The 54,448-nt window shown below is 59.6% G+C and carries 61 protein-coding genes and 1 tRNA gene (2 of these 62 only partly in view); 23 read left to right on the forward strand and 39 right to left on the reverse strand.

Annotated elements, in window-relative coordinates:
- A protein-coding gene (locus DXT77_RS18620; protein WP_119428714.1) for a methyl-accepting chemotaxis protein crosses the window boundary here: on the forward strand, positions 1–507 show its end. The gene continues 1,119 nt to the left of window position 1, outside the view; 507 of the gene's 1,626 nt are visible here — the last part of the coding sequence; its start codon lies beyond the left edge, outside the window; the stop codon is at positions 505–507.
- An 83-nt stretch (positions 508–590) separates the two neighbouring features.
- A complete protein-coding gene (locus DXT77_RS18625) occupies positions 591–1,499 on the forward strand; it encodes a DMT family transporter (RefSeq protein WP_119428715.1) in 909 nt (302 codons plus the stop codon).
- 57 nt (positions 1,500–1,556) lie between these two features.
- Here the strand turns inward: DXT77_RS18625 and DXT77_RS18630 are convergent, their stop codons facing one another.
- Positions 1,557–2,420: a DMT family transporter gene (locus DXT77_RS18630; RefSeq protein WP_119428716.1), complete on the reverse strand. Its 864-nt coding sequence runs from the start codon at positions 2,418–2,420 to the stop codon at positions 1,557–1,559.
- A gap of 450 nt (positions 2,421–2,870) precedes the next feature.
- On the opposite strand from DXT77_RS18630, the gene DXT77_RS18635 reads away from it, so the two are divergent.
- Together DXT77_RS18635 and DXT77_RS18640 are read left to right on the forward strand one after the other, a co-directional pair.
- Entirely contained in the window at positions 2,871–3,416 is a 546-nt protein-coding gene (locus tag DXT77_RS18635; protein ID WP_119428717.1) for a hypothetical protein, read from the forward strand.
- 35 nt (positions 3,417–3,451) lie between these two features.
- On the forward strand, positions 3,452–3,613 hold the full coding sequence (locus DXT77_RS18640; protein ID WP_178083477.1) for a hypothetical protein: 162 nt from the start codon (positions 3,452–3,454) through the stop codon (positions 3,611–3,613).
- A gap of 55 nt (positions 3,614–3,668) precedes the next feature.
- On the opposite strand, the gene DXT77_RS18645 is transcribed toward DXT77_RS18640, so the two are convergent.
- Both DXT77_RS18645 and cysK read right to left on the reverse strand, forming a co-directional pair.
- Entirely contained in the window at positions 3,669–4,607 is a 939-nt protein-coding gene (locus DXT77_RS18645) for an aspartyl/asparaginyl beta-hydroxylase domain-containing protein (RefSeq protein WP_085710304.1), read from the reverse strand.
- Between the two features lie 187 nt (positions 4,608–4,794).
- On the reverse strand, positions 4,795–5,769 hold the full coding sequence (cysK, locus tag DXT77_RS18650) for a cysteine synthase A (RefSeq protein WP_085710303.1): 975 nt from the start codon (positions 5,767–5,769) through the stop codon (positions 4,795–4,797).
- A gap of 128 nt (positions 5,770–5,897) precedes the next feature.
- On the opposite strand from cysK, the gene DXT77_RS18655 reads away from it, so the two are divergent.
- Complete coding sequence (locus tag DXT77_RS18655; protein WP_119428719.1) at positions 5,898–6,974, forward strand: DUF748 domain-containing protein; 1,077 nt, start codon at positions 5,898–5,900, stop codon at positions 6,972–6,974.
- On the opposite strand, the gene DXT77_RS18660 is transcribed toward DXT77_RS18655, so the two are convergent.
- Positions 6,971–7,471 carry a helix-turn-helix domain-containing protein gene (locus tag DXT77_RS18660; RefSeq protein WP_119428720.1) on the reverse strand — a complete coding sequence of 167 codons (501 nt, stop codon included), beginning with the start codon at positions 7,469–7,471 and terminating at the stop codon, positions 6,971–6,973. The two genes, DXT77_RS18655 and DXT77_RS18660, sit on opposite strands and share 4 nt — an antisense overlap.
- Positions 7,459–7,689: a DUF4160 domain-containing protein gene (locus DXT77_RS18665; protein WP_119428721.1), complete on the reverse strand. Its 231-nt coding sequence runs from the start codon at positions 7,687–7,689 to the stop codon at positions 7,459–7,461. The genes DXT77_RS18660 and DXT77_RS18665 overlap by 13 nt, the downstream gene beginning before the upstream one ends.
- Before the next feature lie 200 nt (positions 7,690–7,889).
- Between DXT77_RS18665 and DXT77_RS18670 the strand changes: the two genes are divergently transcribed.
- Together DXT77_RS18670 and DXT77_RS18675 are read left to right on the forward strand one after the other, a co-directional pair.
- Positions 7,890–8,735, forward strand: coding sequence for a MoxR family ATPase (locus DXT77_RS18670; protein WP_119428722.1), 846 nt, complete (start codon positions 7,890–7,892; stop codon positions 8,733–8,735).
- A 12-nt stretch (positions 8,736–8,747) separates the two neighbouring features.
- Positions 8,748–9,926 carry a VWA domain-containing protein gene (locus DXT77_RS18675; protein ID WP_007956512.1) on the forward strand — a complete coding sequence of 393 codons (1,179 nt, stop codon included), beginning with the start codon at positions 8,748–8,750 and terminating at the stop codon, positions 9,924–9,926.
- Between the two features lie 36 nt (positions 9,927–9,962).
- On the opposite strand, the gene DXT77_RS18680 is transcribed toward DXT77_RS18675, so the two are convergent.
- Genes DXT77_RS18680 through DXT77_RS18695 form a run of 4 tightly spaced genes read right to left on the reverse strand, consistent with a single transcriptional unit; the run spans position 9,963 to position 13,674 of the window.
- Positions 9,963–10,877, reverse strand: a complete 915-nt coding sequence (locus tag DXT77_RS18680) for a biotin-dependent carboxyltransferase family protein (RefSeq protein WP_119428723.1) — start codon at positions 10,875–10,877, stop codon at positions 9,963–9,965.
- Positions 10,874–11,578 carry an allophanate hydrolase subunit 1 gene (locus DXT77_RS18685; protein WP_119428724.1) on the reverse strand — a complete coding sequence of 235 codons (705 nt, stop codon included), beginning with the start codon at positions 11,576–11,578 and terminating at the stop codon, positions 10,874–10,876. Before DXT77_RS18685 ends, DXT77_RS18680 begins: the two co-directional genes overlap by 4 nt.
- Positions 11,575–12,327, reverse strand: coding sequence for a 5-oxoprolinase subunit PxpA (locus tag DXT77_RS18690; RefSeq protein WP_119428725.1), 753 nt, complete (start codon positions 12,325–12,327; stop codon positions 11,575–11,577). Before DXT77_RS18690 ends, DXT77_RS18685 begins: the two co-directional genes overlap by 4 nt.
- 60 nt (positions 12,328–12,387) lie before the next feature.
- Entirely contained in the window at positions 12,388–13,674 is a 1,287-nt protein-coding gene (locus DXT77_RS18695) for an MFS transporter (RefSeq protein ID WP_085710290.1), read from the reverse strand.
- 146 nt (positions 13,675–13,820) lie between these two features.
- Here DXT77_RS18695 and DXT77_RS18700 point away from each other — a divergent pair, with 146 nt between their 5' ends.
- Positions 13,821–14,732, forward strand: a complete 912-nt coding sequence (locus DXT77_RS18700) for a LysR family transcriptional regulator (protein WP_119428726.1) — start codon at positions 13,821–13,823, stop codon at positions 14,730–14,732.
- Positions 14,733–14,766: 34 nt separating this feature from the next.
- Here the strand turns inward: DXT77_RS18700 and DXT77_RS18705 are convergent, their stop codons facing one another.
- The 3 genes from DXT77_RS18705 to DXT77_RS18715 are packed head-to-tail and all read right to left on the reverse strand — an operon-like array spanning position 14,767 to position 16,617.
- Positions 14,767–15,309, reverse strand: a complete 543-nt coding sequence (locus DXT77_RS18705) for a DUF2937 family protein (protein ID WP_085710286.1) — start codon at positions 15,307–15,309, stop codon at positions 14,767–14,769.
- A 14-nt stretch (positions 15,310–15,323) separates the two neighbouring features.
- The gene (locus DXT77_RS18710; protein WP_003222625.1) at positions 15,324–16,100 is read right to left on the reverse strand and encodes a class II glutamine amidotransferase; all 777 of its coding nucleotides are present in this window, start codon (positions 16,098–16,100) and stop codon (positions 15,324–15,326) included.
- 16 nt (positions 16,101–16,116) lie between these two features.
- Positions 16,117–16,617 carry an MFS transporter gene (locus DXT77_RS18715; RefSeq protein ID WP_085710282.1) on the reverse strand — a complete coding sequence of 167 codons (501 nt, stop codon included), beginning with the start codon at positions 16,615–16,617 and terminating at the stop codon, positions 16,117–16,119.
- Positions 16,618–16,716: 99 nt separating this feature from the next.
- Here DXT77_RS18715 and DXT77_RS18720 point away from each other — a divergent pair, with 99 nt between their 5' ends.
- Both DXT77_RS18720 and DXT77_RS18725 read left to right on the forward strand, forming a co-directional pair.
- Entirely contained in the window at positions 16,717–18,771 is a 2,055-nt protein-coding gene (locus DXT77_RS18720) for a S9 family peptidase (protein WP_119428727.1), read from the forward strand.
- A gap of 109 nt (positions 18,772–18,880) precedes the next feature.
- On the forward strand, positions 18,881–19,354 hold the full coding sequence (locus DXT77_RS18725) for a cyclic nucleotide-binding domain-containing protein (RefSeq protein WP_119428728.1): 474 nt from the start codon (positions 18,881–18,883) through the stop codon (positions 19,352–19,354).
- Here the strand turns inward: DXT77_RS18725 and DXT77_RS18730 are convergent.
- On the reverse strand, positions 19,351–19,635 hold the full coding sequence (locus DXT77_RS18730) for a hypothetical protein (protein WP_119428729.1): 285 nt from the start codon (positions 19,633–19,635) through the stop codon (positions 19,351–19,353). The genes DXT77_RS18725 and DXT77_RS18730 overlap by 4 nt on opposite strands.
- Positions 19,636–19,713: 78 nt before the next feature.
- Between DXT77_RS18730 and DXT77_RS18735 the strand changes: the two genes are divergently transcribed.
- From DXT77_RS18735 to DXT77_RS18755, 4 genes are all read left to right on the forward strand, one after another.
- Positions 19,714–20,400, forward strand: a complete 687-nt coding sequence (locus DXT77_RS18735; protein ID WP_119428730.1) for a hypothetical protein — start codon at positions 19,714–19,716, stop codon at positions 20,398–20,400.
- A 49-nt stretch (positions 20,401–20,449) separates the two neighbouring features.
- Positions 20,450–20,821 carry a YajD family HNH nuclease gene (locus DXT77_RS18740; RefSeq protein WP_007944009.1) on the forward strand — a complete coding sequence of 124 codons (372 nt, stop codon included), beginning with the start codon at positions 20,450–20,452 and terminating at the stop codon, positions 20,819–20,821.
- 192 nt (positions 20,822–21,013) lie between these two features.
- Positions 21,014–21,484, forward strand: a complete 471-nt coding sequence (locus tag DXT77_RS18750; protein ID WP_007958066.1) for an RNA methyltransferase — start codon at positions 21,014–21,016, stop codon at positions 21,482–21,484.
- Positions 21,485–21,565: 81 nt separating this feature from the next.
- Positions 21,566–21,943, forward strand: a complete 378-nt coding sequence (locus tag DXT77_RS18755; RefSeq protein ID WP_119428732.1) for a DUF2892 domain-containing protein — start codon at positions 21,566–21,568, stop codon at positions 21,941–21,943.
- A 3-nt stretch (positions 21,944–21,946) separates the two neighbouring features.
- Here the strand turns inward: DXT77_RS18755 and DXT77_RS18760 are convergent, their stop codons facing one another.
- Together DXT77_RS18760 and DXT77_RS18765 are read right to left on the reverse strand one after the other, a co-directional pair.
- On the reverse strand, positions 21,947–23,176 hold the full coding sequence (locus DXT77_RS18760) for a hypothetical protein (RefSeq protein ID WP_119428733.1): 1,230 nt from the start codon (positions 23,174–23,176) through the stop codon (positions 21,947–21,949).
- A gap of 50 nt (positions 23,177–23,226) precedes the next feature.
- The gene (locus DXT77_RS18765) at positions 23,227–23,676 is read right to left on the reverse strand and encodes a YcgN family cysteine cluster protein (protein WP_085710269.1); all 450 of its coding nucleotides are present in this window, start codon (positions 23,674–23,676) and stop codon (positions 23,227–23,229) included.
- 281 nt (positions 23,677–23,957) lie between these two features.
- Here DXT77_RS18765 and DXT77_RS18770 point away from each other — a divergent pair, with 281 nt between their 5' ends.
- The gene (locus DXT77_RS18770; protein WP_007958056.1) at positions 23,958–24,551 is read left to right on the forward strand and encodes a nitroreductase family protein; all 594 of its coding nucleotides are present in this window, start codon (positions 23,958–23,960) and stop codon (positions 24,549–24,551) included.
- A 60-nt stretch (positions 24,552–24,611) separates the two neighbouring features.
- On the opposite strand, the gene DXT77_RS18775 is transcribed toward DXT77_RS18770, so the two are convergent.
- The 4 genes from DXT77_RS18775 to DXT77_RS18790 all read right to left on the reverse strand — a co-directional run bounded on the left by DXT77_RS18775 (position 24,612) and on the right by DXT77_RS18790 (position 28,850).
- A complete protein-coding gene (locus tag DXT77_RS18775) occupies positions 24,612–25,544 on the reverse strand; it encodes a D-2-hydroxyacid dehydrogenase (protein WP_119428734.1) in 933 nt (310 codons plus the stop codon).
- Positions 25,545–25,651: 107 nt separating this feature from the next.
- The gene (locus DXT77_RS18780; RefSeq protein ID WP_119428735.1) at positions 25,652–25,945 is read right to left on the reverse strand and encodes a YcgL domain-containing protein; all 294 of its coding nucleotides are present in this window, start codon (positions 25,943–25,945) and stop codon (positions 25,652–25,654) included.
- Complete coding sequence (gene rnd / locus DXT77_RS18785; RefSeq protein WP_085710266.1) at positions 25,942–27,075, reverse strand: ribonuclease D; 1,134 nt, start codon at positions 27,073–27,075, stop codon at positions 25,942–25,944. Before rnd ends, DXT77_RS18780 begins: the two co-directional genes overlap by 4 nt.
- 131 nt (positions 27,076–27,206) lie before the next feature.
- The gene (locus DXT77_RS18790; RefSeq protein ID WP_119428736.1) at positions 27,207–28,850 is read right to left on the reverse strand and encodes a phosphoethanolamine transferase; all 1,644 of its coding nucleotides are present in this window, start codon (positions 28,848–28,850) and stop codon (positions 27,207–27,209) included.
- A 309-nt stretch (positions 28,851–29,159) separates the two neighbouring features.
- Between DXT77_RS18790 and DXT77_RS18795 the strand changes: the two genes are divergently transcribed.
- Complete coding sequence (locus DXT77_RS18795) at positions 29,160–30,344, forward strand: cyanate transporter (RefSeq protein ID WP_119428737.1); 1,185 nt, start codon at positions 29,160–29,162, stop codon at positions 30,342–30,344.
- Positions 30,345–30,557: 213 nt separating this feature from the next.
- On the forward strand, positions 30,558–31,493 hold the full coding sequence (locus DXT77_RS18800; RefSeq protein ID WP_085730018.1) for a LysR family transcriptional regulator: 936 nt from the start codon (positions 30,558–30,560) through the stop codon (positions 31,491–31,493).
- Between the two features lie 3 nt (positions 31,494–31,496).
- On the opposite strand, the gene DXT77_RS18805 is transcribed toward DXT77_RS18800, so the two are convergent.
- The 7 genes from DXT77_RS18805 to DXT77_RS18835 all read right to left on the reverse strand — a co-directional run bounded on the left by DXT77_RS18805 (position 31,497) and on the right by DXT77_RS18835 (position 38,349).
- Positions 31,497–31,862 (reverse strand): 5-carboxymethyl-2-hydroxymuconate Delta-isomerase, encoded by a 366-nt coding sequence (locus tag DXT77_RS18805; protein WP_119428738.1) that lies wholly within the window; start codon positions 31,860–31,862, stop codon positions 31,497–31,499.
- A 53-nt stretch (positions 31,863–31,915) separates the two neighbouring features.
- Positions 31,916–33,124: a low temperature requirement protein A gene (locus DXT77_RS18810; RefSeq protein ID WP_119428739.1), complete on the reverse strand. Its 1,209-nt coding sequence runs from the start codon at positions 33,122–33,124 to the stop codon at positions 31,916–31,918.
- A 63-nt stretch (positions 33,125–33,187) separates the two neighbouring features.
- On the reverse strand, positions 33,188–34,108 hold the full coding sequence (locus DXT77_RS18815) for a LysR family transcriptional regulator (protein ID WP_085710257.1): 921 nt from the start codon (positions 34,106–34,108) through the stop codon (positions 33,188–33,190).
- A 70-nt stretch (positions 34,109–34,178) separates the two neighbouring features.
- On the reverse strand, positions 34,179–36,287 hold the full coding sequence (locus DXT77_RS18820; RefSeq protein WP_119428740.1) for a DUF6311 domain-containing protein: 2,109 nt from the start codon (positions 36,285–36,287) through the stop codon (positions 34,179–34,181).
- Positions 36,284–36,667, reverse strand: a complete 384-nt coding sequence (locus DXT77_RS18825; protein WP_256662980.1) for a GtrA family protein — start codon at positions 36,665–36,667, stop codon at positions 36,284–36,286. Before DXT77_RS18825 ends, DXT77_RS18820 begins: the two co-directional genes overlap by 4 nt.
- Entirely contained in the window at positions 36,667–37,377 is a 711-nt protein-coding gene (locus DXT77_RS18830; RefSeq protein ID WP_119428742.1) for a bifunctional 2-polyprenyl-6-hydroxyphenol methylase/3-demethylubiquinol 3-O-methyltransferase UbiG, read from the reverse strand. Before DXT77_RS18830 ends, DXT77_RS18825 begins: the two co-directional genes overlap by 1 nt.
- A 3-nt stretch (positions 37,378–37,380) precedes the next feature.
- On the reverse strand, positions 37,381–38,349 hold the full coding sequence (locus tag DXT77_RS18835; RefSeq protein WP_119428743.1) for a glycosyltransferase family 2 protein: 969 nt from the start codon (positions 38,347–38,349) through the stop codon (positions 37,381–37,383).
- A 278-nt stretch (positions 38,350–38,627) separates the two neighbouring features.
- On the opposite strand from DXT77_RS18835, the gene DXT77_RS18840 reads away from it, so the two are divergent.
- Entirely contained in the window at positions 38,628–38,819 is a 192-nt protein-coding gene (locus tag DXT77_RS18840; RefSeq protein WP_085730015.1) for a DUF1508 domain-containing protein, read from the forward strand.
- Between the two features lie 88 nt (positions 38,820–38,907).
- Here the strand turns inward: DXT77_RS18840 and DXT77_RS29760 are convergent, their stop codons facing one another.
- Both DXT77_RS29760 and DXT77_RS18845 read right to left on the reverse strand, forming a co-directional pair.
- Positions 38,908–39,153 (reverse strand): hypothetical protein, encoded by a 246-nt coding sequence (locus tag DXT77_RS29760; protein WP_147407015.1) that lies wholly within the window; start codon positions 39,151–39,153, stop codon positions 38,908–38,910.
- A gap of 25 nt (positions 39,154–39,178) precedes the next feature.
- Complete coding sequence (locus DXT77_RS18845) at positions 39,179–40,747, reverse strand: anti-phage dCTP deaminase (protein ID WP_119428744.1); 1,569 nt, start codon at positions 40,745–40,747, stop codon at positions 39,179–39,181.
- 699 nt (positions 40,748–41,446) lie between these two features.
- Here DXT77_RS18845 and DXT77_RS18850 point away from each other — a divergent pair.
- Complete coding sequence (locus DXT77_RS18850) at positions 41,447–41,737, forward strand: DUF3077 domain-containing protein (protein ID WP_119428745.1); 291 nt, start codon at positions 41,447–41,449, stop codon at positions 41,735–41,737.
- Between the two features lie 81 nt (positions 41,738–41,818).
- Here the strand turns inward: DXT77_RS18850 and DXT77_RS18855 are convergent.
- The 5 genes from DXT77_RS18855 to dapA form a co-directional block, all read right to left on the reverse strand.
- Positions 41,819–41,908: transfer RNA gene (locus DXT77_RS18855), tRNA-Ser, on the reverse strand.
- 84 nt (positions 41,909–41,992) lie between these two features.
- On the reverse strand, positions 41,993–42,706 hold the full coding sequence (gene purC, locus DXT77_RS18860) for a phosphoribosylaminoimidazolesuccinocarboxamide synthase (protein ID WP_007958019.1): 714 nt from the start codon (positions 42,704–42,706) through the stop codon (positions 41,993–41,995).
- Positions 42,707–42,734: 28 nt separating this feature from the next.
- Positions 42,735–43,496, reverse strand: a complete 762-nt coding sequence (locus tag DXT77_RS18865; RefSeq protein ID WP_114881797.1) for an MBL fold metallo-hydrolase — start codon at positions 43,494–43,496, stop codon at positions 42,735–42,737.
- A 4-nt stretch (positions 43,497–43,500) separates the two neighbouring features.
- Positions 43,501–44,616: an outer membrane protein assembly factor BamC gene (bamC, locus tag DXT77_RS18870; protein ID WP_119428746.1), complete on the reverse strand. Its 1,116-nt coding sequence runs from the start codon at positions 44,614–44,616 to the stop codon at positions 43,501–43,503.
- 17 nt (positions 44,617–44,633) lie between these two features.
- Positions 44,634–45,512: a 4-hydroxy-tetrahydrodipicolinate synthase gene (gene dapA / locus DXT77_RS18875; protein WP_085710243.1), complete on the reverse strand. Its 879-nt coding sequence runs from the start codon at positions 45,510–45,512 to the stop codon at positions 44,634–44,636.
- Between the two features lie 311 nt (positions 45,513–45,823).
- Between dapA and DXT77_RS18885 the strand changes: the two genes are divergently transcribed.
- Together DXT77_RS18885 and DXT77_RS18890 are read left to right on the forward strand one after the other, a co-directional pair.
- A complete protein-coding gene (locus DXT77_RS18885) occupies positions 45,824–46,384 on the forward strand; it encodes a glycine cleavage system protein R (protein ID WP_119428747.1) in 561 nt (186 codons plus the stop codon).
- A gap of 10 nt (positions 46,385–46,394) precedes the next feature.
- Complete coding sequence (locus DXT77_RS18890) at positions 46,395–46,868, forward strand: peroxiredoxin (RefSeq protein ID WP_096819409.1); 474 nt, start codon at positions 46,395–46,397, stop codon at positions 46,866–46,868.
- Positions 46,869–46,902: 34 nt separating this feature from the next.
- Here the strand turns inward: DXT77_RS18890 and DXT77_RS18895 are convergent, their stop codons facing one another.
- Positions 46,903–47,973 (reverse strand): AI-2E family transporter, encoded by a 1,071-nt coding sequence (locus tag DXT77_RS18895; RefSeq protein WP_085710240.1) that lies wholly within the window; start codon positions 47,971–47,973, stop codon positions 46,903–46,905.
- 32 nt (positions 47,974–48,005) lie between these two features.
- Entirely contained in the window at positions 48,006–48,245 is a 240-nt protein-coding gene (locus DXT77_RS18900; RefSeq protein WP_007963279.1) for a sulfurtransferase TusA family protein, read from the reverse strand.
- A gap of 97 nt (positions 48,246–48,342) precedes the next feature.
- On the opposite strand from DXT77_RS18900, the gene DXT77_RS18905 reads away from it, so the two are divergent.
- Entirely contained in the window at positions 48,343–49,776 is a 1,434-nt protein-coding gene (locus DXT77_RS18905) for a M48 family metalloprotease (protein WP_119428748.1), read from the forward strand.
- Positions 49,777–49,854: 78 nt separating this feature from the next.
- On the opposite strand, the gene DXT77_RS18910 is transcribed toward DXT77_RS18905, so the two are convergent.
- From DXT77_RS18910 to rpoE, 4 genes are all read right to left on the reverse strand, one after another.
- A complete protein-coding gene (locus DXT77_RS18910; protein ID WP_119428749.1) occupies positions 49,855–51,303 on the reverse strand; it encodes a DegQ family serine endoprotease in 1,449 nt (482 codons plus the stop codon).
- 207 nt (positions 51,304–51,510) lie between these two features.
- Positions 51,511–52,473 carry a MucB/RseB C-terminal domain-containing protein gene (locus tag DXT77_RS18915; protein ID WP_085710237.1) on the reverse strand — a complete coding sequence of 321 codons (963 nt, stop codon included), beginning with the start codon at positions 52,471–52,473 and terminating at the stop codon, positions 51,511–51,513.
- Between the two features lie 8 nt (positions 52,474–52,481).
- A complete protein-coding gene (locus DXT77_RS18920) occupies positions 52,482–53,069 on the reverse strand; it encodes a sigma-E factor negative regulatory protein (RefSeq protein WP_119428750.1) in 588 nt (195 codons plus the stop codon).
- A 31-nt stretch (positions 53,070–53,100) separates the two neighbouring features.
- Positions 53,101–53,682 carry an RNA polymerase sigma factor RpoE gene (gene rpoE, locus DXT77_RS18925; protein ID WP_003172477.1) on the reverse strand — a complete coding sequence of 194 codons (582 nt, stop codon included), beginning with the start codon at positions 53,680–53,682 and terminating at the stop codon, positions 53,101–53,103.
- A gap of 558 nt (positions 53,683–54,240) precedes the next feature.
- On the opposite strand from rpoE, the gene nadB reads away from it, so the two are divergent.
- Positions 54,241–54,448, forward strand: partial view of an L-aspartate oxidase gene (gene nadB / locus DXT77_RS18930; RefSeq protein WP_119428751.1) — the 5' portion only. It continues 1,409 nt past the right edge of the window; 208 of the gene's 1,617 nt are visible here — the first part of the coding sequence; the start codon lies at positions 54,241–54,243; the stop codon falls past the right edge of the window.

The following is a 54,448-nucleotide window of genomic DNA, read 5'->3' on the forward strand; positions in this document are numbered from 1 at the left end:
GTGCTGGAAGTGATTCGCGGCATCGCCGGCCAGACCAACCTGTTGGCGCTCAATGCCGCCATTGAAGCTGCGCGGGCCGGTGAGGCAGGACGTGGTTTTGCAGTCGTTGCCGATGAAGTCCGTTCGCTGGCCCAGCGCACGCAGAACTCCACCGAAGAAATCGAGCTGATGATCAGCAGCATCCAGCAAGGCACCGGTGCCACCGTCGGCGCGTTGCAAAGCAGCGCCGAACAGGCCAGCCAGACCTTGCGCCGGGCCAACAGCGCCGGCCATGCACTGGAGAAAATCACCGCGTCGATCTCGCAGATCAACCAGCGCAACCTGGTGATCGCCAGCGCTGCCGAGCAACAGGCACTGGTGGCCCGGGAAGTCGATGAAAACCTGGTGACCATCCGCGATCTGTCGACTCAGACCGCTGCTGGCGCGACCCAGACCTCTGCCGCCAGTCAGGAACTGTCGCGTCTGGCCGTCGACCTCAACGGGCTGGTGACGCGCTTCGTGCTCTGACGGGAAATTAAATGCCCGATTAGCGGTTGCCATCGTCAGGGCGCTCGGCAACACTCTCGTCCCCATCAAGGAAGGAGTTACCCGTGAGCCCTGTCGATATTTTCCGCATGTTGTCGCTGGCTGCGATCTGGGGTGCGAGTTTCCTGTTCATGCGCATCATCGCCCCCGTGATCGGCACCGTTCCGACCGGTTTTTTCCGGGTCTCGATTGCGGCCGTCGGTTTGTTGGTAATCCTTGGTCTGATGCGCATCAGCTGGGATTTCAAAGGCAAACTCAAGACCGTGATGCTGCTGGGGGTGATCAACTCAGGACTGCCGGCAACGATGTACTCCGTCGCCGCCCAGGTGCTGCCGGCCGGGTACTCCGCCATCTTCAATGCCACCACGCCGCTGATGGGCGTGTTGATCGGCGGGCTTTTTTTCAGTGAAAAACTCACGGTGGCCAAACTGGCCGGGGTGTTCCTTGGTCTGCTCGGCGTGGGCGTGCTGACCCGCGCCGGCCCGGTCGCGTTCGACCTGCCGCTGTTGATGGGTGCCGTTGCCTGCCTGCTCGCAACGACCTGCTACGGTTTCGCCGGTTTCCTCGCCCGGCGCTGGCTGGATCAGGCCGGCGGGCTCGACAGCCGACTTTCGGCGCTGGGCAGTATGCTCGGTGCGACGCTGTTCCTGTTGCCGCTGTTCGGCTACAGCGTCATTACCCAGCCACCCGTGAGCTGGGGCGGCTGGAATGTCTGGCTGTCGCTGCTGGGTCTGGGTCTGGGCTGTACCGCGTTCGCGTACATCATTTACTTCCGTCTGCTGAGCTCCATCGGGCCGGTGAAGTCGATGACCGTGACGTTCATGATCCCGCCGTTCGGCGTGTTGTGGGGCGCGCTGTTTCTCGACGAACCGCTGTCGATGGCCCACGTGTATGGCGGGGTGTTGATCGCAATTGCGCTGTGGCTGGTGTTGAAGCCGGCGGCGGTGAAACCGGTAGAAGTCGCGACTCGCTGATCGGCAGATGCAAAAAGGCCTGGAAGTTTCCTCCCGGGCCTTTTTTATGTGCGGCTGTTATTCCGATTTACGGAACACGAATACCAGACCGACGATGATCAACAGCATCCCCAGCATGCTCAACGCTGCCAGGCGATTGCCGAAGATCAGGTAATCCATCACCGCCGTCACGGCCGGCACCAGATAGAACAGGCTGGTGACATTCACCAGATTGCCCCGGGCGATCAGTCGATACAGCAGCAACGTTGCCAGCACGGAAACCACCAGTCCCATCCACAACACCGGCACGATGAAACCGGCGCTGTGCTCGAAGTGGAACGGCTGGAACGGCACGAAGATCCCGCACAGCAACAGTCCTGCCAGATACTGCACCGGCAGTGTGCCGAGAGGATTGTCGGTGATGCGTTTCTGCATGATCGAGCCGAACGTCATGCTCGCCAGCGCCAGCAGACCGAACAACATCCCCGCCAAAGACATCCCGGCCAGGCCGATGCCCTGGTAAACCACCATGATCAGACCGGCCAGCCCCAGCGCCAGTCCGAAAATACGGCTCGCCGAGCGCTGGCGCTCCATGATCACCACGGTGAGGATCGGCTGCACGCCCATGATGGTCGCCATCACGCCGGGGGTGACCTTCAGATCCAGCGCCAGCAGATAAAAGATCTGATAAGCGCCCAACAGCACCACCCCGGTAGCCATCGCATACAGCATCGGCCGGCCGCCCTTGGGCAGTTTCAGCTTGAGCAACGGCACCAGCAGCACCAGCCCGCACAGGGCAATCACAAAACGGATCAGCAGAAAGGCAAAGGGCGAAGCGTGGGCCAGCCCCCATTTGGAGAAGATCGCCCCGCTGCTCCACAGCAGAACGAACAGGCTCGTGGACGCCGCCGCGAGCGCGGACTTTTTCGAAAGGACAAACATGAATACCACCTGTAGTCAGGCAAATAGCCAACTCAGCCGAAGCTGAAATTCAGTAGGTTTTTTCAGGCAGGCACAGGGGTCAGCAGAAAACGCTGATCAGCCCGAAACGCCAACGCCCGGCGGTGATACGACTGCGCACACCGGCGTGCTACTGACAGGTGGGGGGTAATGGCTGATCTGCACAGGCTGCTGATTCCCGCACGGCACGACGCCAGCGTTGACCGCTGAATCGACTACCGCGTTGATGAGGGATGCAGGCATCTGGGCTGATCTTTTTTGAAGGGTTGAAAGGTGAGCCGTAGAGCTCACGAGCGCCGACTATAACCAGCCTGCGACATGGATTGCAATGAGTTGGGCAAAGGGCCGCTAGCGACAGGCTGGAAGCAGGCGCATAGGCTCATTAGCAATGGCAACGACCATCGATAGGGGACATGGAATGCGCGAGATCACATGCCAAGGGAACGGAATCATCTGCGGTATCAGTTGTACAAATCGCAAGCCAGGAAGCTTGCCCGCATTGCCACGACTCAACTCCAGATTGACCTGGAGATGGCTGGCCCCACAACTCTTGACCTGTCGAAAGTACGTTTCGAACCTATCGACTCGTTGGCGCTGAGTGCTTTTGAATGTTGGGAGAACCCGCATTTTTCATGGATAGACGTCATTGGATGGAAAGCACGCGAACCTCTCGCTCTCGACATCGCAATCTGGTTTGAATCTGAACTGTGCGGACTGTGTTTTGCCAACCCGAATAAAAGTCGACGACGCATTCGAATCGTACGTCTTGAGGGACGGCCAAGAGAACCCCATCCGTTGAAGAACCGTGTTGCACCGTTATCCGTTCTGGCTATCGAGCAATACGCCCGCATCATTGGAAGCAGTTTGATCGAGGCTCAACAGCCATTCCAGGGAGCAATACCCATTTACGAACAACTCGGCTTCGGTTTGGATAGCGAGGGTCGCCTTGTCAAAACAGTAGGGAGGCTAGTATTGTGAAAAGCGCTCAAATATTGATCAACCAAGGTGGGAACATGCGCAAAGAAATAAAAAAATCCCCCAGAAAGAAAAAAGCGCACGCAATGAAGTGTGACTCTGATCTGACGGTATTGACAGCCAGTCAACGGCAGCTCTTACAGATCATTGCAACAGGTACCGCTATCGATGAACCAAGCTTGCTGGCTGGCCGTCCCTGATTCAGAAAGAAAAAAACCGCTCAAACGAGCGGTTTTTTATTGTCTGCATCCAGCCTCAACCAAACAACCAATACCCCAGCAACGTCAACACCACCACTGCCAGCACTGGCCGCATCACACGGTAGGCCTTAGGATTGCGGCGTTTCCACTGCTTGACCACACCGCTGAACCGGTCGCTGAAGTTCTTGGTCCAGGCATAGGCCTGGTTGATCCCGCCGACGCGCTCGTCGTCGAGATTCTGCGGTGCGGTGGCGCGGCCCAGCCAGGCGCTGATGGAGCGGTTGATGCGGGTCATGAGGCGGTTGCTCAGCGGACGCTCGACGTCGCAGAACAAGATGACGCGAGTCTGTTCGGTTTCGTTCTTGACCCAGTGCACGTAAGTCTCGTCGAACATCACGTCTTCACCATCACGCCAGGCGTAGACCTGACCGTCAACGAAGATCCGGCAATCGTCGGAGTTCGGCGTCGACAGCCCCAGGTGATAACGCAGGGAACCGGCAAACGGATCACGGTGCGGGTTCAAGTGGCTGCCGCCCGGCAACAGCGCGAACATTGCACCCTTGACGTTGGGGATGGCGCTCACCAGAGCCACGGTTTTCGGGCACAGGGTCTCGGCCGATGGCAGCGGTTTGTCATACCACTTGAGGTAGAAACGCTTCCAGCCCTTTTTGAAGAACGAGCCGAAACCGGCGTCGTTGTTCTTCTCGGCGGCACGAATGTAACCCTCGTCGAACAGGTGCATCGCTTCGTCGCGGATGGTTTCCCAGTTGTCGCGCAGCACGTCCAGTTCCGGGAACTTGCTGCGGTCCAGGTACGGTTTGGACGGCACGCCGGAAAACAGGTACATCAAGGCGTTGTACGGAGCGAACAGCGCCGAATGGTTGACGAACTGGCGCAGCACCGGCAAACGCGCCTTGCCGCGCAAATGCACGTAGAGGATGCTGCTCACGAACAGCAGCAACACCAACACCTTGGCGGCCAACGAAAAGGTCATCAACGACTCCTTGAAAAAAGACAACGCCACGCCATGTCATTTACCCGACATGGCGGCCGGCCATGATAAACACTACCGGCTCCGGGAAAAACCCGCCCGACCCAAGATTCAGTGTTAAGAATTGCGCAATAAAGCACTAATTAACATAACGAGCCTGAACCCTGGCTGATCTGAATCAACGGGACGCTTACTGCTGATTCTCCTGATCGGTGAACAGATCGCTGAACAACATGCTCGACAGATAACGCTCACCGGAGTCGGGCAGCACCACGACGATAGTCTTGCCCTGCATTTCCGGTGTTTCCGCCAGGCGCACCGCCACGGCCATCGCCGCACCGCAGGAGATCCCGCACAGAATCCCCTCTTCCTGCATCAGACGCAGCGCCATGACCTTGGACTCCTCGTCGGTCACGCGCTCGACCCGATCCACCATCGACAAATCCAGGTTCTTCGGCACAAATCCGGCACCAATGCCCTGAATCTTGTGCGGGCTCGGCTTGATCTCTTCACCGGCCAGCGCCTGAGTGATCACCGGCGAAGATACGGGCTCCACCGCCACCGAGAGAATCGGTTTGCCCGCCGTATTCTTGATATACCGCGATACACCAGTGATGGTTCCACCGGTACCGACGCCCGCCACCAGCACGTCGATGGCACCGTCGGTGTCATTCCAGATTTCCGGGCCGGTGGTTTTTTCGTGGATGGCCGGGTTGGCCGGGTTGTCGAACTGGGCCGGCATGAAATATTTGCCCGGATCGCCGGCAACGATCTCGGCAGCCTTTTCGATTGCGCCTTTCATGCCCTTGGCAGGCTCGGTCAGCACCAGCTCTGCGCCCAATGCCTTGAGCACCTTGCGCCGTTCGATGCTCATCGAGGCCGGCATGGTCAGCATCAGTTTGTAACCGCGAGCGGCCGCCACGAAGGCCAGGCCGATGCCGGTGTTGCCCGAAGTCGGCTCGACGATGGTCATGCCCGGCTTGAGCTTGCCGCTGCTTTCGGCGTCCCAGATCATGTTCGCGCCGATCCGGCACTTCACCGAGTAACCCGGGTTGCGACCTTCGATCTTGGCCAGAATCGTCACGCCACGGGGCGCAATGCGGTTGATCTGTACCAGCGGCGTATTGCCGATGGAATGGGCGTTGTCAGCAAAAATACGGCTCATGGCTGGGTCCTTGTGCAGCGTTGAATTCAGCTCTCCAAGGTAAGCCTGTTGCTCCTGCCAGTCCAGTCGGGTCGAACGTCTGCAACCGCCAACAGTCAATCGCTGTACACCCTTCGGGAATCGCCCCTATGAAGCGTCGCTACCGCTGGCCATTGTGGATACTCGGCACCGTCGTCGTACTGCTGATCGCCCTGCACATCGCCCTGCCCTATGTCGTGCGCAACTATCTGAATGACAAGCTGGCCAACATGGGCGACTACCGTGGCCAGATCACCGATGTCGATCTGGCCCTGTGGCGTGGCGCGTACAAGATCAACGGCCTGAAGATCGTCAAGGTCGACGGCAAGGTGCCAGTGCCGTTCGTCAACGCGCCGTTGATCGACTTGTCCGTCAGTTGGCATTCACTGTGGTACGACCATGCGGTGGTGGCACAGGTAAAATTCTTCAAACCCGAGGTCAACTTCGTCGATGGTGGCGCCAACAAGCAGAACTCCCAGACCGGTAAGGGCACCGACTGGCGCGCGCAGTTGGGCAAGCTGCTGCCGATCACCCTCGATGAAGTGCAGATCCACGATGGCCGTATCAGTTTCCGCAACTTCAGCTCCAAACCTCCGGTGAACATGAACGCCACGAACGTCGAGGCGAGCATTTACAACCTGACCAACGTGGTCGACACCAAAGGCAAGCGCGATGCCCGCTTCGAAGGCAAGGCCCTGCTGCTCGGTCAGGCACCACTGGAAACCTCCGCCACATTCGACCCGTTGAGCAACTTCGAGGATTTCGAATTTCGCCTGCGGGCCCGCGACCTCGAACTCAAACGCATGAACGACTTCGCCTCGGCTTACGGCAAATTCGACTTCAACGCCGGCCACGGCGACGTGGTCATCGAAGCGCAGGCCAAAAAAGCCCAACTCACCGGTTACATCAAACCGCTGCTGCGCGATGTCGAAGTGTTCAACTGGCAGCAGGACGTGGAAAACAAGAACAAAAGCATCTTCCGCTCAGTCTGGGAGGCACTGGTCGGCGGCACTGAAACCGTGCTGAAAAACCAGGCCAAAAACCAGTTCGCAACCAAGGTCGAACTCAGCGGCAGCGTCCATCAGCAAGATATCAGCGCGTTCGAAGCGTTTTTGCAGATTTTGCGCAATGGATTCATTCAGGCTTTCAATGCCCGGTATGAGCGGCCGAAGCCGGATGCGGGTTAAGTTTTACGGTTGACGATGTAGCGCCCAGTGTCCTCTGCTGCGATCAGTGCAGGTTTTTCCTGCAACGAATCCCAACCCAGACAGGCCAGGGCCAATGACCGTGGCACGGGTTCCCGGCCATTACTGTAGCGACTGATGCTGCGGGGACTGACGCCCAACGCTTCGGCTGCCTCATTCAGCGGTAAACCGGTGCGAGCGCGCCAATCCATGAAGATCCGCGTGTTTTCGTCCGGTGCATTTTGCGCGAGCGCGTCCCGGTACAAGGTATCGGCACCAATCTGGATATCCGGCTCCAGCCATTCCACGCTCCAGCCGTCGTCGCCCAAGTCAGCGGTTGCGAACACTTCACTATCCAATAGCGGAGCGAGCCCGGGATAGGTTTGCAGATCGCGTCTCAAGTCCAGGTTCAGCTGTTGGCCATCAATAAAGGTCAGTGACAGGTGAGCATCAGCCAGTGCCTGAACTGCCGACAACCGTGGCCTCTTCATGGGTAACATCGTTTCCAGTCCTCCAGCAATTGCGTCTGATGGGCCGAAACCCACGCCAACGCTTCCTTGACGATCAGCGGCGGTGCCTTGCCCATCATGACCTCAACGGTTTCCAGGCTCAGCATCACATCCACTCCACCACCGGTCAGGTGAACATGGGGTGGCGGGTGATCCTTCTCGCGCAACTGAATGCGGTATTTTTCGCGAAATCGGTATTTAGTAGACATGCTCGAAGGCTATCGCCAAATCGGCGATACCTGAATACTGGCCTCGTGCCGAAACTGAGTCAACATGTGACGCCCCATTCAGAGACTGAATAAGCCGTCTGCGTTCACAGTCGACCGGGCCGCGCGTTATAGTCGGGCATCCGATTATTTCGCCCCCGCCCTGCCCGTTCAGGTCGGCGTTACCGTTCGAGGATTAGCAGATGAAGTTCGAAGGCACCCAGGCCTACGTCGCCACCGATGACCTGAAGCTGGCGGTCAACGCCGCCATCACCCTGGAGCGGCCGCTGCTGGTCAAGGGCGAACCGGGCACCGGCAAGACCATGCTCGCCGAGCAACTGGCCGAATCGTTCGACGCCAAGCTGATCACCTGGCACATCAAGTCCACCACCAAGGCCCATCAAGGCCTGTACGAGTACGATGCGGTCAGCCGTCTGCGCGACTCGCAACTGGGCAATGAAAAAGTCCACGATGTGCGCAACTACCTGAAGAAGGGCAAGCTCTGGGAAGCGTTCGAGTCCGAAGAACGCGTCATTCTGCTGATCGACGAAATCGACAAGGCCGACATCGAGTTCCCCAACGATCTGCTGCAAGAACTCGACAAGATGGAGTTCTACGTTTACGAGATCGACGAGACGATCAAGGCCAAGAAACGTCCGATCATCATCATTACCTCCAACAACGAGAAAGAGCTGCCGGACGCCTTCCTGCGCCGCTGTTTCTTCCACTACATCGCCTTCCCCGACCGCAGCACCCTGCAGAAAATCGTCGACGTGCACTACCCGGACATCAAGAAGGATCTGGTCAGCGAAGCGCTGGACGTGTTCTTCGACGTGCGCAAGGTGCCGGGCCTGAAGAAGAAGCCTTCGACCTCGGAACTGGTGGACTGGCTGAAACTGCTGATGGCCGACAACATCGGCGAAGCGGTGCTGCGCGAACGCGATCCGACCAAGGCCATTCCGCCGCTGGCCGGTGCACTGGTGAAGAACGAACAGGACGTACAACTGCTGGAACGTCTGGCGTTCATGAGCCGTCGCGGCACCCGCTAAGAGGCTGACGCCATGTTGCTCAACCTGTTCAATGAAATGCGTGCAGCCAAGGTGCCGGTCTCGGTGCGCGAGCTGCTCGACCTGATCAACGCGCTGAAACAGCGCGTGACGTTCGCCGACATGGACGAGTTCTACTACTTGTCCCGGGCGATCCTGGTGAAGGACGAACGGCATTTCGATAAGTTCGACCGCGCGTTCGGCGCCTACTTCAATGGCCTGGAAAAGCTCGACGATCACTTGCAGGCGCTGATTCCCGAGGACTGGCTGCGCAAGGAATTCGAGCGTTCGCTGACCGACGAAGAACGCGCGCAGATCCAGTCCCTCGGCGGCCTGGACAAGCTGATCGAAGAGTTCAAGAAACGCTTGGAAGAACAGAAGGAACGCCACGCTGGCGGCAACAAGTGGATCGGCACCGGCGGTACCAGCCCGTTCGGCTCCGGCGGTTTCAACCCGGAAGGCATCCGGGTCGGCGACGCCGGCAAGCGCCAGGGCAAAGCGGTGAAAGTCTGGGATCAACGCGAGTACAAGAACCTCGACGACTCCGTGGAACTGGGCACCCGCAACATCAAGGTCGCCCTGCGCCGCCTGCGTAAATTCGCGCGACAGGGCGCGGCGGAAGAGCTGGATATTGACGGGACCATCGACCACACCGCCAAGGATGCCGGCCTGCTGAACATCCAGATGCGCCCGGAACGACGCAACACGGTGAAGCTGTTGCTGCTGTTCGACATCGGCGGCTCGATGGACGCCCACGTGAAGATCTGCGAGGAACTGTTCTCGGCCTGCAAGACCGAGTTCAAGCATCTGGAGTATTTCTACTTCCACAACTTCATTTATGAATCGGTGTGGAAGAACAACATGCGCCGCACCTCCGAGCGCACCTCGACCCAGGACCTGCTGCACAAGTACGGCGCCGACTACAAAGTGATCTTCATCGGCGACGCCGCCATGGCGCCTTATGAAATCACCCAGGCCGGCGGCAGCGTCGAGCACTGGAACGAAGAGCCGGGTTACGTGTGGATGCAGCGCTTCATGGAGAAGTACAAGAAGCTCATCTGGATCAACCCCTACCCGAAGGACACCTGGGGCTACACCTCGTCGACCAATATCGTGCGGGATCTGATCGAGGATCAGATGTATCCGCTGACGTTGCGCGGGCTGGAAGAAGGGATGCGGTTTCTGTCCAAGTAATCCGCAATGGTTCCCCCGCCAATGGCGGGGGAACGATCAAAAGCGCTTCAGATACTCGACATGTTCCCGGTGCGCGACGTCCTGCACCACCGGGCGCAATCTGACTTTCGCCCCCGGCAGACACTGTGCCAGTCGGGCCAGCGCCAGCGGTGTCAACGCTCCCAATCGCGGATACCCGCCAATGGTCTGCCGATCATTGAGCAACACGATCGGCTGCCCGTCCGGCGGCACCTGCACCGCCCCCAGCGGAATGCCCTCGGAAATCATCGGCTGGCCCTGATACTGCAAAGCAGTGCCCAGCAAGCGAATGCCCATGCGGTCGGCACGACTGTCCAGCGTCCAATGACTGTTGAACGCATCGAACAGGCTCTGCCCGCTGAACTGACCGATCTGCGCACCGAGCACCAGGTCCAGTGGCGCATCGAGGCGCAGATCCGGTCGATGTTGCGCCGGGACCTCACGCACCAGCAGGGTTTCGCCCTGATAACTCAGGCTTGCGCCCTTGCTCAATGGCAAGCCGAATCCATCAAGGCCGCCAAGTTCCTCGCGCACCACCGTCGCACTGCTACCCAACACTTTCGGCGCACTGAAACCACCGGGCGCCGCCAGATAGGCCCGAGCCCCCAGCAATGGCTGGGTGAACTTCAAGGTCTGTCCTTTGCACAGTTTGAAACTGCGCCACGGCGCCAGCGCTTCACCGTCAATCTGCGCGCCCAGATCGGCACCGGCCAGCGCCAGCAGACAATCCTCTTGCGCCACCACCGCAAACCCGCCGAGGGTGATTTCGATCACCGGCAGATCCAGGCCATTGCCCAGCAGCCAGTTGGCCCAGGCCATCGACCGCCAGTCCGCCGCGCCGCCTTGGGTCACGCCCAGATGGCGCACGCCAAACCGCCCGGCATCCTGCAACAGGCACAGCGGCGTGCTCGCTTCAATCGTCAGTCGGCTCATGACAGTGCCTCCAGAGGTGTGTCATCACCGCCGAGGTTGATGAATTCTGCGTGACTCACCGCTTCGAAACGCACGGTATCGCCGGGCTGCATGAGGCTGTAGCCATCGCGCTCGCGGTCGAACAGTTTTTCCGGCGTGCGGCCGATCAGGTTCCAGCCACCGGGAGACACCACCGGATACGCTGCGGTCTGGCGCTCGGCGATACCGACGCTGCCGGCGGCGACTTTCTTGCGTGGTGTATTCAGACGCGGTGCCGCCAGGACCTCTTCCACCAGTCCCATGAAAGCGAAACCCGGCGCAAAACCCAGGGCGAATACCTGATATTCCCGGGCACTGTGGCGGCGGATCACTTCTTCCACCGCCAGCCCGCTGCGCTGCGACAACAGGCTCAATTCCGGTCCGACGCTAAGGTCGTACCACACCGGCAGCACATGGCACTGGCCACCGGTGCGCGCATTCGGCGACAGGTCGATCAAGGCTTCGGTAATCAATTCCCGAGCCTGAGTTGGATTCAATTCGGTCAGGTCGTAATGCACCATCAACGTGGTGTACGACGGCACCAGATCGATCAGATGCTCGCCGAACACCGTGCGCAACCGCTCGCTGGCGGCGAGCATCCACGGCATGTTGGTTTCGGCGATTTCATCGAACAGGCGCAACATCAGGCAATCCAGTGCCACCACTTCCACCCGCGGATTCATGGCGCGCTCTGCTCGTTCAAGGCTTGACGAATGCGCTGCACGGCCGCAACCGAACTGGCGTTGTCGCCGTGTACGCACAACGTGTTGGCTTGCAGGTGCAGCGTGCTGCCGTCGCTGGCGGTGAGATTGTCGCCACGTGCGATGGTCAGCGCTTGCCCGATGATGGTTTCGGAATCGTGGTGCACCGCGCCCGGCAGTTGTCGCGAGACCAGTCGGCCGGCGCTGTCGTAGGCGCGGTCGGCGAAGGCTTCGAACCACAGGGTCACACCGTATTCGTCACCGAGTTGCTGGGCGGCCGTATTGTCACGGGTGGCCATCAGCATCAGCGGCAGGCAGCGATCGTAAGCCGCGACGGCCTGAATCACCGCCCGCAACTGCGCAGGGTTGGCCATCATGTCGTTGTACATCGCGCCGTGGGGTTTGACGTAACTGACTTTGCCCCCCTGAGCACGGCAAATACCGTCGAGGGCGCCGATCTGGTAATGCAGGATGTCTTGCAGTTCCTGGGCGGTGTAAGCCATGGAGCGTCGGCCGAACCCCACCAGATCCTGATAGGCCGGATGCGCGCCGATCTGCACGCCGTGGCTCAGGGCCAGGCTGACGGTCTTGCGCATGATGCTGGGGTCGCCGGCGTGGAAACCGCAGGCAATGTTGGCGCAATCGATGAAGGGCATGACTTCCGCGTCCAGACCCATGGTCCAGCTGCCGAAGCTCTCGCCGATGTCACAGTTCAATAGCAGGCGGCTCACGGTGAACACTCCTGTAGCTTTTGTCTTTTTTTATCGTAGGGCGTTGTCGCAGGTTATCAGTTACTGCGCGTCCAGTTGCTTGCCACGGGTTTCCGGCAGGCTCAACGCCGCGAGGATCACCACCCCGTAGGACACTGCTGCGAAGGCACCAATGCCTACACTCAGCGGTACTTTCTGGCTGAGCAGCCCGATCAGCAGCGGGAATAACGCTGCCAGCGCCCGGCCGATGTTGTAGCAGAAGCCCTGCCCCGAGCCGCGGATCCGGGTTGGAAACAGTTCAGTCAGAAACGCCCCCATGCCACTGAAAATCCCCGAAGCAAAAAAGCCCAGCGGGAAGCCCAGCCACAGCATCACGCCGTTGCTGACCGGCAATTGTGTGTAGAGCAGAACGATGGTGAACGAGCCGACCGCGAACAGAATGAAGTTCTTCTTGCGGCCCAACAGGTCGGTCAAATAGGCGCTGATCACATAACCGGCGTAGGAACCGATGATCACCATCGCCAGATAACCGCCGGTGCCGAGTACGCTCAAGCCGCGCTCGTTCTTCAGAAAAGTCGGCAGCCAGGAGGTGATCGCGTAGTAACCACCGAGGGCACCCGTAGTCAGTAACGAGGCGCGGAACGTGGTGAAGAGCATGCCGGGGGCGAAGATCTCGTAGAACTTCGACGGGCTGTCAGGAGTTTGCTTGGCTTTCGCCTCGCGGTAGATCTCGGGATCCTTCACCAGACGGCGGACGAAAATCACGAACACCGCCGGCACGATGCCGAGGATGAACAGTGCGCGCCAGGCGTCTTCCGGTGGCAGCACCGAGAACAGCAGCGCATAGAGAATTGCCGTCAGCCCCCAACCGAGCGCCCAGCCGGATTGCACCATGCCCACCGCTTTACCACGATCCTTGGCGCGGATCACTTCACCGATCAGCACCGCGCCGGCGGTCCATTCGCCGCCGAATCCGAAGCCCATCAGGGTGCGGGCGATCAGCAGTTGTTCGTAGTTCTGGGCGAAACCGCAGAGGAAAGTGAAAAAGGCGAACCACAGCACCGTCAGTTGCAGGGTGCGTACGCGGCCGATGCGGTCGGAGAGAATCCCCGCCACCCAACCGCCGATGGCCGAGGCGATCAACGTGCTGGTGTGAATCAACCCGGCCTCACCGGTGGTTATGCCCCACATCGCGATCAGGGTCGGCACCACGAAGCTGAGCATCTGGGTGTCCATGCCGTCCAGACCGTAGCCGATCTTGCAGCTCCAGAAGGTGCGGCGCTCCTGCTGATTGATGTTGCGATACCAGTCGAACGGGCCGGGACGGGCCGTGGTCTTGGGGAGGTCGAGGGTGTCGGGCGCACTCATGGCATGTCTCCGCAGGCTTTTATTGGTCTTGTTCGAAGCTCCGACGACGCCTATCGTGGGAACCGGATGCGTCGATTCTTGGGTGCGTCACCCGGTCGCGTCCAACGAATAAAAACCCGCCCAAGACATAAGAAAAATTTGTTGCCATGAACCTGAAGTTTCTCGAGACCTTCGTCTGGGTCGCCAGGCTGAAGAGTTTTCGCCTGACCGCCGACAAGCTGTTCACCACCCAGGCTTCGATCTCCAGCCGGATCGCGGTGCTCGAAGGCGAGCTTGGGGTGAAGCTGTTTGTGCGGGATTCACGCGGTGTGAGCCTGACGCCGGAAGGCCTGAAAGTGCTGGACTATGCCGAGCAGATGCTCGACACGATGCAGGCGCTGAAGCAGTCCATCGAGACCCGATCGAGCAAGGTCGGCCGGGTGCGCATCGGGGTGATGGACACGGTGATTCACACCTGGCTCAGCCCGTTGGTGGCGCAGATGACCGATCTGTACCCACGGGTAGAAATCGAGCTGGTGGCGGATACCTCGCTGAATCTCTGCGATCAGCTGCAAAAAGGCTTTCTCGATCTGATCCTGCAAACCGATCTGGTGCGCCATGAAAGCGTGCGCAGTCTGGAGCTGGCCAGCCACCCTATCGGCTGGATCGTCGCCAGCAATTCGATCTACAACCGCGACTACGCAAACCTCGCCGACCTGGCGCAGGAACGGATCATCACTTATTCGAAAAACTCCCGGCCGCATCAGGACATTCTGGCGCTGATGCAGGCCCAGGGCGTGCTGGCGCCACGCTTGAACTGTGTGAACTCGGTGTCGGCGATCACCCGCTTGTTGCGTGATGGCTTCGGTATCGGCGCGCTGCCACCGGTGCTGGTGGCCGAAGAACTGGCGCGGGGCGAACTGACCCTGCTCGACATCGATCAACGGCCACCCGCTCTGCAAGTGGTGGTGTCATGGCGGGTCGGCGTGGAATGGGTCGAGGAGATTGTGACCCTGTGTCATCAGGTGCTGGAGGGGTATGCGCGCAAGGTGGGCACGGATTACATCGTTCTGAGTTGATCGTTCCCACGGCGTGGGAACGATGCATCGAGGTTTACAGCCCGCGCACATCCCGGTCTTCGATCGGCCGGCTCTGGCGCAGGCGTTTGCCGCCCAGCACCACCCAGTCGATCAGACGGAACAGGCATTCGAGGCCGAACGACAGCAGCAACGCGCCGCTCATGCCCCAGATCATTGCTTCAGGCGTCAGCAGGATCTGGTAGCTGTAGCCGTTCCAGGTTTCCTTGCGGATATCCGGATCGGCGGCCAGCACCACTTGCAGGAAGCGGATGTACCACGGCCCTTGCATCGCCTGGAATTGCTTGTCCAGCGCCAGCTGACGGTTGAGCAAGGTGCTCAGGCTGTCGGCATCGCTGCGAAACACCGGGTCTTCGCTGGCACGATAGTGAGCGACCAGTGCCTGCAGATCACCCTTGAAGAACTGCTCGGCAGTGCCCTGAAAGCCACGCAGACCGGTCTGCGCCTCGATCAGATGCGCTTCGACCCGCTTGGCGTAATCGTTGATGAATCCCGGCACCTGGACACCGATCAACAGGCCCGCCGCAAACAACACCAGCCGTAGATAACTGAGCAACATCGAGGAGAGATCCTTTATTCGGTCGTGCCCTGGCTGACGCATTCGCCGCGTCGCCACAGGCTCCATTGGCCCGGTTCGTAGCGGGTCCAGGTTTCATTTTCGGTCAGAGGTTCGGTGGCAATCACCGTAACCACGTCGTTGGGCGTGGTTTCGGCCTGGAAATCGACGATCACGTCGACGTCCTTGAGCCGTGCCGGGCCGAACGGTGCGCGACGGGTGATCTGTGCCAGTTTGGTCGAGCAATAGCAGAACAGCCAGTCGCCGTCGCTGAGCAGGCAATTGAACACGCCTTTACTGCGGTACTCGGCGCAGGCCGCGACCAGATCCGGCAGCAGCACTTCTATATCGACCGGCTCCGGAAACGCTGCACGTACACGGTTAAGCAAATCACAGAACGCCGCCTCGCTGTCGGTATCGCCGACCGGGCGGTAGAAACTCTTGATCGGGGTGAAATCGGCGAGCTGGCCGTTGTGCGCGAAGCACCAGTTGCGTCCCCACAGTTCGCGGACGAACGGATGGGTGTTGGACAGGCAGACCTTGCCGACGTTGGCCTGACGGATATGGCCGATGACCACTTCGCTCTTGATCGGATAACGCTGCACCAGATTGGCGACTTCCGACTCGCAGCTGGCTGCCGGATCCTGAAACAGCCGCAGCCCGCGACCTTCATAGAAGGCGATGCCCCAGCCATCGCGATGCGGACCGGTGCGACCGCCGCGCTGCATCAGCCCGGTGAAGCTGAACACGATATCGGTCGGCACGTTGGCGCTCATGCCCAATAGTTCACACATGTGCGGGCTCTCGTGATTACAGACGCGGCTCGACGCGTCCGCGCTGCGGATTGCTCGGCAGCGGTGGACGGCCGTAACGATCATCGCCGGCACCGCCGAACGGTTGATCGCCGTCACGCTCGTCTTCGGCACGGGCAGCGGCGCGGGCGGCCTCGGCCTGTTCCTTGCGCGCCTTCGAAGCGCGTTCGATCGGGAAGCGGATGAGCACGAAAATCAGGTACAGGCCGAACGCAATCATCGCGTACATGAGCAATTCGGAAATGGCCCGCCAGGCGTTGTTGCCGACCTTGAACGCCAGGTCCAGCGCCGTGATGGCGACGGCCGGGGCGAATTTTTCCTTCACCGGATCGATGATGGTCGGGCTGAACAGCAACACCGCCATCAAAACACGCAGCGGCTCGCGCAGCCAGCGCCACATCCAGCGGGTCATGCGCATCCACACCAGCAGGCAGCCAACAGCGGCAAAGGCGTAAAGGCCCCAGGCGATCAGATAGTCGTTCTCGGTCATGGTGTCCATGGCAAGGCAGGCAAAGAGGCGCTTATAGTAACGACTTTTCGCACATCAGGCTTCCCCGCCGTCCGTGCGGTCCTCATTTGTCATGTTCGAGAGCCCTCCATGCCCGTATCCGCCAACGTCACCAGCGCCCCGATTGCCCCCAAGGATGCCGGTGCCGACCCGTACGCCTGGCTGCAGGAACGCGACACCGACGCGGTGCTCGACTACCTCAAGGCCGAAAACGACTACCAGCAGGCGCAGACCGCCGATCAGGCAGAGCTGCGCGAAACCCTGTTCGAGGAGATCAAGGGCCGGATCCTCGAAACCGACCTGTCCCTGCCGTCGCCGTGGGGCCCGTATCTGTATTACACCCGCACCACGGCGGGTGACGAATACCCGCGCCACTACCGTTGCCCGCGCCCGGCCGACGACAGCCTGACCCTCGACGAAAGCCGCGAGCAACTGCTGCTCGACCCGAATGCCCTGGCCAATGGCGGCTTTTTCTCCCTTGGCGCATTCAGCATCAGCCCGGATCACCAGCGTCTGGCCTACAGCGTCGATGCCTCGGGCGACGAGATTTACACGCTGTTCGTGAAGGAACTGGCCAGCGAGCGCATCAGCGAACTGGAATTCCAGGACTGCGACGGCAGCATGACCTGGGCCAACGACAGCCTGACGCTGTTCTTCGGCGTACTCGACGACACCCATCGCCCGCACAAACTGTTCCGCTACCGCCTCGACGGCACCGCCGCCGAAGAGGTGTTTCACGAGCCGGACGGGCGTTTCTTCCTGCATTGCTACCGCGCCAGCTCCGAACAGCAATTGCTGTTGTCGCTCGGCAGCAAGACCACCAGCGAAGTCTGGGCGCTGGATGCCAATCAGCCGCACCAGCCGTTCACCTGCCTGGCGCCACGGGTCGAGGATCACGAATACGACGTCGACCACGGCAAGCTCGATGGCGAATGGACCTGGTTCATCCGCACCAACCGCGACGGCATCAACTTCGCGCTGTATCAGGCGCCGGACACCGGCATCGCGCCGAGCGAAGCCGACTGGCAGAACCTGATCCCGCACAGCGATTCGGTGATGCTCGATGGCGTGACCCTCAACGCCGAAGCCCTGACCCTGAGCCTGCGCGAAGGCGGGCTGCCGATCATCGAAGTGCGCCCACACGGTCTGGCGCCTTATCGCGTGCAATTGCCGGACGCGGCTTACAGCCTCTATGTGCAAAACAGTCTGGAGTTCGAAAGCGACCGCATTCGCCTGCGCTATGAAGCGCTGAATCGCCCGGCCCAGGTCCGGCAACTGATCCTCGCTACCGGCGAACAGGAAGTGCTCAAGGAAACCCCGGTACTCGGCCCGTTCGACGCCGACGCCTACGTCAGCCAGCGCCTGTGGGCCACGGCTCCGGACGGCACGCTGGTGCCGATCAGCCTGGTGATGAAACGCGAAATGCTCGGCAAACAGGTGCCGCTGTACCTCTACGGTTACGGCGCCTACGGTTCGAGCCTCGATCCGTGGTTCTCCCACGCCCGCCTGAGCCTGCTGGATCGCGGCATGGCGTTCGCCATCGCCCACGTGCGTGGTGGCGGTGAGCTGGGCGAAGCCTGGTATCGCGCCGGCAAGCAGGAGCACAAGCAAAACACCTTCAGCGACTTCATCGCCTGCGCCGAGTTCTTGATCCTCAACGGCATCACCACTGCGCCGCAACTGGCGATCAGCGGCGGCAGCGCCGGTGGCCTGCTGATCGGCGCGGTGCTCAACCAGCGCCCGGACCTGTTCGGCGTGGCGATTGCCGAAGTGCCGTTCGTCGATGTGCTCAACACCATGCTCGACCCGGATCTGCCGCTGACCGTCACCGAATACGACGAGTGGGGCAATCCCGAAGAGCCTGACGTCTACGAGCGGATCAAGGCCTACGCGCCGTACGAAAACGTCACTGCCCAGGCCTATCCCGCGACGCTGGTGATCGCCGGCTACAACGACAGCCGCGTGCAGTACTGGGAAGCGGCCAAGTGGGTGGCGAAACTGCGCGCGACCAAGACCGACAACAACCCGCTGCTGCTCAAGACCGAACTGGGTGCCGGCCATGGCGGCATGAGCGGGCGTTATCAGGGATTACGTGACGTAGCGCTCGAATATGCATTTGTTTTCAAGGTTCTGGGCATCGCCTGAGGAACTCCGCCGGTCACTTGGGTCTTAATTCCGGGCACTGGAAGCCGATAATCAAGTCGGCTCCCGGTGGCGAGCCTGTAACCCGAAACAACAAAAAGACCGCGATGACATGTCAGAACCGACCTTACTGAACAACGAAATCCGTGACTGGCTGATGGACTGCGGCCTGTTCGATCAATTGCAACTGGCGGATTTCGCCGCTGCCTCGGGCTACTTCAGCATCAGCACCGTGGCCGAGGGCGAGGCGATCTTTCGCGAAGGCGATGCCGGCAGTTTCATGTGCATCATCCACACCGGCCAGGTGGCCGTGCAGAAGACCGGCACTGACGGCCAGGTCATTACCATGGCCACTCTGCGCAGCGGTCGGGCGTTCGGCGAAATGGCCGTACTCGATGGCGAACGCCGCTCGGCGACCTGCGTGGCGGCGAGCAACTGTCAGTTGCTCAACCTCGGCAAGGACTCGCTGGAAAAAATGCTCAACGATGCGCCGAAGATCGCCGCCAAGATCATCCGCGCCCTCGCCGTTTCCCTCTCCAAACGCCTGCGCATGGCCGACGGCCAACTGGCGGCGCAACAGATCTAGCCGCCGGGGGATTTGGTTTTACCTTCGGGTTGTTCGATCCCCGGCACCGGCTGATCCTTGGACGGCGGGCTGGGCATCTCGATCGGCACCAGCGGTGGCCCGCCACTGCCGGAGCCGGCCTTGGGAATCGATACCGGACTGATCTGCGGATACGGCGTCGGCGTTGCGGTGCCGGGGGAACCCGGTTGCGGTGTCGGGTTGGCGGGAATCGTCTGCTGGGCCTGCACTGCAGTAATCGAGAGCGCGGCCAGGGCAATGACCGTTAGAATGGTGCGCTTCATCAAGGGCTCCGTTGCCTGAAGTCTGCTCTCAGGCTACTCCCAACGCGCCTGCTTGCCTTCCCCCCTGTAGAGATTTCCATGAAACGTTTCGTTCTGCTCGACACCACGCCGATCCCTGACAACGGCGGCGCCCTGTGCCTGTTCGAGTATGGCGAGGACTTTGTCATCAAGATCCAGGGCGGCGATGGCGGGCAATTGATGAACACCCGCATGCACGGTTCCGAAGACGCATTGGCCGAGATCCCCTGCCGCAAGGTTGCCGGTCGGCCGGACTCGCGGGTGCTGATCGGCGGCTTGGGCATGGGCTTCACACTCGCCTCCGCGCTCAAGCATCTGGGCAAGAGCGCCGAAGTGGTGGTCGCCGAACTGGTGCCCGGCGTCGTCGAGTGGAACCGTGGCCCGCTCGGTGAAAAGTCCGGACGCCCGCTGCTCGACCCACGCACGGTGATCCGTCAGGAAGACGTGGCCAAGGTGCTGCAAAGCGAGCCGAACGGTTTCGACGCGATCATGCTCGACGTCGACAACGGCCCCGAAGGCCTGACCCAGCGGTCCAACAGCTGGTTGTATTCCGCCGCCGGTCTGGCCGCTTGTGCCAGGGCGATGCGGCCCAAAGGCGTGCTGGCGGTGTGGTCGGCCAGCGCCGACCGGCAGTTTTCCGACAAATTGAATAAGGCCGGTTTCAAGGCCGAGGAAGTGCAGGTCTTCGCCCACGGCAACAAGGGCACCCGCCACACGATCTGGATTGCCGAGAAGCTCAAGGGCTGAGCTAAACTTGCGTCATAACCGTCATTAGTCTTTCTACAAAGGTGAACCCATGAGTTCGTCCACCCCGACCAACACTTCGAAGCTGGATCGCATCCTCGCCGATAACCAGCGCGACAAGGAAATGGGCTACCGCGACAAGGCCCTGAAAATGTACCCGCACGTGTGCGGCCGCTGCGCCCGTGAGTTTTCCGGCAAGCGCCTGAGCGAGCTGACCGTGCATCACCGCGATCACAACCACGACAACAACCCGCAGGACGGTTCCAACTGGGAACTGTTGTGCCTGTACTGCCACGACAACGAACACTCGCGCTACACCGACCAGCAGTATTTCGGCGAAGGCTCCCTGAGCACGCCGAAAATCGCCAAGGCCACGCACAACCCGTTTGCGGCGCTGGCCGGCCTGATGAAAAAAGAAGACTGAAGATCTTCAGCGTCTGACCCGGCCCTTTCGCGAGCAGGCTCGCTCCCACATTGCTTTTGTGTACGACACCGATCAACTGTGGGAGCGAGCCTGCTCGCGAAGGCGGCCTGGCAGACACCGCCAATCTCAAACTGAACACCCCTCCCCCAATCCCCGTATAATCGCCCTCTTTTTACCGAAGGCACCCCGCTCGTGGCAGACAAACGGTACAGCTGCATTGGTTTGTATAACCCCAAATCACCGGAAAACGTCGGTTCGGTGATGCGCGCCGCAGGCTGCTATGGCGTGTCGACCGTGTTCTACACCGGCAAGCGCTATGAACGCGCCGCCGATTTCGTCACCGACACCAAGCGCGTGCACTACGACATCCCGCTGATCGGCATCGACGACCTGAAAAAGATCCTCCCGCTCAATTGCGTCCCGGTCGCCGTGGAACTGGTCGACGGTGCCCGCCCATTGCCGGAATACACCCACCCGGATCGCGCCCTGTACATTTTCGGCCCAGAAGACGGCTCGCTGGATCAGGAAATCCGCGACTGGTGCGAAGACGTCGTGTACATCCCGACCACCGGTTGCATGAACCTCGCCGCCACGGTCAACGTCGTGCTCTACGACCGCATGGCCAAAGGCCTGAACACCCGTTCCGGACCGAAATTCCGCTGAAACGCCGCACATCCGATGGAACGAGCTGACCGCCCACGCAGTCAGCTTGTTTATCCATCACTCATTGCCTGGAGAAAGATCATGACCGAGCTCAAACGCGTCGAGCGTATCGAATCCACCCCGTTCCAGACCCGTTCCGAACAGAACGTCGAAGGCTGGGAACGCATCGGCTCGCTGGCCGGCGGCGTGATCATGGTCGGCAAGGGCCTGCGCCGTGGCGGCGTGTTCGGGCTTATCCAGGTGGCAATTGGCGGCGTGGCCATGGCCCGTGGCATCACAGGCCACAGTTCGATGAAAAGCCTGCTGGAGAAAAGCCGTCAGGACATGAACAACGTGCGCACGAAGATCGAGCGCGCCGGTGAAGAGCTGAGCAAGCTCAAAGCCAATGCCGAAGCGGCGACCAAAACCGCCACCGTGACCGGTAATGACTCGGTGAAGTCGCCCAAAGCCGGGGTCTGATCGCTACTGAAGCAACCCGGAATCAAGCACCTTGGACGACTCGCCGATGACACTCTCGGCGAGTTGCACAAACGCCTTGGTATCCACCGTCCCCAGATGCATCGCCCCGCGCAGCACATCATCCAGCGAGCGCTTGTTGCGGGTCTTCAGACGGATCTCGCGATCCAGTTCCTGTAACAGCAGAACCGCTTTGGAGGCCTGCGCCGGGCTGATCTGCTCGCCGCGCAACGTCGTCACTTTCTGGCTGTCCTTCGCCAGTTTCACCTGATACGCCTGATAACGTTCGTCGCTCATGCCACCAGCACGGCGCACCAGTTCGACGGCGTAGTACTCGGCGAAACCTTCCTTGATCCAGTCACTGCGCTGCTCGTCGTTGATCCGCCCGAACACCTGCGCCAATTCCCGAACCAAAGGGCTGCTGCCGCTTTCGCTGACCAGCGGCAACCGCGTGTTGAGGTAGATCGACTCCCGCGCCGCCAGGCTGCCGCGCCACATCGGGTCGTTGGCACCGACAATCAGCAGTTTGCTCGGATGGCGGGGAAACACCGCTTGCACCTGCGGCCAGACGAAGGTCAGCAGCGTCAGCACATCCATCCGGCGCATGCCCTGCCCTTGGGGCGACGCCACGGTGACTTCGGTTTCACCCAGCCGCGTGCGGCGACTGCCGAGATGACCGGCGAGCATCCAGCCGGTGGGCCGGTCGAACAGGCGTGACGGATTGTCGATGCGGAATTTGTTCTTGCCGATGCGCGGCCAGGCGGTTTCGACGCTTTTCCAGCCGTCGGGCAGTTCGAATTGCAGGCGTGAGACCAGTTCGATGCCGTCCTGCTGATCGAGCTTCGCCGGCGGCACCAGTTCATCGCCGCGCATCAGCGCCCAGGTCGGGGTCATGCGCGTGTCGAAGCTGCCGTTCTTGCGGCCGTGGCTGATGCGTACGCGGTAGGTCAGGCTGGCCTTGTCCGCCGTCGGACGCCACACGCCGCGCGCCTGCTGGCCCGGCGTCAGTTGCCATTGGCCGTCGGCCTTGAAGTCGCTGTAGTGGCTGCCGTCGCCGAGGTCGAAATCCAGGCTGCGCACGGCATCGCCCTTGGCCAGGGTCAGGCGCACTTCCGCCTGATCGCTTTGCGGCAACAGGCGCACGCGGTAATCCAGATCGACCTTCTTCGCCGCCCACACCGGCGCGCTCAGCATCAGCAGTCCGACGATCAGCGTCCGGCGCAATCCCACAGCCATACACACTCCTTGTTGAAACTCGATCCTCAAGGCCTGGATCCTTGAGGGGCTTAGCCGGCCCGGAAAATCAGGTGATCTTCCCAATCCTCTTCCGGCACGCTGCCTTCGGCGAGCATGCGCCCGGACTGGGAAATCCGTTCGTGGTGCACCGCGTCGCGATCACCGCAGACCAGGTGATGCCACAACGGCAGGTCCTTGCCTTCGCTGACCAGTCGATAACCGCAGGTCGGCGGCAGCCATTTGAATTCTTCGGCCTGGCCCGGGGTGAGCTGGATACAGTCCGGGACAAACTTGATGCGGTTCGGGTAATCGCTGCACTGGCAGGTTTTCAGATCCAGCAGTTTGCAGGCGATGCGCGTGTAATAAACGCTGTTGTCTTCTTCATCCTCGAGCTTCTGCAGGCAGCACAGGCCACATCCGTCGCACAGCGATTCCCATTCCTCGTGATCCAGTTGATCGAGGGTTTTGCGTTTCCAGAACGGTTCGACTTTGGCGGCCATGGCTCAAGCATCAACATCAGGTGGTGAAAAGGCCGCCAGTCTAGTGCCCAGGGCCCCGTGGGCCAAGCGCTGGCGACTGCCGGTTGTGCAGGGCTTGTCAGTTTTTGCGCGGCCAAGTAGCTTTGCCGTTCTCAAGAAGCCCTGGCCGGGTGCCATTAACGCTCGACCGCGTTGCATTCCGGTGAACTGCACGGCTTCGGATTCAACCCCCATCGTTCAGCCCAACTGATCCCGCCGGGTTTTGCTTCAAACCATCCTCAAACGTAGCAAGGAATCTCTCGATGAGTGCCAACCCTCGCGTTGCCGAATACGCCATTCACCCGCAGTTCACCGATCGCTGGTCACCCCGCGCCTTTACCGGCGAAGCGATTTCCGAGGAAACCCTGCTGAGCTTCTTCGAAGCCGCGCGCTGGGCGCCATCGGCGTACAACTCGCAGCCGTGGCGTTTTCTCTACGCCCGTCGCGACACGCCGAACTGGGAGCGTTACCTGGGCCTGCTCAATGAATTCAACCGCAGCTGGGCGCAGCACGCCTCGGCGCTGGTGATCGTGATTTCGAAAACTACCTTCACCGCACCGGGCGCGACCGAAGAAACACCGGCGCTGTGGCACACCTTCGACACCGGTTCCGCGTGGGGCCACCTGGCGCTGCAAGCGAGCCTGAGCGGCTGGCACACCCACGGCATGGCCGGCTTCGATCAGGAGCTGACCCGCAAAGAGCTGAACATTCCGCAAGGTTATGCGCTGCACGCCGCCGTTGCGGTGGGCAAGCTGGGTGACAAGGCAACCCTGGCGGATTACCTGCAAGCGCGGGAAACGCCGAGCCCGCGTCGTCCGCTGAGCGAGCTGGCGGCTGAAGGTGATTTCACCCTGTAAGCCACACTGCAAAACGAACTGTGGGAGCAAGTTTGCTCCCACAGTTTTTATCGCGGCGAATCAATAACCGCGTGCGAAATCCACTTCCCCCCGCAACCCGTCACCCGCCTGATACGCCCGCAAATTATCCAGAAACAACTGCACCATCATCGGCGGTGAGGTCGGTGCCGAGCTGTGCCCGGTCAACAGCAAACCCCAGGCGGTCCAGAACGGATGGCGTTGCGGCAGCGGTTCCTGGCGGCAGACGTCGATCACCGCACCGGCCAGATGGCCTTCCTTCAGCGCCGCCACCAGATCCGCATCGACGACGGCCACACCGCGTCCGGCGTTGATGAACAACCCGGTCGGCTTGAATTGCTTGAACAGCGCCGCATCGTAGATATCGTGAGTGTGCTCGGTGTTGGGCAGCAGATTGACCACGTAATCCACTTCGCCCACCAGCCGTGGCAGGTCCGCCATCGAACCGACTTCGACAAACGGCGCCTGCTCCCGGGCGCTGCTGGCGATGCCGTACAGCTCGACGCCGAATGGCCGCAGGAACTGCGCCACGCTCTGGCCGATGTCGCCGGTGCCGACAATCAACACCTTGCGCCCGACCAGGCTCTGGCCGGTGCGATTGTCCCACTTGCGCTCGACCTGGCTGACCAGCCGGGCCAGCACTTCGCGCTCGTGACCGAGCATGTAGGTCAGCACGTACTCGGCCATCACCTGACCGAAAATGCCGACCGCCCGGGTCAGGCGGTAATCCCGACGCAAGCCGTCGGCCAGCAGCGGCGTGATGCCCGCCCAGGTCGATTGCAGCCATTGTGGCTGATGGCCCTGACGCAGCAGGGTCGCCAGCAGATCAGGCTGCCCCAGCCATACCGGGCAATCGACGGCCTGGCGGGCCAGTTCGGCGGAGTCACCGCTGGTCAGCACTTCAAGCTCCGGGGCCGCCTGACGCAGCAGCCGGGTGTATATCGCGTGGTCGTGTTCAGCAATCAGAACGCGCATGTTCAAACCTTTCGCAAACCGTGCAGACGGCCGCCCACTTCGTGGCAGTCGTCGCCGTAAAAAACAGTTCCAGGGATTACAAGAGGCCCGGGACCGGGCCTCGCAGGTCAGACCGGGTCGTTGCGTCGCAGCAACTCTTCCGGCAAGTGCTCGATGTACTCTTCCTCGGCCGGTGGCATCTGCAGGTGGTAACCCTGCTTGTCGAGGTTCTCCAGGACGACGGCGATGTCTTCGCTGGCCAGCTTGCGCTCGGGGCTCAGCACCAGATCGAAGGAATGCTTCGCCTTGCCGAAAGCCGCCATCAGGGCTTCCGGCACACGCTCCAGCGCATCACTCTTGAGCACGTAAAGGTACATGCCGCTTTTCTTCGAACTTTGGTAAATGGAGCAAATACGTTTCAAGGCTGTTCTCCGGCAGTGGCCAGGCTGTCGAGCAGCTTCTGGCCCATCAACTCGCGGCGCCAGCCACGCAGCGAATCAGGCAATTGGTAAGGCCCCTCGGGGAAGCCGCTTTTGACCAGCGCTTCGAGGGTTTTCTTGCGCAGCATCAGTTCCGGTGCGATGCCCAGGCGTTCGGCCTCGGCCTGGCCCAGGGCGCGCAGTTGCTTGATCAGCGCGGCGGCTTCGATCGGCAGCGGCTCCGGTACGGCTGGCGGCCACTGATCAGGCCCCACACTGCCAGAGCGCTTGATCAGATCAAGCAGAAACTCGCCGTCCTGACGCACGGTACGCGGGTGCATGTCTTCGATCTTGCCCAGCGCGCTGAGATTGTCCGGTTGCGTGCGGGCCAGCGGCCACAGCGAATGCTCACGGACGATACGGTTGCGCGGCAGGTCGCGGGCACGGGCCTCGCGCTCACGCCAGGCGCACAGTTCGCGCAGAACGGCGAGTTGCGCGCGGGACAGTTTCCACGCCAGCTTCGCCTCGCGATACACCTCGTACGGATCGGTCTCGCGACGCAGGTTGGCGACCAGTTCGGCACCGTCCTCCAGCACCCAGGCGTATTTGTCGTCGGACAGTTTCGGACGCAGTTGTACGAAAACTTCCGCCAGATGCACGGCATCTTCGGCGGCATAGCTGATTTGCGTGTCGGACAACGGACGCTGCAACCAGTCGGAACGGGTTTCGCCCTTCGGCAGTTCGATGCCGAGCACTTCCTGCACCAGACGCGAATAGCCCATCGAGAACCCGAGGTTCAGATAGGCCGCGGCCAGTTGCGTGTCAAACAGCGGCGCCGGCAGGCTGCCGGTCAGGCGCAGCAGGACTTCGAGGTCTTCGCTGCAGGCGTGCAGGACTTTCAGCACCGCCGGGTTTTCCAGCAACGCCGCCAACGGTTGCCAGGCGTCAATGGTCAGCGGGTCGATCAGATAGGCGCGTTTGCCGTCGCCGACCTGCAACAGGCCAGCAATCGGGTAGAAGGTGTCGACCCGCATGAATTCGGTGTCGAGGGCAACGAAAGGCAGCTGCTGCCACTCGGCGCAAAACTGCGCGAGGCTATCGTTGTCGCGAATCCAGTGAATATCGATGGCCACACGGCTCTCCCTTCAAGAATGGCGCGCAGTATATATCGCCACCGGCGCTTTCCGCGCCTGTGCAGGGCAAGAGCGTTGATGAAATCTCCTGCCTGCCAGCAAGAATAGTCTTACAGAACAATTCCGACGGATCAGTCCTTGGCCAATACGCCGTCGATGACCGCACCCCGGCAACCGGCAAACAGATCCAGATCGTGCTGATAGACCTTGCTCTGCACTTCCAGCAGGCCAAGCATCGAATGGAACAGGTTGTCCTGGCTCAACGGTTTGTCGCGGCTCAATTGCAGGCAATGGGTGTCGACCGAGTAGGACTTCTGATAACTGTCGGAGAACCACGCCAGCATCGCCACATGTTTCTGTTGTTCCGGCGCCAGCATGTATGGCGTGCCGTGCAGGAACAGGTTGTACTCGCCCAGGGACTCGCCGTGATCGGAGAGGTACAGCATGGCGGTATCGACTTTTTCCTGATTGCTGCGCAAGACATCGATCAGGCTCGACAACACATGGTCGGTGTACACCAGCGTGTTGTCGTAACCGTTGACGATGCTCTCGCGGCTGCAATTGTTCAGCGCGTTGCTTTCACACACTGGCGTGAAGTGTTCGTATTCCTTGGGATAACGCTTGAAGTATTCCGGGCCGTGGCTGCCCATCTGGTGCAGCACCAGCACGGTGTCCTTGTCCAGGTGATCAATGAAACTCTGCAGGCCTTGCAGGAGGATTTCGTCGCGGCATTCGCTGTTGGCGCACAGGGCCGGGTCTTTCAGGTTGCTCACGTCCTGCAGGGTGACGCGATCGCAGGTGCCCTTGCAGCCCGACTGGTTGTCGCGCCAGATCACATCGATGCCGGCGCGCTTGAGCACATCCAGCAGCCCTTCCTGATTTTTCGCCTTGCTGGCGTCGTAATCCTGGCGACTCATGTTGGAGAACATGCACGGCACCGAGACCGCTGTTTCCGTACCGCAGGAATGCACATCGGTGAACGCGATCAGGCCGGCTTCCTTGTCCAGTTTCGGCGTGGTGTCGCGGTTGTAGCCGAGGATGCCGAAGTTCTCCGCCCGGGCACTTTCACCCACCACCAGCACGGTCAGCGACTTGCGCGGACGGTTTTGCAGTGCAGGGTTACGCTGGGCGTCTTCGCCGATCTTGATGAATGGTTGCCGGGCGGAAACCACCTGTTCACGCAAATAGCCGGCCGATGCACCGATGTAGTTGCTCGGCACCAGCATCAGGCGCAATTCGTGGTGGTTGCGAAACAGCGAAGACAAGCCCTGATAGTTGGCCAGTGCCACGCCACCAATAACAGCGAACGATGCTGCACACACCACAACTTTGCTTAATAACTCGCGGTGCCAGCGACGATAATCAACAGGCAACTTCCACAACAACCACGACGGCAAGATGCCCAGAAACAATAGATAGGCGAACAACTTCAATGACAGCAGATCACGAACTTCTGTGGCATTGGTTTCAGCGAAGTTGCGAAACATGCCGGCGTCAATCATCACGCCATACTGACTCATGAAATAAGCCACACCGGCACTGATCAGAAACAGCGCCGTCAACACGGGTTTCAATACCGGGCGAAACGCCAGAAAGGTCAGCACGATGTTGTAGGCCGCGAAGATCATCACCCCGAACGCAATGCCCATGGCGATGCCATCGGCAGCGGTGATCTCGAGGAGATATTGCCAAAGTACGAAATTGAATCCGATCAAAAGAAAGGCGCTGGCAAACAACGTCACCCATTCCGGGCGCACGGCTTTTAACTTCAACATATGAGGGGGGCTATTTCCTGAAAAGAAGCGCCGTGGCCAATTGTGAAAACTTCATTGGCCCGGGCAATAAAAACTCTACGTAACCCGCCATCAATTTTTTGTGAAAAAGAAGCCAACGATTAGTTGGCTCATGAAATAACCATGAAATCCGGACATTCGTCAGGTGTGATTCAGTAAAAAATTACAGCTCGCTTCAGCAGAGGGCACGGGAGGCGTATCGAGTTTTTAAATACCCCTCGGGATTTTCTGATTTGCCGACGCCGGGAGCGCACACGCCTAATCGACAGCCTCTGATTCAAAGGTCTGAAGATGGAAAACGTTCGCGCCACTGCCCGCCCCGCCGTCTGGCTGATGCTCGGTATCGTCCTGGTCGCCCTTAACCTGCGCCCGTCGATGGCCGCCGTCGGGCCTTTGCTGTCGGCGATTCGTGGCGACATTCCGTTGAGTTTCAGCCTGGCCTCGCTGCTGACCATGCTGCCGGTGATGGCCATGGGGCTGGCGATGTTTTTCGGAATCGGCATCAGCCAGCGTCTGGGCGAGCGGCGCACGGTGCTGCTGTCGTTACTGATCATCGGCCTGGCGACGCTGTCGCGGCTGTTTCTCGACTCGGCGGCGCAATTGATCGTCAGCGCCGTGCTCGCCGGAATCGGCATCGCGCTGATTCAGGCCTTGATGCCGGCCCTGATCAAAACTCGGTTTCCCGACAACGTGGCCCTGTGCATGGGGCTGTATGTCACGTCGATCATGGGCGGCGCCGCCCTGGCCGCGTCGTTCGCGCCTCGGGTGATGCTCGGTACCGGCAGCTGGCGGGCGGGGCTGGCGATCTGGGCGGTACTGGCGCTGCTCGCGTTGCTGTTCTGGTTGTCACAACGCGATGACGCACCGCCCATCGCAGCCAGTGCAGTGAGAAAAGAGGCCTTCTTCACCCATTCCCGCGCCTGGTTGCTCGCCATCTTCTTCGGTCTGGGGACGGCTTCCTACACCTGTGTACTCGCGTGGCTGGCGCCGTACTACGTGGAAAACGGCTGGAGCGAACAGAACGCCGGTCTGCTGTTGGGTTTTCTGACGGCCATGGAGGTGATTTCCGGTCTGGTGGTTCCCGCCATTGCCAACCGCAGCCGTGACCGACGTAGGGTGTTGGGTGCCCTGTTGGTGCTGATCATCGGCGGATTCTGCGGTTTGATCCTCAGCCCACAACATCTGAGCCTGTTGTGGCCGTGCCTGCTGGGCCTGGGGATTGGCGGGTTGTTTCCGATGAGCCTGATCGTCTCTCTCGATCACCTCGAAAACCCGCAGCGCGCCGGCGGACTGACCGCGTTCGTGCAAGGCATCGGCTACCTGATTGCCGGCCTGTCGCCGCTGCTGGCCGGGATGATCCGCGATCGACTGGGCAGCTTCGAATGGGCCTGGTGGTCGCTGACCGCAGTGATGGTGGTCATGCTGCTGATCGTGCTGCGTTTCGACCCTCGACAATACGCCCGGCACTTTCACTGATCGGGCGTTGTGCACGGTGCTTCACCCCTCTGGCTAAAGGCTTCTGGCCATCTTTTACAGGATCGTTTTGACACGTCGTATTACTAAAACTTTCTGTCCCACAACTGTCCGTGAAAAATCCTACAGGGCTTTCTCCTGGCACCATCGTTCCGTTACGATCATGCGCACACGTTTGCGCGGATTCGGCGCAAGGAGCACAGCGAGACAGAACGGATGCTGAACAGTAACTTGCTTAGAAAGCTCGACATGCAGGATCTCATGGTGTTTGTCGCCGTGTATGAGCAAAGCAGCGTCACCGATGTGTCGGAGGCGCTGTTTGTCAGTCAGTCCACCGTCAGTTACTGCCTGAAGAAACTGCGTACCAGTTTTGAAGACGAATTGTTCGTCAACACCCGCACGGGCATGCGCCCGACCTACAAGGCCAGCAGCATGTATGGCCATGTGCAGAAAATCCTCGAAAGCATCAACCTGTGCCACGCCGGCGCCCCGACCTTCGACCCGATGGCGCAACCGGTGACCTTCAACATCTGCGCCCCGGAATACTTCGAGCAACTGATCCTGCCGCGCATGCTCAAGCGTTTCGACTTCGACGACCTGCCGGTGATGGTCAACATGCACAAGTTCGAAACCGACGTGCCGGCACAAGAGCTGCGCGATGGCAGCCTCGACCTGGTGATCTGTTTCGGCCCGCACTTCCACCGCAGCCATACCGACCTGAAATCGCAGATGTTGCTGGAAGATGATCTGGTCTGCGTCTTCGACAAACGTGCGACGCCGCTGGAGCCGCGCCTGAGTCTGCAGGCCTTCACTGAACGTCGGCATGTGTTCCCGACGCCCTGGACGTCCACCACCAACATGGTCGATGGCTGGCTGGCGCGGCAAGCGCAGAAGCGTCAGATCGTCGCCCGCTCCAACAGCTACAGCGCGGCGTTGAAGATGATCACCGGCACCGATTTCATCCTCACCCTGCCCCGGCGGATCCAGCGTTTGCTGACCAACGACGCGGTGTTCAATCACTGCGAGGCCCCCAATGGCCTGCCGGGGTTCACCCTCGACATGCAGTGGAGCCACAACGTCGACCAGGACAGCGCCAACCTCTGGCTGCGCGAGCAGGTCATCAAGACCTGCGCGGAGCTGGAGGCGGCCTGAGTCTTACACGCCGATGGCGACTTTGCTGTAGGACTCGCGGTCGATATCGAGCAGTTCCACGCTCAACTGCACTTCGACACCGGCCGGCCACTCGCACAGGTCCTGCAGCACCGCCAACAGGCTTTGCGAGAGTTGCTTCTTGATCTCCGGAGAACGACCACTGAGCAACGCCAGCCTCACCGCCACAAAGGCCCGCTCGCTCATGGCGGTGCCGACCTTGAAGGTTTCGACCTTGACTGCACGGCTCTTGATATCGAATTCCGCCGCAAACTGACCGGACCCCACCAGGGTGTTGTTGAGCCGGATCAACGCCACGTCGGCGTTCAGTTGCGGCAGGTTGGCGGTGTATTCCATGTGCAGGTGTGGCATCGCAAGACTCCAGTCGGTCGGCAGAAAGGCCGTACATATAACACAGCTGTGCCCTACTCTCCTGCGGCTTTTTCCGACACAGGAACGGGAAGCTCCCGACGCAGTGCCAGGGTTTCCCAGATCGCTACCAGCACCACGACTGCCGTGGTCAATGCCCCCAGCGCCAAGGCTGAAAACCAGTGATTCAATGCCAACGGCAACAGCAGCACGAGCATTGCAAGCCCGAAGACATGGGACAGGGGTGGAAACGGCCGATCAGCCATGACCCACTTGAACAGCGCATTACCGAGCAGGAACAGCCATGGCCCGGCGATGATCACGACGATGCCGGCGTCGCTGGCGTGATCCGGATGCACCAGCACCAGCTCATCAGCCACCGCACTGACGATGACCCCGGCGACAATCAGCACATGCAAGTAGGTGTAGGCGATTCGCGCCTGGCGCCCGGGGTCGGCGGAATGAGCGATACGGTGGTGCGCGCGCTCCGCACCGCTGTCGAAGTACACCCACCACATGGCGATGCTGCCCAGCACCGCCACCAGAAACGCCAGCAGTCCATCGCGGCCCGGAACCAGCTCGGCAAAGGTCGCACCGGTCACCAGCAACGACTCACCCAGAGCGATGATCACGAACAGCGCACAACGCTCGGCCATATGATTGCCTTCGACATTCCAGTCGCTCAGTGACGAGCGTCCCAGCCCCGGCACCCAGAAATACAGCGACGGCGAAATCAGTTCGATCAGCAGCGCCAGCGCCCACCAGAGCAGCCGCTGCTCGCCTTCGACCAACGCGCCGCCGACCCAGAACACCCCGGACAACGTCAGCCACGCGAGGATGCGCTGGAAGTTGCGCGTCATGTTCAACGACTCGCCGCGTACCGCCCAGATCGCGAACAGTGTGCGCCCGACCTGCATGAACACGAACGCCGCCGCGAACATCAGGCCGCGCTCGGTGAATGCCTTGGGAATCGAGGAAGAGAGCAGCAAACCGGCGATCATCAGGCCGAACAGCCCGAGACGCACCGGCAGTTTTTCCGGGTCGAGCCAGTTGGTGATCCAGGACGTGAAAATCCACACCCACCACACCGCGACCATCATCAGCGTCACCTGCACCGCACCGATAACCGACAAGTGCGCGAGCAAGGTGTGGGACAGTTGAGTCACGGCAAACACGAACACCAGATCGAAGAACAGCTCGACCATGCCGACCTTGCCGCTGTCGAGACTTCCGCGCCCACGCAACAAACCACGGGAAATGCTCATGGGTCGAGGCTCCGACGAATTCAGATGTTACTCAGCAAAGCAGCCGGACCACGGCTCGGCAAGTCAGAGCGGCGAGTGAGGCCGCTCACTCATGAATTGCTCCAGCCGCGAGCGCAGCCAGCGCTCGGCCGGGTCGCTGTCGACATGGCTGAGCCAGACCATCGACAGGTCGAGCGTCGGGGTCTTGAACGGAAACGGTTCCTTGAACAGCAGGCCCGAGGCGGCCATGGCTTCGGCGGTGTAGTCGGGCAGACTGGCGATCAGGTCGGTGCCGGCCAGCAGCGCCGGCAATGCGCTGTATTGCGGCACCGACAACACCACCTGACGGGTTCGACCGAGGTCCGCCAGCCACTCATCGGCGTAACCACTGACATTGGCCGTGTGGGAAACCAGCACATGGGGGCGTGCGCAATATTCGTCGAGGGTCAGCGGAGTGGCGGACTTGTCGGCGCGCAGGATGCTCGGCTGGATATGCCGCAGCAGCTTGCGCTTGGCATTGGCCGGCAGGCCACGGGTCTGGCTGATGCCGACGGTGATGTCGCCAGCGGCCAGCAGATCGGGAATTCGCCAGTAATCGACATGCTGCACCACGAACGCCACGTTCGGTGCTTCCTGGCGCAAGGCGCGCAACAGCGGCGGCAACAGACCGAACTCGACGTCGTCCGACAGGCCGATGCGAAAGGTCATGGTGCTGACGGCGGGATCGAAATCACGGGTCAGGCTCAGCGCCACCGACAACGAGTCCAGCGCGGGCTTCAAATGGCGATAGATGTCTTCGGCGCGGGCCGTCGGTTCCATACGGTGGCCGACGCGAATGAACAGCGGATCGTTGAGCATCGTGCGCAGGCGATTGAGCGCCGAGCTGATGGTCGGCTGGCCGAGAAACAGTTTCTCGGCGGCCCGGGTCACGTTGCGTTCGAGCATCAAGGTCTCGAACACCACCATCAGGTTGATGTCGGCCTTGCGAAGTTCATTGCGGTTCATCCATTGCCCCCTGTCCCCGGATTGGGGGCAGTGTAGAAAGCCCCGCCGATATCGTCTATGCACCCATGGATCAGTTGACGGTCAGCGTCTTCAGCCCCATCGCCAGTTGCCTGGCATCATTGCTCACCCCCGACTGGCGGGGACTGATCGCGTCGGCAAACTGCAGTTGCACGCGCAACAGGCCATCCTCCCTGATGCGTTGGCGAATGGCCGGAGTCAGATTCAACTCAAGGATGTTGCCATCGGGCTTGTCGAGGCTGATGGGCGGCGACTCGATACCATTGAGCTTGATCACGACATCCTGACGGGCGTGCCCCGGCGGCAGGAACGCAACCGTCTCCAGGCGCAGGCTGCGAGCCGAATCCGCGACACGCATCACGAGCTCCGCGTCGGTGCCGCTGGACCAGATACCGAACGGTTCCGGATCCGACCAGCCACCCGCGAGAAACACCTGGCCGGCATCCCCGTAGCTGAACCGCATTTCTTGTCCGCTGGCGAGTTCAGGCACCCTTTGCTGCGGCGTTTTTTCCACGGAAACCTGCAAGCATTCGCGACATTGTTTCCAGCCCGGCGCCAGCACGAGGAAGCCATCGATGCGGGTAAAGAGATCGGTTGTGGTATGGATGTTCGAGAACGCCCGCAGCAGTGCCCGATCACCGAGCAGGTACAACGTGTCAGGGTCGTATTGCCCGCTGGCCATTATTTCGGAAGCTCGCCGGCCGGCCTCTTCCAGAGGCGCCTGCGCCATTCGGCCAAGATAAACCGCATCCGTCGCCATTCCGTGCACGGCGGCAAATGCTGCCACGCTCATCCATTGCGACGAATGATTCTGCGGCGTCAGCCAGCGAATCTTTTGATAGTGCGCCGCCGCGCTCTGCCAAAAGGGATCGACCATCGGAGTCGCCCACCGAGACGACGGCTCCATCATCAAATGCTGGCGGATGGGTGCCCAGCCGCGATGGGTATCCGCGGCCTGGACCATAAGCGCCATTGCCAGCAGACAGATTGCCGTGCGCGGCTCGTTGGCCCGTATAACCAGAAAAACGATGACCAGAATGACGGCGTAGTAGACCGGCCAGAACATGCGCCCGGAGCCGCGGAAAATATTGGCGATGGCGATGATTTTTTCCGGAAGTGGATAAGAGAAATTCAGCGGCCCGAACGCGATGTTGTTGGACACGGCAAACACCATCAGCCCCGACAGAGCGAGAAGCAGAACAGGGTATCGACGCAGCCTTTCTCCGAGGCCGGTGCGCCCTTGCAGCCAGCCGACAACACCACAGAGCGCCAGCAACAGGAGCCCGAACCCCAGAAACCCGAAGCCTTCAGTGTCGCCGACGCCGCCGGGCAGATCCCTCAGCACATAAGACCAGGCGTTGGCACTGAACAGCGTCAGCAGATTGGCCCGGTACAAGCCAAAACCATCGGACGCCGCATCGGCGCCACTGACGGAAAAATACCCGGCCTGCCAGCAACACACGCTGACCAGGGCAAACAGCACGACCAGTTCGACTGCTGCGTTGCGCACCGTCAGTTTGTTTTTGAAGCAACGAGCTGCCAGATCCGCCACCCAGATGAGCGCAACCATTGCCAGCAAGTAGGCGTGAATCAATGCGGTACATCCCAGCAAGGCCCCCCAGGCCAGGCGTCGCCGCTCGTCTCCCGGACGCAGCGCCAGGTATAGCGCTGCCAGAATCACAAAGTGCCCGGCCAGTGACAGATGCACCGGTATGCGCATGATCATCGGTGGCGCAAACAGAAACAGCGCGGCGCCCAATGCGCGCAAGGTCACGTTTGGCGTGATCAGCCCCAGCAGTTTCCAGGCGAACCACGATTGCAGCATGAAACAGCCGAGAAACCACAGGCCAAAATACTGGAACGTCTCGGGCAACAGCGCGGCAAACGGCTTGAACAGGAGCGCCAACAGCGGATTGGAGTCGGAGAAGATCAGGCCATTGCCCAACTCCAGTCCATAAGTCGGGTTCAAGCCCAGCGGAAAGGTCCACGGAGATTGGCGAAAGAACACCCACCCCAGATAATGCGTGGCAGGATCTCCCTGCCCCAGCCAGGCAATGTTCTGCGGGTTGAGCGCGCGCGGGCCGACCACGATGAAAAAGGCCAGGACGCCGATCATCAACGGCAACAGAGTGACAGCCAGGCGCCTTGCCGAATCCTTCATCGATACGTCCAGAAGTTATGCAATACAAAAGTGAATGCCGGAATGGTCAGCGCGACGGCCACGATTCCCAGCAGGTAGTGCAGACCCGCCATTTGGGCAGCCCAGGCCACGAACATCGCCAGCACGAACCCTCCCGCCGAGACCATCAGGAAGCGCAGCAAGGTCTTGCCGTGAAGCCTCGCGGAAAAACTCCAGGTGGTGTTGATCACGTAGGACACCACCGTCGCCACGACAAAAGCAACGCCGTTGGCCAGCGGCGGTTGAGGGCTCACAAAATTGATGAACAACACGGCCACCAGCGCATGCAGGGCCGTGACGAACAAACCCGTTACGGCAAAGCGCAAACCACGCTGGATCAGTTCGGACCGCTGCGTCGTCATCACGGTTTGCGCGCCAGCACGAAGACACTGAGACCGGCCAGGCGGTTCATGCCCATCAACGGCAACTCGAGGCTGCACAGGGTTTTCAGCAGTGAGTTAACCAGCGGGTGATGTTTTTTCAGCTGCGAACGAGGCGCTGAACCACCTGAACCACCGGGTATCAGGCGCGATGCAACGGCAATCGGGAACACCGCTCCGAAGTAATAGGCACCCCGCTCGACCGTCAATCCGGCCTTTTGGGTGAGGGTTTCGAACTGCCCAAGGGTGTAGCGCCGCTTGTGTTCGAGGAAATCATCGTGCCCGCTCCACATGAACTGGAACGCCGGCACGGTCATCAGGAAGCGACTGCCGGACGGCACTTTGTCGACGTAGGACTTGAGCAGGCCAAGATCGTCGTCCACGTGTTCCAGCACATCCATCAATAACACCAGATCGGCATCCACGGTATCGATCGAGCGGCGGTAATGAACCGGTTTTCCCGCGGTGGTGGCACTGGAGTCGGCCGGATAGCTGATGTCCACGCACCACGCTTCTCGCGCGCCAGTGTGAGTCAACAAATGATGGGAAAAGAACCCCGAACCGGCGCCGACGTCGAGAATGCGCTTGATCGGCGCCTCCCCCAGCAATCGACGGGTCGCTGCTGCTTTTGAGCAGTAATACCAATGCTCGCCGATGCTGTCGCCGAGGATGTCGGTTTCCTTGAGATCCATGCTTCAGTCCTTCGGGTCATAAATGCGGCGCACCAGGAAAACCGGCCGGCGCTTCGCTTCGATATAAGTGCGGCCCAGATACTCGCCAAGCACACCGATGCCGATCAACTGCAAGCCACCAAGGAAGGTCACGGCAACCATCAGCGACGCATAACCGGGCAGGTCGATGCCATACATCAGCGTGCGGACCACAATGAACATGGCAAAGGCAAACGATATCAGGGACACCATCGCTCCCAGATACGTCCAGATCCGCAACGGCTCGGTGCTGAAACTGGTGATACCTTCGAGCGCAAAATTCCACAGCCGCCAGCCATTGAACCGGCTCGTTCCGACCGCCCGTTCCGGGCGCTCGTACTCGATCTGGGTGGTGCGAAATCCGACCCATGCAAACAGGCCCTTCATGAACCGCCGGGACTCCGGCAGCGTCAGCAGCGCGTCCACCACACAACGATCCATCAAACGAAAATCGCCGACATTCTCGGGCAGTGACTGATCGGCGATCCGGTTGTGCAGACGATAGAACCAGGTGGCGGACGTCTGCTTGGCCCAGGAGTCGTTGCGGCGGCTGATGCGATGCCCCAGCACCACTTCATAACCTTCACGCCAGCGCTCGATCATTTGCAGGATGACCTCGGGCGGATCCTGCAGGTCGACATCGATCGGCACCACGATCTGCCCGTTGGCTGTCTGCAAACCGGCGGAAAGCGCTGCTTCCTTGCCGAAATTGCGACTCAGATCGACGATGCGAATCTGCGAATTGCTCTGCTGGCAGAGCAGCAGGCGCTCCAGTGTCGAATCGGTACTGCCGTCGTTGACGAACACCAACTCAAGGCTGATCTGTGCCTCAGGCTCGAACACCTGACGAATACGCAGGAGAAAGCCGTCGAGGCTGTCCTCTTCGTTGAATACGGGAATCACCAGTGACAGCGTCACCGGCCCCGCGTGTTGCGTTCCATGCGGATGGGTCAATGGACTGCTCTTTTTTATAGTGTTTGTCGGTCGTCGAACGAAATCCGACGCCATGAGCCGCACCGTATTAAGCAGCACCACTGGTGCTCATGCAAGGGTGAAAAAAGGACGTACTCGCCAATCCGAAGGCTGATCCCGACGCTCTGCCCCGCGCCTCGCTGAAACATTACCCAACGATTGGAAACAAATCCCCGATAGCCAAATAACTGCTCTCCGCTAGGCTTGCGACGATGCGCCAAACAGGTTGTCGCAATATCCCATCGCATGGAGCGAACTGAATGTATTTCGAGATTTACAGGCAATCCAGGGGCACCCCGAGCACCGGCAAGGGCCAATGGCGCTGGCGGCTACGGGCGGGGAACCATGAGACGGTTGCCAGTGGCGAGTCGTATGTGAACAAGGCGGACTGCCTGCATGTGATCGAACTGATCAAGGGCGTGCAGGGGGATACGCCGGTCAAGGAGATTTGAGGGGCACCCGGTAAGGCCGCAAAAAAGAAAAGCCCCGTAGCTTGGTTGCTACGGGGCTTTAAAATTCGAATTTGATTTGGCTAGCTAATCAAAAAAAACGATTTCGCTGAACAATTCTCTGCACAAGCCTAGCCTGGGCAACACCCACTCGATCCTGAGGAAATGCAAGCACCACTGCCTCAGCCTGGACTGTATTCGCCGAACCTTTGCAAGGGGACGGATCAGCTTCGTAGGAAACAACGTTACCTACATTTTTTCCGTAGCTTGCGGCCTCAAAACTGAAGGCCAGCTGTGACATAGATCCAGCCTCGCATTTACCTTCTGAATGATCCATACACAAGCTCCACAATTCTTCAGCTTCAAAGGCGCCGGGATTCTAGACCCTTCACCACCAGTCCTTCAAGAGTCGACACTGCCTCCATCGAGATGCGAGCTACTGGTTCCGCATCCCTTAGAATCATTCGCCCATCCTTTTTCCGACCAGCGGGATGAGCTGAGAAAAATTTCAGGAATCGCGATGGCGCTACACCATCAAATGGAAGGACTCTCACCTTCGTAACATCGCCCTCGTTTTCAGTTATAGCATCCTGGTGGAGTCGAGTAGCGAGACTCTTACGATAGGGCTCAAGAAAAATCACCTCTTTGATGCCCGCCGCTACCAGATGTCGTGCGCAGGAGTGGCAAGGGTAAGTCGTTACAAACAGTTTACCGCGACGGATTTTACCCCCATCCGTAGCCCCCGCATTTAATAGCGCGTGCATTTCAGCGTGGACCGCTCGAGAAAACTCGATCAAGCTTTTAAGTTGTGTTTTCCCTCGAATCACCGCAAGAGCAAGCTCTTTCTTTTCCCTAGAAATCAGCTCGCTCTCAATTAACTTATCCACAATATAATTAGAGATAAATTTCTTTTCTTGGTCATTTGAGCAAACTCCTCCATCAAGATTCCAGCAGCGACGATCCTCATCAAAATTTAACCCATCCCCTTCAGTCTGGTACAAAGCTCCAAAAGCCTTGGGAACATCATTCCAACCTGTGGCAATAACGCTCCCATCTTCACTTGTGATGGAAGCACCAACTTGACGAGAAAGACATGCGGAATTTCTTGCTGCTGAAAATGCAGCATACATTGCTCTTTCGTTCACAGTAGGTGTCGCAACCATTGTCCCCAACATCAAATCCAGAAAGCGTTTGACCCTACTGATTCGATGTGAGTCTGTGGTCTTCTCAACTCTCAAAAAAAAGTCCGATTGCGGGAAAGTATCCTCAACCCTTTGACCGTGATCTATTTCCTCACCAGAGTCCCGGTCAATCAAGTCATGAATCCCGTCCCCCTTCAGCGCGACCTCTAGGCGGGCAACTCGCATTTCGATCGGCGAATATACACCTACCACATACAACATTTCTCCATAAATAGACCTCAAGAGCCGCAGTTCATCAACGTGCTTAATAGAGTCGATTATATGGCACCACTTCAAAGTAACGTTGGGTACAAGGCTATCATCGGAATCCGTGCTGAATAAATCCGGGTGTTCAGCTTTTTTGGCCTGAGCCGCTTTTTCCTGCTCGATAGCTCGCGCAATGCTGATCTTTCTTATCGCGAGCTTCGCGAGCACTTCATTGCCATGCTCTTTACGTAAATCATTACCTGCCTCAATCAAATCCTTTATAGAACAATCGCCCGGCAGGCTTGACTGCCTTCTAATTTCATCACTCAGTCTAATTATCTCTACATACTCATAGCCATAATCAGTACTTAGCAATAAATCTCTAAAGTTTTTAGCCACTTCATGCAATGGAGTTCCCAAAGGCCCACAAAGCGCAATTACAACTTGAGGTGTGAGAGTTCTTTCAATTGCGGTCACATCATCAAATCCCGCACCGGTCTCTACCCCTCCAACCACACGAAGACCAGAATCCACAGCAGCCATAAGAAGCATCCTTATCGAAATCTCCTCGCTAGATAATGGCACGCAAATCGAAATCTGCAATAAACCATTTTCAGCAGAATGCTCAGCCTTCTGGTGATAATGCTAGCGGCTGACTGAATGTGTAGGAGTACTGAAAGCGAGACGTACGATTTTACGCTGCAATATTTATGAATATGCGGCATCACGGACCAGCGATGACAAAAGGAGAATTTTTCCTACATCAATTTCAGACCGCTACTTCGACATGTTTTTTGTCCCTATCGGATCATCTACTCCACGTCCTCACTAGGAGGACTATAGTTTTTTCGTGCTTGGAATCAGTGCCCACCTCGTTTTTCGCTCAAGAACAGGATGACTCTGAGAAAGGTTGTAGGCAAAATCCGCGAGTTGCGTGTGAACAGGCGATTACTAAGCAAAGCAGCTGACTTCTGCCTTGTTGGCTCTCCTCTCGTCGGGCACTCTCCAGACATCGCTGCAAATTCAGCGGCCGGGCTTGGTAACCCGACGGAATTAAGCGCAACAGCGTCCCCATACAATTACGGTCGATATTCGTCCGTGGTTCTGCTTTATGGCGGCTGTGCGTGGGACGGCTTCGGCCGTGCCGGTTTCCTTGATTCCCCGGTTTACCAACCCGCGCATAGCTGCCACCTCATTCGCTTGGTATCGGATGCGGCAGCTCTACAAATCAAGGAGTTCCTTATGCACGACGCATCAGAAGAAAAAACCATCGGCTACACCCCCTTCCTCTACTGCTCGGACAATCCACTGTTCCACGTAAGCGCCGGCGTTCCCGTGCGCGAAGCACTGGCGCAGGCATCGGATCTGCTGGCCCTCGCCAAAGCCCTTGCAGAAGATGCGGCGTTTATCCGGGAAACCGACCGCTACGCCTGGGCCGCGCATTTCCTGACGGAGATGGGCAGGGCAGTAATCGATGATGTGATGAAGGCTGTTTCACCAGGTCCTGACAGGGAAATGGGCAAAGCAAAATAAACGGGTCGATCGTTGAGGGCGCTTTTTCAGCGCATACGAAAAAGCCCCGTAGCTTCTCAGCTACGGGGCTTTCTCTATGTATGGCGGAGAGATAGGGATTCGAACCCTAGGTACCGGTGAAGGTACAACGGATTTCGAATCCGTCCCATTCGGCCACTCTGGCATCTCTCCAACGGCGCGCATCATAACAACACTTTCGCTGAATGGGAAACCCCTAAACGAAATTTTTTCCGTGCTATCAGATGCTTGCGTCGATTAAAGCGGTACGCCCAGACGGTTGGCGACTTCTTCGTAGGCTTCGATGACGTCACCGAGGCCCTGACGGAAGCGGTCCTTGTCCATCTTCTTCTTGGTGTCCTTGTCCCACAGACGGCAGCCGTCCGGGCTGAACTCGTCGCCCAGGACGATGGAGCCATCGCTGAACACGCCGAATTCAAGCTTGAAGTCCACCAGCAGCAGGCCAGCGTCGTCGAACAGTTTGCTCAGGACTTCGTTGACCTTGAGCGACAGTTCTTTCATGCGCGCCAGTTGCTCGGCGGTGCCCCAGCCGAATGCCACGACGTGGGATTCGTTGATGAACGGGTCGCCCTTGGCGTCGTCCTTCAGGAACAGTTCGAAGGTGTACGGGTTGAGCTTCATGCCCTCTTCGACGCCCAGACGCTTGACCAGGCTGCCGGCAGCGTAGTTACGCACGACACACTCGACCGGGATCATGTCGAGTTTTTTCACCAGCACTTCGTTGTCGGCCAGCAGCTTGTCGAACTGGGTCGGAATGCCGGCCGCTTCGAGTTTCTGCATGATGAAGGCGTTGAACTTGTTGTTCACCATGCCTTTGCGGTCGAGCTGCTCGATGCGCTTGCCGTCGAACGCCGAAGTGTCGTTGCGAAACAGCAGGATCAAGCGGTCAGCGTCGTCGGTCTTGTAAACCGATTTGGCTTTGCCGCGGTAGAGTTCTTCACGTTTTTCCATGATGGGCTCCGCTTGCTAAGTAGATGGGCTAGGCGATGTGGCGCCAGTCGAGCCCTGAATCTTGATCGGCCAGTTGCAGCCAGTCCGGGTCGCACCCGAGGGTGTCGACAAAACATTGCCGGGCCAGCTGCGGCAGGTTGTTCTTGCTGCTCAGATGGGCCAGGACCAGGTGTTGCAGGCCTTGCCAGCCCAACTCGGCCACCAGGAATGCCGCCTGATGGTTGTTCAAATGTCCCAGCTCGCCGCCCACCCGCTGCTTGAGAAAGTACGGGTAATGACCGCGGGCCAGCATGTCTCGGCAATGATTGGACTCGATCATCAACGCATCGAGGTCCCGATAACCGTCCAGCACCCGCTCGCAGTATGAACCCAGATCGGTCAGCAGGCCGAAGCGTCGCTGTTCCTGATCACTGAAGACATACTGGGTCGGTTCCTGTGCATCGTGGGCCACGGCAATGACCCGGATGTCCAGAGCACCGATCTGCAGCTGCTCGCCGCCGGCCACGAAGCCTGCGGGTTCAATCGGTTTGCGCATCCCGCGCAGAGTGCCGCGACTGAGGTAGACCGGCAGATTGTAGCGCCGAGACAGCAAACCCACGCCATGCACGTGGTCGGCATGTTCGTGGGTCACGAGTATCGCGCTCAGTTGCGCCGGGTTCACACCCAGGCGCAACAGGCGTTTTTCGGTTTCCCGCAGGGAAAAACCACAATCCACCAGCACATACGTATCAGCACTGGCGATCAGCGTGCCGTTCCCTTGGCTACCGCTGCCGAGAACGGCAAAACGCATTGGATCAGCCCAGGTTGTCCTGAATCACGCTCAACACTTTGCGGGCCACATCGGCCGGCGCGACGGTGTTGATGTTTTTCTCGACGGTGACCTGAACGCTGTCACCAACCTTGCTCAGGCGAACCTGATAACGCTCGGCACGGGCTTCAACTTCTTCCTTGGTCGGCGCGCTGCCGAACAGGCTGCTGAAGAAACCAGGCTTCTCGTCTTTCTTCTCGGCCTTTTCGGCCAGGTTGATGTAGTACAGGCCCAGGCTGCGGTTGATGTCTTCAACGCGCCATTGACCTTGCTCCAGCGCACGACCGACGCTCGACCAGGCACGATCCAGATCCGAACCGACGTTCAACACCGGGTTGCCGCTGCCGTCTTCGCTGAGGGCGACACGGCTCGGGGTATCGAAATCACGGGATGCCAGCATCGACACCGAACCGCCCTTCTCGGAGGTACGGCTCATGCTCGCGAGCATGTCGTCGACCAGGGCAGCGTCCAGGCCAGTATTGACCGAACGGTTGGTGAAATCGACATTGGCGGTGCTGCCGGCAGGACGCTCGGCGCTGACTACGTAGATTTCACTGGTATTGCGCTGTACGCCTGGCTCGATGCGCACCCGCACGCGGGTTTCGCTGTCGGCACCGACGCCGGCGGCGCTCAGGCGCTTGGCCATGGCGGCGGACAGCTCGTCGGAATGCTGCCAGGTGGTGGTGAATTCGCCGGTTTGCGGACGCTGTTCATCCAGACGGAAACCGTTGTCCTGGAAGAACTGCACAGCCACTGGCCAGACTTCGGCCGGTGGATGCTGGCCCATGACCCAACGCGAATCACCGCTCTTCTGCAGCGAGTAATCGCTGGCGTCAGCGATTGCCGACAGCGGCTGAGGGCGCGGAACCACGTATTCGCCGGTAGCGGTATCGTCGGCGACGTTGCGCGGGATCGGCAGCAGCGGATCCAGACGCTTGGAGGTGCTGACACCTTCTGGCAGTTGCATCGGTGCAGTCTGTTTCGCTTCCAGGTAGTCGCTACCACGGTCACGGAAATAACCTTCCGGGCCCCAGATCCATCCGCAGCCACTGGTGCTGGAGATAATCAAGGCAAGTGCGGAAAGTCCGGCCATTCGCTTCATGCGTTGTACTTCCTCAATTAAACCAGGACGCTGCACTGGCGCAGGGCCGAGCGCAACGTTTCATGACAAGGAGCGCTCAGCCAGGTCAGCGGCAGGCGAATGCCTTCGTGCATCAGGCCCATTTCGACCAAAGCCCATTTCACCGGAATCGGGTTGGCTTCGATGAACAGGTCCTTGTGCAGCGGCATCAGTTTTTCGTTGATGGCCCGTGCGGTCTCGGCGTCGCCCTTGAGCGCGGCCTCGCACAGGTCGGCCATTTCGCGTGGGGCGACGTTGGCGGTGACGGAGATGTTGCCTTTGCCACCCAGCAGGATCAGTTCGACGGCAGTCGGATCATCGCCGGACAGCACGATGAAGTCCTTGCTCACGCCGTCGAGGATTGCCTTGGCGCGTTTCAGGTCGCCAGTGGCTTCCTTGATGCCGATGATGTTCGGCACGGTGGACAGGCGGATCACGGTCTCGGCCTGCATGTCGCAGGAGGTGCGGCCGGGAACGTTGTAGAGGATCTGCGGGATGTCGACCGCTTCGGCGATGTGCTTGAAGTGCTGGTACAGGCCTTCCTGGGTCGGCTTGTTGTAGTACGGGACGACCAGCAGGCAGGCATCGGCGCCGGCTTCCTTGGCGTTGCGGGTCAGCTCGACGGCTTCGCGGGTCGAGTTGGCGCCGGTACCGGCGATGACCGGAATGCGGCCTGCCACCTGTTTGACCACGGCTTTGATGACGGCAATGTGTTCTTCTACATCAAGGGTTGCCGACTCGCCGGTAGTACCGACCGCGACAATGGCATGGGTGCCGTTCTTGAGATGGAAGTCCACGAGTTTGCTGAGGCTGTCCCAGTCAAGACGCCCTTGTGCATCCATGGGTGTGACCAGTGCCACCATACTGCCCGCAATCATGAAACCGCTCCTGCCGGAAAAAGAGAGCGGTAATGGTACTGGCGCCAAGATGCTTGCACAAGCGAAGTACTGCGCCGCCATTCCCCTTGGCGCCGCTTTTCGCTACCCTTCAGACTTTGATCGGTACTGATCAGCTTGTGCGCCGGGTTCCTGCCCCCGTTTCGGCCTTCCAGACCCCGTTCCAGCGTCGCCGCCTTACGCTTCCTTATTATTGAAGCCGTGGCGACAGGCGAATCGGGTCTTCCGGACAGGTATGTCCCGGCACTCGACGCCTTCACTCTACCGACCGCTCATCGCTTTAGGAATGCTGCATGTCCACCCCCACAGTTCGCGAACAATTCCTTGTCATCAGTGCCCTCGGCGCCAATCCCATGGAGCTGACCAACGTCCTGTGCCGCGCCAGCCATGAAAACCGCTGCGCGGTCGTCACTTCACGCCTGACCCGCCACGGCGAGTGCAGCGCGCTGGTGCTCGAAGTCTCCGGCAGCTGGGACGCCCTGGCCCGCCTGGAAGGCAGCCTGCCGATCCTGGCCAAACGTCACTCGTTCACGGTCAACGTGGTGCGCAGCGCCGCCCTGGAAAACCGTCCGCAAGCCCTGCCGTATGTGGCTTACGTGTCGTCGGCCTATCGCCCGGACATCATCAATGAGCTGTGCCAGTTCTTCATGGATCACAACGTCGAGCTGGAAAACCTGACCTGCGATACCTATCAGGCACCACAGACCGGCGGCACCATGCTCAACGCCACGTTCACCGTGACCTTGCCGGCCGGCACCCAGATCAGCTGGCTGCGCGACCAGTTCCTGGACTTCGCCGACGCCATGAACCTCGACGCGCTGATCGAACCGTGGCGCCCACAGAACCCAATGTAAGGAAGCTTTCATGGCCGTAGCTATCGATCAACCGGTTGCCGACTTCGAAGCCCCCGCCACCAGCGGGCAGACCGTCAGCCTCTCGGCCCTCAAGGGCAAGCAAGTGGTGATCTACTTCTATCCGAAGGACAGCACCCCGGGCTGCACCACCGAAGGCCAGGGTTTTCGCGATCAGTACGCCGCATTCAAGGCTGCCAACACGGAAATTTTCGGCATCTCCCGCGACAGCCTGAAGTCCCACGAGAACTTCAAGTGCAAGCAGGAGTTTCCGTTCGAACTGATCAGCGACAAGGACGAAGCCGTCTGCCAGCTGTTCGACGTGATCAAGCTGAAAAAGCTCTACGGCAAGGAATACCTGGGCGTGGATCGCAGCACGTTCCTGATCGACAAGAACGGCGTACTGCGCCAGGAATGGCGTGGTGTGAAGGTGCCAGGCCACGTGGATGCAGTGCTGGCCGCTGCTCAGGCGCTGAACAAGGCCTGATCCTTTCGGCGCCCTGGCGGGCGCCGAATTGCTTTCAGAGCAGTGGCGCCACCACCGGCTCCTTTCGCGGCCACGCATCGAGCACAGCCTTGAACAGCGTCGCCAGCGGAATCGCGAAGAACACCCCCCAGAAGCCCCACAATCCGCCGAATAACAGCACCGCACAGATGATCGCCACCGGGTGCAGGTTGACCGCTTCAGAGAACAGCAACGGCACCAGCACGTTGCCATCCAGCGTCTGGATGATCCCGTAGACCGCCATCAGATAGATGAACTGATCGCTCCAGCCCCACTGGAACAGTGCAATCAGCATCACCGGCACCGTCACCACCACCGCCCCGACATACGGGACCACCACCGACACACCCACCAGCAACGCCAGCAGGGCCGCGTAGTTCAGCCCGAGGGCGACGAAGGCGATGTAGGTCACCCCGCCACAGATCACGATCTCGATGACCTTGCCGCGAATGTAGTTGGCGATCTGCCGGTTCATTTCCTCGGCAACCCGGGTGATCAGCGCCCGCTCACGGGGCAGATAGCCGCGCACCCATTCGCCGATCATCACCCGGTCTTTCAAGAAGAAGAACACCAGGATCGGCACCAGGACCAGGTAGATCATGATGTTCACCAGCAGCGGCAGACTCGACAACGAGAACGTCAGCGCCCACTGGCCGAATTTGCCGATCTCCCCGCGCGCCGCTTCGATGGCTTGCAGCACCTGTTCGTCGGACACCAGATGCGGATAGCGCTCCGGCAGCAGCAACAGCAGCGACTGCCATTTGGCGAGCATGCCCGGCAGTTCGTTGAACAGCGTGATCAATTGATGCCAGAGCAGCGGCAGCACCACGACGATGAATAACAGCAGCACACCCATGAACAGCGCGAATACCAGCCCCACAGCCGCACCACCGGGCATGCGCAGGCGTTCAAGCGTGACCACCAGCCCCTGCATCAGATACGCCAGCACCATCCCGGCCAGCACGGGCGCGAGCATTCCGCCAAGGGTAAGCACGGCGGTGAAGGCGAGAAACAACAACACCGCCAGCACCACCGCCTCTTCATCGGAAAAGTAGCGCTGAATCCAGTCGCGTAACACTTTGAACATCAATAATCCTTAGGTCTTTTACGCTGTCGATTTCAGGCTTTTTTCAACCAGTACCGGTAGACGCCCGCCTCGTCTTCTTCACGCAGCAGCGTATGACCGGCCAACCGGGCAAAGGTGCGAAAGTCGCGCTGCGAGCCGGCGTCAGTGGCGATCACCTTGAGCACTGCGCCACTGGGCAGCTTGTTCAGTTCCATCTTGGCCTTGAGCAACGGCAACGGGCAATTCAGGCCGCTGGCGTCCAGTTCACAGTCATGGGCTACAGCGTCGGTCATGCGTTACTCCGGTTCAGAGGGTCAGGCTGCCTAGAATATCTGGTCGCAGGCCCGGTGTCCGGCTACAGTAAGGTCTTTGTCGACTAAGGCTTTGTGCATGACATTTTTGCGCCCTACCCTGCTGACGCTCGCTTGCCTGCTCGCCTCACCGGGCTTCGCCGACGACCTGCCGTCACTCGGTGACGCCAGCTCTGCCATTGTCTCGCCACAACAGGAATACCAACTGGGCCGCGCCTGGCTGGCGCTGCTGCGCAGTCAGGTTTCACAGCTCAACGATCCGCAACTCAAGGACTACGTCGAGTCCAGCGTCTATAAGCTGGTGGAAACCAGCCAGGTCAACGACCGACGCCTGGAATTCATTCTGATCAACAGCCCGCAGCTCAACGCTTTCGCGGCGCCGGGCGGGATTGTCGGGGTCAACGGCGGCCTGTTCCTCAATGCCCAGACCGAAGGCGAGTACGCCTCGGTACTGGCTCACGAACTGGCTCACTTGTCCCAACGCCACTTCGCCCGAGGCGTCGAGGCATCGCAGCGGATGCAAGTGCCGATGATGGCCGCGCTGCTGGCCGGGATCGTCATTGCGGCCGCCGGCGGCGGCGAGGCCGGGATCGCGACCATCGCGGGCACCCAGGCAGCGGCGATCCAGTCGCAACGGACTTTCTCCCGCCAGAACGAACAAGAGGCCGACCGCATCGGCATCCTCAACCTGGAAAAGGCCGGCTACGATCCGCGCTCCATGCCGACCATGTTCGAACGCCTGATGCGCCAGTATCGCTACGACGCCAAGCCTCCCGAATTCCTGCTGACTCACCCGGTGACCGAATCGCGGATCGCCGACACCCGCAACCGTGCCGAGCAGGCCAAGCCCGGCGGTATCGAGGACAGCATGCGCTATCAACTGATCCGCGCACGGGTACAGTTGATCTACGAAGAAACCCCGGGAATGGGTGCCAAACGCTTCCGGGCACAACTGGATGAAAACCCGAAAAACGACGTGGCCCGTTACGGTCTGGCGATCGCCCAGATCAAGGGTGGCCAGTTGAATGAAGCGCGGGAGAATCTCAAGCAACTGCTGGAGAAATCCCCCAACGAGATCATCTTCAACCTCGCGCAGGTTGACCTCGACATCACCAACAATCGTCTGGCGGATGCGCAGTCGCGCGTCGACCGCATGCTGACTCAATACCCCGGCAACTACCCGCTGAATCAGGTACGCGTCGATCTGTTGCTGAAACAGAACCGCACCGCCGATGCGGAAAAAGCCCTGGAAGGCCTGTTGAAATCGCGCCCGGACGATCCGGACGTCTGGTATCAGGTGGCGGAGACCCGCGGCTTGTCCGGCAACATCATTGGCCTGCATCAGGCCCGTGCCGAGTACTTCGCGCTGGTCGGCGATTACCGCCAGGCCATCCAGCAACTGGACTTCGCCAAACGCAAGGCTGGCAGCAATTTCCCGCTGTCGTCACGGATCGATGCGCGTCAGCGCGAACTGATGGAGCAGGAACGCATGATCAAGGACATGATGGGATAAGCCCGATCCAGGAAAAACTCCGGACACAAAAAAACCGCCTCTTTCGAGGCGGTTTCTTTTTACTTAACCGCTACTGGCTCATTCAGCCAGCTTGAACGTGATGAAGCTGGCACGACCCTGACGCAGAACCCGCATCGATACCGAGCGATTCTTCGGCAGTGCCTTGGCGATCTCCCCGAACTCCTTGGCCGAACCAATGGCCTGATTGTTCAGGTGAGTGATGATGTCGCCTGGCTGCAGGCCGATCAGGGCGGCAGGACCGTCCTGCACGTCCTTGATCACCACACCACCCTTGAGGTCGTAGGTTTTCTTCTGCTCGGCAGACAGCTCAGCGACCGAAACACCGAGGCGATTGCTGTTGGTCTCGACACCGGATTTCGGCAGGGCATCCAGCTCCTTGTCTTCATCCGGAATGGCGCCGACGGTCAGCTCGATATTCTTGCGCTTGCCTTCACGAATCACTTCCAGATTGGCCTTGGCGCCAGCCTTCAGTGCACCGACCAGATGAGGAAGATCTGCGGACATGACGATCGGCTGACCGTTCATGCTCAGAATCACGTCGCCCACTTGCAGGCCGCCCTTGGCTGCCGGACCGTCATCCTGGATCTGCGCCACCAGCGCACCGGCCGGTTTTTCCAGACCAAACGACTCGGCCAGATCCTTGTTCACTTCCTGAATGACCACACCCAGCCAGCCACGGCTGACCTTGCCACCGCTTTTCAGCTGGTTGGATACATCCATGGCAACGTCGATCGGAATGGCGAACGAAACGCCCATGAAGCCACCGGAACGGGTGTAGATCTGCGAGTTGATCCCTACCACTTCACCGTTCAGATTGAACAGCGGACCACCGGAGTTACCCGGGTTGATCGGCACGTCGGTCTGAATGAACGGCACGTAGTTTTCGTTTGGCAGGCTGCGGCCAACGGCGCTGACGATGCCCTGGGTTACCGTGTGGTCGAAGCCGAACGGCGAACCGATCGCCACGACCCACTGGCCGGCTTTCAGATCCTGGGACTTGCCGAGCTTCAACACCGGCAGGTCCTTGCCTTCAATTTTCAGCAGGGCCACGTCGGAGCGCGGGTCAGTGCCGATCAGCTTGGCTTTCATTTCACTGCGATCCGCCAGGCGAACGAGAATTTCGTCAGCATCGGCAATCACGTGGTTGTTGGTCAGGATGTAGCCATCGGGCGAGATGATGAAGCCCGACCCCAGCGACTGCGCTTCACGCTGGCGATCACCACGCGGCGAACGCTGTTGCGGCGGCATGCCCCGTTCGAAGAACTCGCGCAGCATCGGTGGCAAGCCTTCCAGATCAGGCATCTGCTGGTTCACTTTGCGATCCGGCAGCTTTTGCGTGGTACTGATGTTCACCACCGCAGGCGAGGCCTGTTCGACCAGCTGGGTGAAATCCGGCAGGTTGACCGGACTGGCCGCATCAGCCGCCTGGACTGCAGGAACAGCCTGACCGAGCACCAGCACGGTGGCGACAATGGAGAGATAAGACTTCAAGCTTGGTATCGACATACAGCTCCCGTTACGACGAGCAGGGTTAAGCGATATGGAGCAAGGAACACCGGAAACTACAGGCCGGCATTTTTGTTCCGGGAACAACAAAACAAGGCCAGAGCCGTGAGGCTCTGACCTATAAAAAATTTTTGGATTATTTGCAAATGAAAATGCTCAGCAAACATTTCATGTCTCGAACACGAAGTGGAAACTGCTGAAATCAGCTCACTGCTTGCTGGTTGCAGCGCCATCGTTGCGTATCGACAAGGCAATCCGCTCGGCAGTACCGATTGGAATTTCGCCGACCACCGTCACCATCATCTCGCCCTGTGGCGTCGTCAGACGGCGGGATACGGCAACCGTTGGCCCCAGCTGAGTCCGTGTATCCGTGACGACGGCACCGTTCAGTGGTTCCAGGAACACCGAGAAACGTGCCAGGCCATCGTCATACAGCAGGCTGTTGACCTGGGTCTTGGTGTCAGGATCCTTGTGCGAGGAACTGCTGGTGAGTTCAAAACCCGGCGGCAACCAGTCTGATCGCCAGACCTGTGCGGTCTTGACGGCTGAAGCCTTGTCACTGTCGAGGTTGACAGGCTTGCAGTCGGAGGCGGCCTGAAGATCCTTGTCGGATGGAACCTCGGCAGTATCCAGGCGAGTGAACTGGAACCGCTCGAGCAATTGGCCCTTGTCGTTGAGCAACAACGACTTGAGTGGCAGCCCCGTTTCCTTGTCCAGGTGCAGTTCGAATCCGTAGCGATACTGATCCCGTGGCGTCAGCGATACGATGACCGCGTCACGCCCGGCCACACGCGACTTGCCGATCACGGCAAGCTCATACCAATTCTTCAGCTTCTGTGGATCGAGTGGACGAGCGGCAGAATTTGGAGAATCTCCCAGCCCCGCAATCAGGGTGCCGCTGACGCATTGAGTATGCCCGTCAATGCGTACGACTTCCTGTGCCGAACCGTCGAGCTGGAGCAACCGCTCGCGAACCTGCCCGTTCTGGACGCGATGCCAGATGCTGTGGGTAGAAAAACTACCGTTACGCTCGTAAACGAATGTGCCGTGGAAGCTTTGCTGCTGCTCGGCCTGGCCCAGGCGGGTCAGCCAATCCTGGGCCTCATCGGCATGGGCTGGAACGATGAACCAGCCACTGAGCAGAAGCGAAAGTAGAGGTATGGCGCGCATGATCCTCCTTAACGGTTTTCCAGACTGGCTGCTCGTGCATAAGGCAGTGCGCTTTCAGTACCTTTCAGCGCAGCTTGCTGAGCATGTTGACGCAGGTACCCCGGCAAACGCTGATCGTGCCAGCCTGGCTGGCCTTGCAGCACACCATTGGCCATAGGACCCGTGGCTTCAGAACTCTCATTGTAGCCTGCCAGTACCGCCGGCCCCTTGACCTGAGGTGTCGCCAGCACTGGCTGATTGGACTGTTGCGCCAGTTCGACACCGGCAATTTCGTCATGGTTATACAGACGAACGCCTGCCAGAACGGCAACGGTCACCGAGGCTGCAACGGCCAGACGACCCAGGCTGCGCCATGGACCGCGGGACACTTTGGCTGGAGTGGCTTCATCTTCCAGCGCAGCAGATACTGCCGCAGCGAGATCCAGGCGTGGGAGCAGCAGATCCTTGTGCATGGCTGCCCGAGCGATCTGGTAACGAGCCCAGGTTTCGCGGGTTTCAACATCATCCAGTGCGTTGAGCACTCGACGCAATTCCAGTTCGTCCGCTTCGTTATCCATCACTGCGGACAGCGATTCCTGCAGGGCTTCCCGACTCATGGCGTTCCTCTCTTGGCTGTCGCCGCTGTCTTTAGTTTTCCTGCAACAACGGCTGCAGGGCTTTATCGATGGCCTCCCGGGCGCGGAAAATCCGGGAGCGCACGGTACCAACCGGACATTGCATGACGCTCGCGATGTCCTCGTAACTCAGACCGTCGAATTCGCGCAAAGTTAATGCCGTGCGCAAATCTTCTGGCAGTTGCTGAATGGTTCGATGGACAGTGCCTTCGATCTCATCCCGCAGCAATGCGCGTTCAGGGGATTCGAGATCCTTCAGGCCGTGATCGCCGTCATAGAACTCTGCATCTTCGGAACTGACATCGCTATCCGGCGGCCGACGGCCGCGTGAAACCAGATAGTTTTTCGCCGTGTTGATGGCGATGCGGTAAAGCCACGTATAAAACGCACTGTCTCCGCGAAAATTTCCGAGTGCCCGGTAAGCCTTGATAAAGGCTTCTTGAGCAACATCCTGGGCTTCATGGGTGTCGTGCACGAAACGCACGATCAACCCGAGAATTTTGTGTTGATACTTCAACACGAGCAGATCGAAAGCTCGCTTGTCACCGCGCTGAACGCGCTCGACCAGCTGCTGATCCTCTTCCTGGGTTAGCATGAACACTCCTCGATAAACTCGGAGGAAGCTTGCATGGCTAAACGACCGGACTTGCAAACATAGACTCGGGCTTTTCGCAAAAGTTCTCCCCCTCCAAGCAAGTTTCCTGCGGGCTCTGATTTGGCACGCACGAAAAACGCAGCGCGGGATAAACCGGCTGCGCGAATAATCTTTTCATCGGCTCGCCGGCTAGAACCCAACCGCAGGTTCCGCATTGAAGCCGACACTGTCCCTTGTTTCGGGCAACTGTCTATTGATCTTGGGCCTCTGGCAAAAGTTCCAAATATTTATAGACGGGCCACGCCGACATTGGGCAACCGTGAGCGGAAAAAGCATGTTTCATCTGCGATACAGTCGCTTTTTCCCAAAACCGGCGGAAAAAACTTCCGACAAAGTGTCGGCATTTCAGCGTCACAGTAGTTTCACAATGCCATATCCACCCGGCTATTGTGCCGCCCCACCCCTCTATATACTAGTGGGCTGTGTGGCTGTCTCGACTCGCCCATCCGCCTGTCTTGCGCCAACCCCGACCCGGGTCGCATTGAGCGGAATCCTGAAATGAGCCAACAGTTTCAACACGATGTTCTGGTGATTGGCAGCGGCGCTGCCGGTTTGAGTCTCGCGCTGACCCTGCCCGGTCACTTGCGCATCGCCGTACTGAGCAAGGGCGATCTCGCCAACGGTTCGACCTATTGGGCCCAGGGTGGCGTCGCGGCCGTGCTGGACGACACCGACACTGTCGAATCCCACGTCGATGACACCCTCA

The sequence above is a fragment of the Pseudomonas sp. 91RF genome (genome assembly GCF_003576265.1).
GTDB lineage: Bacteria > Pseudomonadota > Gammaproteobacteria > Pseudomonadales > Pseudomonadaceae > Aquipseudomonas > Aquipseudomonas kribbensis.

What these genes read in the sequence shown, in the direction of transcription:
- DXT77_RS18820 (WP_119428740.1), bottom strand. Translation starts at nt 36,287, where the DNA reads ATGAAGGATTCGGCAAGGCGCCTGGCTGTCACTCTGTTGCCGTTGATG.
- DXT77_RS18665 (WP_119428721.1), bottom strand. Translation starts at nt 7,689, where the DNA reads ATGTCTACTAAATACCGATTTCGCGAAAAATACCGCATTCAGTTGCGC.
- DXT77_RS18755 (WP_119428732.1), top strand. Translation starts at nt 21,566, where the DNA reads ATGACCGAGCTCAAACGCGTCGAGCGTATCGAATCCACCCCGTTCCAG.
- DXT77_RS18905 (WP_119428748.1), top strand. Translation starts at nt 48,343, where the DNA reads ATGACATTTTTGCGCCCTACCCTGCTGACGCTCGCTTGCCTGCTCGCC.
- dapA (WP_085710243.1), bottom strand. Translation starts at nt 45,512, where the DNA reads ATGATTGCGGGCAGTATGGTGGCACTGGTCACACCCATGGATGCACAA.
- rpoE (WP_003172477.1), bottom strand. Translation starts at nt 53,682, where the DNA reads ATGCTAACCCAGGAAGAGGATCAGCAGCTGGTCGAGCGCGTTCAGCGC.
- DXT77_RS18730 (WP_119428729.1), bottom strand. Translation starts at nt 19,635, where the DNA reads ATGAAGCGCACCATTCTAACGGTCATTGCCCTGGCCGCGCTCTCGATT.
- DXT77_RS18825 (WP_256662980.1), bottom strand. Translation starts at nt 36,667, where the DNA reads ATGACGACGCAGCGGTCCGAACTGATCCAGCGTGGTTTGCGCTTTGCC.
- DXT77_RS18735 (WP_119428730.1), top strand. Translation starts at nt 19,714, where the DNA reads ATGAAACGTTTCGTTCTGCTCGACACCACGCCGATCCCTGACAACGGC.
- DXT77_RS18775 (WP_119428734.1), bottom strand. Translation starts at nt 25,544, where the DNA reads ATGCGCGTTCTGATTGCTGAACACGACCACGCGATATACACCCGGCTG.
- DXT77_RS18890 (WP_096819409.1), top strand. Translation starts at nt 46,395, where the DNA reads ATGGCCGTAGCTATCGATCAACCGGTTGCCGACTTCGAAGCCCCCGCC.
- DXT77_RS18635 (WP_119428717.1), top strand. Translation starts at nt 2,871, where the DNA reads ATGCCAAGGGAACGGAATCATCTGCGGTATCAGTTGTACAAATCGCAA.
- DXT77_RS18760 (WP_119428733.1), bottom strand. Translation starts at nt 23,176, where the DNA reads ATGGCTGTGGGATTGCGCCGGACGCTGATCGTCGGACTGCTGATGCTG.
- DXT77_RS18850 (WP_119428745.1), top strand. Translation starts at nt 41,447, where the DNA reads ATGCACGACGCATCAGAAGAAAAAACCATCGGCTACACCCCCTTCCTC.
- DXT77_RS18670 (WP_119428722.1), top strand. Translation starts at nt 7,890, where the DNA reads ATGAAGTTCGAAGGCACCCAGGCCTACGTCGCCACCGATGACCTGAAG.
- DXT77_RS18705 (WP_085710286.1), bottom strand. Translation starts at nt 15,309, where the DNA reads ATGTTGCTCAGTTATCTACGGCTGGTGTTGTTTGCGGCGGGCCTGTTG.
- purC (WP_007958019.1), bottom strand. Translation starts at nt 42,706, where the DNA reads ATGGAAAAACGTGAAGAACTCTACCGCGGCAAAGCCAAATCGGTTTAC.
- DXT77_RS18895 (WP_085710240.1), bottom strand. Translation starts at nt 47,973, where the DNA reads ATGTTCAAAGTGTTACGCGACTGGATTCAGCGCTACTTTTCCGATGAA.
- DXT77_RS18725 (WP_119428728.1), top strand. Translation starts at nt 18,881, where the DNA reads ATGTCAGAACCGACCTTACTGAACAACGAAATCCGTGACTGGCTGATG.
- DXT77_RS18805 (WP_119428738.1), bottom strand. Translation starts at nt 31,862, where the DNA reads ATGCCACACCTGCACATGGAATACACCGCCAACCTGCCGCAACTGAAC.
- DXT77_RS18900 (WP_007963279.1), bottom strand. Translation starts at nt 48,245, where the DNA reads ATGACCGACGCTGTAGCCCATGACTGTGAACTGGACGCCAGCGGCCTG.
- DXT77_RS18840 (WP_085730015.1), top strand. Translation starts at nt 38,628, where the DNA reads ATGTATTTCGAGATTTACAGGCAATCCAGGGGCACCCCGAGCACCGGC.
- DXT77_RS18630 (WP_119428716.1), bottom strand. Translation starts at nt 2,420, where the DNA reads ATGTTTGTCCTTTCGAAAAAGTCCGCGCTCGCGGCGGCGTCCACGAGC.
- DXT77_RS18685 (WP_119428724.1), bottom strand. Translation starts at nt 11,578, where the DNA reads ATGAATCCGCGGGTGGAAGTGGTGGCACTGGATTGCCTGATGTTGCGC.
- DXT77_RS18910 (WP_119428749.1), bottom strand. Translation starts at nt 51,303, where the DNA reads ATGTCGATACCAAGCTTGAAGTCTTATCTCTCCATTGTCGCCACCGTG.
- DXT77_RS18700 (WP_119428726.1), top strand. Translation starts at nt 13,821, where the DNA reads ATGAACCTGAAGTTTCTCGAGACCTTCGTCTGGGTCGCCAGGCTGAAG.
- DXT77_RS18720 (WP_119428727.1), top strand. Translation starts at nt 16,717, where the DNA reads ATGCCCGTATCCGCCAACGTCACCAGCGCCCCGATTGCCCCCAAGGAT.
- DXT77_RS18830 (WP_119428742.1), bottom strand. Translation starts at nt 37,377, where the DNA reads ATGGATCTCAAGGAAACCGACATCCTCGGCGACAGCATCGGCGAGCAT.
- DXT77_RS18815 (WP_085710257.1), bottom strand. Translation starts at nt 34,108, where the DNA reads ATGAACCGCAATGAACTTCGCAAGGCCGACATCAACCTGATGGTGGTG.
- DXT77_RS18680 (WP_119428723.1), bottom strand. Translation starts at nt 10,877, where the DNA reads ATGAGCCGACTGACGATTGAAGCGAGCACGCCGCTGTGCCTGTTGCAG.
- DXT77_RS18795 (WP_119428737.1), top strand. Translation starts at nt 29,160, where the DNA reads ATGGAAAACGTTCGCGCCACTGCCCGCCCCGCCGTCTGGCTGATGCTC.
- DXT77_RS18770 (WP_007958056.1), top strand. Translation starts at nt 23,958, where the DNA reads ATGAGTGCCAACCCTCGCGTTGCCGAATACGCCATTCACCCGCAGTTC.
- DXT77_RS18675 (WP_007956512.1), top strand. Translation starts at nt 8,748, where the DNA reads ATGTTGCTCAACCTGTTCAATGAAATGCGTGCAGCCAAGGTGCCGGTC.
- DXT77_RS18920 (WP_119428750.1), bottom strand. Translation starts at nt 53,069, where the DNA reads ATGAGTCGGGAAGCCCTGCAGGAATCGCTGTCCGCAGTGATGGATAAC.
- DXT77_RS18640 (WP_178083477.1), top strand. Translation starts at nt 3,452, where the DNA reads ATGCGCAAAGAAATAAAAAAATCCCCCAGAAAGAAAAAAGCGCACGCA.
- DXT77_RS18810 (WP_119428739.1), bottom strand. Translation starts at nt 33,124, where the DNA reads ATGAGCATTTCCCGTGGTTTGTTGCGTGGGCGCGGAAGTCTCGACAGC.
- cysK (WP_085710303.1), bottom strand. Translation starts at nt 5,769, where the DNA reads ATGAGCCGTATTTTTGCTGACAACGCCCATTCCATCGGCAATACGCCG.
- DXT77_RS18865 (WP_114881797.1), bottom strand. Translation starts at nt 43,496, where the DNA reads ATGCGTTTTGCCGTTCTCGGCAGCGGTAGCCAAGGGAACGGCACGCTG.
- DXT77_RS18645 (WP_085710304.1), bottom strand. Translation starts at nt 4,607, where the DNA reads ATGACCTTTTCGTTGGCCGCCAAGGTGTTGGTGTTGCTGCTGTTCGTG.
- DXT77_RS18790 (WP_119428736.1), bottom strand. Translation starts at nt 28,850, where the DNA reads ATGTTGAAGTTAAAAGCCGTGCGCCCGGAATGGGTGACGTTGTTTGCC.
- DXT77_RS18740 (WP_007944009.1), top strand. Translation starts at nt 20,450, where the DNA reads ATGAGTTCGTCCACCCCGACCAACACTTCGAAGCTGGATCGCATCCTC.
- DXT77_RS18660 (WP_119428720.1), bottom strand. Translation starts at nt 7,471, where the DNA reads ATGTTACCCATGAAGAGGCCACGGTTGTCGGCAGTTCAGGCACTGGCT.
- bamC (WP_119428746.1), bottom strand. Translation starts at nt 44,616, where the DNA reads ATGAAGCGAATGGCCGGACTTTCCGCACTTGCCTTGATTATCTCCAGC.
- DXT77_RS18800 (WP_085730018.1), top strand. Translation starts at nt 30,558, where the DNA reads ATGCTGAACAGTAACTTGCTTAGAAAGCTCGACATGCAGGATCTCATG.
- DXT77_RS18695 (WP_085710290.1), bottom strand. Translation starts at nt 13,674, where the DNA reads ATGAGTGCGCCCGACACCCTCGACCTCCCCAAGACCACGGCCCGTCCC.
- DXT77_RS18655 (WP_119428719.1), top strand. Translation starts at nt 5,898, where the DNA reads ATGAAGCGTCGCTACCGCTGGCCATTGTGGATACTCGGCACCGTCGTC.
- DXT77_RS18765 (WP_085710269.1), bottom strand. Translation starts at nt 23,676, where the DNA reads ATGGCCGCCAAAGTCGAACCGTTCTGGAAACGCAAAACCCTCGATCAA.
- DXT77_RS29760 (WP_147407015.1), bottom strand. Translation starts at nt 39,153, where the DNA reads ATGGATCATTCAGAAGGTAAATGCGAGGCTGGATCTATGTCACAGCTG.
- DXT77_RS18915 (WP_085710237.1), bottom strand. Translation starts at nt 52,473, where the DNA reads ATGCGCGCCATACCTCTACTTTCGCTTCTGCTCAGTGGCTGGTTCATC.
- DXT77_RS18845 (WP_119428744.1), bottom strand. Translation starts at nt 40,747, where the DNA reads ATGGCTGCTGTGGATTCTGGTCTTCGTGTGGTTGGAGGGGTAGAGACC.
- DXT77_RS18885 (WP_119428747.1), top strand. Translation starts at nt 45,824, where the DNA reads ATGTCCACCCCCACAGTTCGCGAACAATTCCTTGTCATCAGTGCCCTC.
- DXT77_RS18710 (WP_003222625.1), bottom strand. Translation starts at nt 16,100, where the DNA reads ATGTGTGAACTATTGGGCATGAGCGCCAACGTGCCGACCGATATCGTG.
- DXT77_RS18715 (WP_085710282.1), bottom strand. Translation starts at nt 16,617, where the DNA reads ATGGACACCATGACCGAGAACGACTATCTGATCGCCTGGGGCCTTTAC.